Below are 57,671 nucleotides of genomic sequence, written 5' to 3' on the forward strand. Positions count from 1 at the left end.
CGGGCTCTGCCTCGACGCCATCGGCGCCGGCACCGGCAACGGCACCGGGCTCCAGCTCTACACCTGCTCGGGCGGCACCAACCAGAAGTGGACCTGGACGTGACGCCCCTCAACGGCGGGCGTGCTCGCCCGGCGCGTGGTCGGTGGTGAGGGGGTGAGCATGCGTACCTGGAGGCGATGGCGGGCCGCCGTGCTGACGGTGGCGGTGTTGCTGGCGGCCGGCACGGCGACGGGGACGGGGGTCGCCGGAGCCGAGTCCAACGGCGGGGTACGGGTCATGCCGCTCGGCGACTCGATCACCGAGGGCACGCAGGTGCCGGGCGGCTACCGGATCGGCCTGTGGCAGCGCCTGGCCGGCGGCCGCTACACGGTCGACCTCGTCGGTTCGCAGTTCAACGGGCCCAGCAGCCTGGGCGATCATGATCACGAGGGCCACCCAGGCTGGCGCATCGACCAGATCGACGCGAACATCACCGGCTGGCTGCGTACGTACACGCCGCGTACGCTGCTGCTCCACCTGGGCACCAACGACATCCTGCAGAACTACGACGTGGCCGGCGCTCCGCAACGGCTGTCCACGCTGATCGACCACATCACCGCGGCCGTGCCGGACGCGGACGTCCTCGTCGCGACCGTCATCCCGCTGTCGAACGCCGGACAGGAGTCCGCGGCGCGCACGTTCAACGCGGCTATCCCCGGCATCGTCCAGAGCAAGGTGAACAGTGGCAAGCGCGTCCACCTGGTCGACCTGCACAGCAGGCTGACCACCTCGGACCTGATCGACGGCGTTCACCCGACCGCCGGCGGTTACGACAAGATGGCCGCCGCCTGGTACGCGGCGCTGCAAGCGGTTCCCGGCAGCATCGGCCAGCCGCAGGGCAACCCCTCCGGCGGCTCGGAGATCAAGGGCGTGGGCTCGGGCCGTTGCCTGGATGTCACCGGCGTGTCACAGGCCAACGGTGCGCAGGCGCAGATCTGGGACTGCAACGGCCAGACCAACCAGCGCTGGACGTCGACCAGCGCCGGTGAGCTGCGCGTGTACGGCGGCAAGTGCCTGGACGTGGCCAACCGGAGCACCGCCGACGGCGCCGGCGTGATCATCTGGGACTGCAGCGGCCAGGCCAACCAGCAGTGGCGCTTCAACACCGACGGCTCCATCACCGCCGTCGGTGCGAACAAGTGCCTGGACGTGCCGAGCAACAGCACCGCCAACGGCGTCAAGCTCCAGATCTGGTCCTGCAGCGGCGCCGCCAACCAGCGCTGGACCCGCGCCGGCTCATGACGACCCCCAGGAGGTGGAGAAGCGAATGCGCACAATTCTCGGCCTGACGACGGCCGCGTTACTGGCGGCCGGCTCCCTTGTCGCGATCGGCGGCGCCACGTCCCCGGCCGTCGCGCTGGAGAACGGCCTCGCCCGGACCCCGCAGATGGGCTGGAACGACTGGAACAGCTTCGGCTGCAACGTCAACGACGGCCTCATCCGCCAGACGGCCGACGCCATGGTCTCCAGTGGCATGGCGGCGGCGGGCTACACCTATGTCAACATCGACGACTGCTGGTCCACCAAGAGCCGGAACGCGAGCGGCGACCTGGTGCCGGATCCGCAGAAGTTCCCCGACGGCATCAAGGCCCTGGCCGACTACGTGCACTCCAAAGGGCTCAAGCTCGGCATCTACTCCTCGGCCGGTACCACGACGTGCGCGGGCTACCCGGCCAGCCTGGGCTACGAGCGGCGGGACGCGGCCCTGTGGGCGTCGTGGGGGATCGACTATCTGAAATACGACAACTGCGGCGACCATCGCGGCATGAACGGGCAGCAGCGGTACACGGCCATGCGGGACGCGCTGGCCGCCGCCGGTCGCCCGATCGTGTACAGCCTGTGCAACTGGGGTCAGGAGAACGTGTGGACCTGGGGGACGCCGGTGGGCAACTCCTGGCGTGACACCGGCGACATCGCGGCCAACTGGAATTCCGTCATGGGCATCCTGGACCAGCAGGTCGGGCTGGAGTCGTACTCGGGCCCGGGAGGCTGGAACGACCCGGACATGCTGGAGGTCGGCGTCGGTTCGGTGACGGCTACCGAGGGACGCGCGCACTTCAGCCTGTGGTCGCTGCTGAACGCGCCCCTCATCGCCGGCAACGACCTCCGGACGATGAGCGCCGACACGCGCACCATCCTCACCAACACCGAGGTCATCGCGGTCAACCAGGACTGGGGCGGCAAGCAGGGCCACAAGATCAGCGACAACGGCAACCTGGAGGTCTGGCGCAAGCCGATGAAGAACGGCTCGGTCGCGGTCGTCCTGCTCAACCGGGGCACCTCGACCGCGACCGTCTCCACCACCGCCGCGGCCTTGGGGCTGGGCTCGGCGTCCTCCTACTCGGTGCGCGACCTGTGGGCGCACACGACGTCCTCCTCACCGGGGACGATCAGCGCGCCGGTCCCCGGGCACGGGGCGGCCATGTACGTCGTGACGGGAGGCGGCATCGTCCCGCCCACCGCGGTCGCGATCAAGGGAGTGGGCTCGGGCAGGTGCCTCGACGTCGCCGCCGCCTCGCAGGCGAACGGCGCGCAGGCGCAGATCTGGGACTGCAACGGCCAGGGCAACCAGCGCTGGACGCCCACCGCGAGCGGCGAACTGCGCGTCTACGGCGGCAAGTGCCTGGACGTGTACGACGGTGGAACCACCGACGGCACCAACGTCATCATCTGGGACTGCAACGGCCAGAGCAATCAGCAGTGGCGTTTCAACGCCGACGGCACCATCACCGCCGTCGGTGCGAACAAGTGCCTGGACGTGCCGAACAACGCCACCGCCAACGGCACCAAGCTGACCATCTGGTCGTGCAACGGCGGCGCCAACCAGCGCTGGACCCGTAACTGACCCGTCATCCCGGGAGCGATCGTGAGAATGGCATTACGGTTGCCGGCCACCACAAGAGCCGGACGCGGAATCGTTTGGGTGCTGGTCCTGCTCGGCCTCGTGGCGTTCCTGCCCGCCCACCCGGCCAGGGCGGACAACCCGATCATCCAGACCGTCTACACCGCCGACCCGGCGCCGCTGGTGCACAACGGCCGGGTGTACCTCTACACCGGCCATGACGAGGACGGCTCGACCTGGTTCACCATGAAGGATTGGCGGGTCTGGTCCTCCGCCGACATGGTGAACTGGACCGACCACGGATCCCCGCTGAGCCTGACCACCTTCAGCTGGGCGAAGTCCGACGCCTGGGCGGGACAGACCATCTACCGGAACGGCCGGTTCTACTGGTACGTGCCCACGACCAACCGGGCGACCGGCCGGATGGCCATCGGGGTGGCCGTCTCCGACAGCCCGACCGGGCCGTTCAGGGACGCACTCGGACGGCCGCTGATCGAGAACGGCGAGATCGACCCGACGGTCTTCATCGACGACGACGGGCAGGCCTACCTCTACTGGGGCAACCCGCACCTCTGGTACGTGAAGCTGAACCCCGACATGACCTCGTACTCGGGAAGCGCGACGCAGATCCCGCTCACCACGGCGGGATTCGGCACCAGGACGGGTGACGCCAACCGCCCGACGCTGTTCGAAGAGGGGCCCTGGGTCTACAAGCGGAACGGCCTGTACTACCTCGTGTTCGCGGCCAAGTGCTGCTCGGAGTTCCTCGCCTACTCCACGGCCCCCGGCCCCACCGGGCCCTGGACCTACCGGGGGACGATCATGCCCACGCAGGGCGGCAGCTTCACCAACCACGCGGGCATCGTCGACTACCAGGGCGGCTCGTACCTCTTCTACCACAACGGCGCACTGCCGGGCGGCGGGGGCTTCACCCGTTCGGTGGCCGTGGAGAAGTTCACCTACGGCTCCGGCGGCACGATCCCGACGATCAACATGACCGCGTCCGGGGCGCCGCAGGTGGGCACCCTCAACCCGTACGTCCGCCAGGAGGCCGAGACGATCGCCTGGGAGTCCGGGGTCGAGACCGAGCCCTCCGGCGAAGGGGGGATGAACGTCGGCTGGATCGAGAACGGCGACTACATCAAGGTCAAGGGCGTCGCGTTCGGCTCCGGCGCCAGGACCTTCGCCGTGCGGGTCGCCTCGGCGTCCAGCGGCGGCAGACTCGAACTCCGTCTGGACGGCGTCAACGGCCCGTCGGCCGGGACGTGCACCGTGCCGGGCACGGGCGGCTGGCAGACCTGGAGCACCGTGTCCTGTCCGGTCAGCGGCGCGACCGGCACCCGCGACCTGTACCTGAAGTTCGCCGGCGGAAGCGGCTACCTGTTCAACATGAACTGGTGGCAGTTCAGCTGACGTCGCATCTCCCGCGCGTCACCGGTGTCACCGCCGCCCGCCTCCTGCCCCGCCGGCGAGAGGGGCTGGGGTTCCCGGTTGGCGGCCGGGCCCCGACACAAGACCGGGAAACCTCCACCGAACTTCCGGCCCGCGCTGGAGGCGACCGCGCCCACGCGGCCGACCTGGCCGTACCCGGGACGCGCGAGGCGGTCGCGGCCACCCTGCCGTTCAGCTTGCCGTGGACGAAGCGGAAGGTGCGTCCGCGGGCCCGTGGCTGCTGGACGGCGACCGGCGTCAGTACTCGTGGTGGGGGTCGTAGCTGAACACGCTCGACCTCTCCTCCTCCTCGAACAGCACGGCCGGGCGGAAGGGTGAGTTCGGCGGCGCCTCGATCGCGGCGGCCCGCCGATCGTGTTCCGCGGTGAAGGCGGAGCTGAGGACCGCCCTTGCAAGAAGCGGCTGATGCAGGAGGAAGTCGCGGGGGCCGAGGTAGAGGTAGGCGTCGACGCCCGGGTAACCGTCGCCGGAGTCCAGCGGCGCGTCGCCGGGCAGCGAGTAGTAGGAGGAGTCCAGGTCGCCGAGCCAGGTGCCGTCGAACGTGGCGAGCGTCGGCACCGGCCAGGAGGCCATCTGCCGCTCCAGCCGGTCGTTGTCCTTGGCGAAGCCGAGGTGGGCCGTGACGATGAAGGCGCAGCCGGGATACTTCTCCTCGTAGATCTCCGCGGCGCCCTGTTCATGCCGTACGTGCCCGGTCCCGGAGAGCAGCAGGGCCCTCCGCTTCTTTGACAGCACCTCGCTCTGCAGGACGGCGGCCATGTGCCGGTCCCGCTGCCCGAGCAGTGACTGCAGATCCGCCTGGCTCGTCACCCTGCTCCAGTCGGCGGGCGGGCCGCAGGCCAGGACGCGCAACCGCTCGTGCACCGGCAGCCGCTGGTTGACGCGGCGGACCAGGGGATAGAGTTGCTCGTAGAAGGCCGAGTAGCCGGCCCCCGGCTGGAGGGTGTCGCGCCACGCCTGCCGTACCTCGGTCAGCGGCACGTCCTCGCCCGCCACGTACCGGTCGATGATCGGCTGGAACCTCGCGTTCCCGCCCTCGACGGCGATGTCGTCGACCCGGCCGGGCAACCGGGGGTCGCGCAGCAGCGAGATGAGGAAGTCGTCGACGTCCTTGACGCCGTGCGACGGGCTCAGCCCGCCGACGAGCTGGTGCGTGCCGAAGGCCCCCAGCAGTGCGTCCTTGGCGTCGAGCGGCCGGGCCTCGCCCGGCGCGGTCAGCGCTCGCGCCCCGCCGACCGCGGCGGCCGCCAGCGCGGATGCCGCGGCCGCGGCGAGGACCTTTCTGCGTCGCATCGGGCGACCTCCTCTTGCGTTCGTGGGATTCGTGTCGCCTGCCGTCCTACTCCGGCGCCGGTCCCGGGACGGTGCGCGCGGCTGTTACGCGGTTGAGACCGGCCGCCCGGCATGCTGGGTGCGGACCACCCGTCAAAAGAAGGAGCCTGGCCGGTCATGAGAGTGCTCGTGGTCGAGGATTTCGAGCCGATGGCTCGGGCGATCGTCACGGGTCTGCGGCGTGAGGGCATGGCCGTCGACGCCGTTCACGACGGCGGCGCCGCGCTCGAACGGCTGGCGTGCACGCGCTACGACGTGGTGGTGCTGGACCGGGACCTGCCCGTCGTGCACGGCGACGAGGTCTGCCGCCGGCTGGCCGCCGACCGGTCACCGGGCCGGATCCTCATGCTCACCGCCGCGGGCGGGCTCGGAGACCTGGTCGACGGCCTCGGCATGGGCGCCGACGACTACCTGGCCAAGCCGTTCGACTTCGTCGAGCTGATCGCCCGGGTACGCGCCCTGGGCCGCCGCTCGGCCCCGCCCACTCCGCCGGTGCTGCGCCACGGCGACATCAGGCTCGATCCGGCCGGCCGGGCGGCGTTCCGCGCCGGTCGGCGCCTGCCGCTCAGCGCCAAGGAGTTCGCCGTGCTGGAGCACCTGCTCACCCGAGCCGAGCAGGTGGTCTCCGCCGAGGAACTCCTGGAACGGCTCTGGGACGAGGCAGCCGACCCGTTCACCACCGCCGTGAAGCAGACGATGTACCGGCTGCGGGCGAAGCTCGGCGCACCTCCCGTCATCCACACCGTCCGCGAAGGCGGCTACCGGCTCGGCGCGCCGAGTGCCTGACGCACGGTCCCCGCGCCGGGGCCGCGGGCTCACCGTCCGGGCGCGGCTGACCCTGCTGTACGCGGCCCTCATCTGCTCCTCGGTCGTCGTCTCTCTCGGCGTGGTCTACCTCCTCCTGAGCGGCAGCAGCTGGCAACGGGCCCCTGGTCAGGTGCGGCAGGGCGGGATCATGGCGGCGGGCGGGCACTCACCGGCCCTCCTCGCGCCCTTCGCCGCCGCGGAGAGGACGGCTGGGCTGGCCGTCGCGCTGGGGGTGGTCGCCGTGGTGTCGGTCGCGCTCGGCTGGCTGGTCGCCGGCCGTTTCGTACGCCCGCTGCGTACCATCATCGCCACAGCCCAGGACATCTCGGCCACCAACCTGCACCGGCGCCTCGGACTGCGTGGCCGCCGCGACGAGTTCACGGAGCTGGGCGGCACCCTGGACGACCTGTTCGCCCGGCTGGAGGCGTCCTTCGAGGCGCAGCGGCACTTCATCGCCAACGCCTCGCACGAACTGCGTACCCCGCTCAGCGCGGGCCGCGCGCTGCTGCAGCTCGCGATCACCGACCCGGCGCCGACCGTGGAGAGCCTGCGCGCCACCTGCGAGGAGCTGGTGGAGCTCGGCGACCGGCAGGAGCGCCTCATCGCCGCGCTGCTCACCCTGGCGAGCAGCCAGCGCGGCCTGCACCGGTCGCAACCGCTGGACCTGGCCGAACTCGCCGCCCGAGCGCTCGCGGCCCGCGAAGCGGAGGCCGACCGGCGCGGCATCCGGCTCGACGTCACGCTCGGCCCCGCCCCGGCGACCGGCGATCCGAGCCTTGTCGAGAGCCTGATGGCGAACCTGCTCGACAACGCCGTCCGCCACAACGTCCCCGGCGGGCAGGTCGAGATCATCACGGGCCGCACCGCCGCCGGCGCGGCCCGCCTGGCCGTCGGCAACACCGGGCCGGTCATCGCGGCCGACGCGGTGGACTCCCTGTTCCAGCCGTTCCGCCGGCTCGGCGCCGAACGGATCCGCCCCGGCGAGCAGGACGGGTACGGGCTCGGCCTCGCCATCGTCCGGGCCATCGCCGGCGCGCACGGGGCCACCCTCCTCGCGCACGCCCGCTCCGAGGGCGGCCTGCACGTCGAGGTCACCTTCCCCGCCTGAGGGTCATGCCGCACACCGGCCTGCCCGCGGCTCCGTGCTCGGCCGTGGGGTGGATCGGACCGGATCTCAGCACCCTGACGTGACACTTCGTACGGTTCACGGTGACGACGAAGTGACCACCTCGGACCCGGTTCCGCCCATGACCGCGACCCGGACTGTCCATCACCGGACCGAACCTCAGCAAGTCCGAACTGCTGAAGTACGCCGGGTCCGTCCCCGATCCGGCGACCAGCGGGGCCGCCGCCGCCCTGAGCACCCCGGTGGACCGGAACCCGGACTGTGCGACAGGCCGGTGCCCCGCATCCGGCTAGCGTGAAGTGTGCCCGTCCGCCGAGCCGTCACGTAGTGCACCAATCGCAGTTCGGCTTCCTGCGCGTGCGCTCGGCCGGGCACCGCAGTTACGCCGTCGATCTGCCGGCCTGTGCCGGGTCGAGCATCACGGAGGGGTGGCGTTCACGAACACCATGCGCGCCCGGCAGGGGCGTTCAGGAATGGACGGCGCGGATCTCCGTCACGGTGAACGTGTCGACGATGTGCCGGTTCTGCACCAGGAACCCCACCACCCCGGCCACCGCCTCCACGCCCAGGGCGGCCCTCACCCGTGCACTCAGAAGGTAGACCAGAGGCGTCGACGGCTGGGTCAGCGTGAGCCCGCGGTCGTGGCGGTGCACGTCCTGCAACGCCCTGATGGGGATCGGCCGCTCGGTGGTGAACCATGCCGCCACCTCCCATTGCAGAAGTGCCGGATCGGCGTCGGCACAGGCGTGGTAGCAGTCGACGCAGCCATGGCCGGCATGCCGTCCATGCGGGCAGGTCCACTGGGCGACCTCGGCGGGGCTCTGGTCGTGGGCGCTCAGGACGGCTGCTTCGGTGACGCGGCGGCGCGCCGGCCGTGACCGGTCCTCCGGCGGAGAGGCAAAGTCGCTGCTGATGATCGGATCCCTTCCCGGCTGCATCCCAACACGTCGGAGCCTACCGGCGGCAGCCTGTGGACTTCCTGGCACAGGTGGTGCAGCAGCGGTTCGACGACGGCGCCGAACCGCCGCCGTCGGTGACGTTCGGGGGCTCTTGCTCGACGATCGCCTTGCCGCCGCTTGGGCGCGCCCTGAACCATGCGGAGTTCTCGTTCGAGAAGAAGGCCCCCTTCGGGGTGGAGGTGAGGCCCAGTAGGCGGATGCGGTGGGTCTCGATCTCCATGACGAACGGGACCCGGCTTGTTGAGCGCGGCCCTGGCACCAACCGCTTCACCAAGGCCGTCGAGCAACTCGGCGGAAACCAGGCTCCGGCGCGGCTGGGCGGGCTGTACGCGCTGGAGCAGCTCGGGCAGAACAACTCAGGCCGAAGGGGACGGGACGCCGAAGGCGCGGCCCACGGTATGGAACCAGTGCTCGTCGAGGGAGCGGCCCGTCATCCGTCCCACGACGGTGAGAAGGCGTGCGCCAGCTTCTTCTCGCCCGCGTTCAGGAGGGGGCGCCCGGCTCCCCCCGGTTCGGGTCGGTGCCCTTGACCGGCGGGTGCCCGCGCAGGGCGGCGACGGGCGGCTCCAGGGACGACTACCACTCGGCGAACGAGCCGTCCCGGTGCCGCCAGATCGGGTTGCGCCAGGCGTGCGACGACGCCTGGCGCACCGCCTTCTCGTCGACCTCGATGCCCAGGCCGGAGGCCGTCGGGCGATCGAGGTGGCCGTCGGTGAAGGTGAAGACCGAGCGGTCCACCAGGTAGTCGAGGAGTTCGCTGCCGTCGTGGTAGCCGATGCCCAGCGACTGCTCCTGGATGAGGAAGTTCGGGGTCGCGAAGTCGATCTGCAGGCAGGCGGCCAGAGCGATCGGGCCGAGGGGGCAGTGGGGAGCGAGGGTGACGTCCCAGGTCTCGGCCAGCGCGGCGATCCGGCGGACCTCGGAGATGCCGCCGGCGTGCGACAGGTCCGGCTGGATCACCGCCACGCCCGTGGGGAGCACGTCGCGGAAGTCCCAGCGGGAGAACAGGCGCTCGCCGGTCGCGATGGGGATCGTTGTGGACTCCACCACTCGTCGCAGGTCGCGGGAGAACTCGGGAAGCACCGGTTCTTCGGCGAACAAGGGGGACAGCGGCTCAAGCAGCGGCAGCACCTTGCGCGAGGCCGCCGACGTGAAGCGGCCGTGCAGGTCGACGGCCAGGTCGACGCCGTCGCCCACCGCATCGCGCACCGCCGCGAAGCGGGCCACGATCCGGCTGGTGAGGGCCGGTGACGGGATCGGCGGCAGCCGGCCCTCCCCGGCGGCGAACTTCAGCGTGTCGAAGCCCGCCTCCACCCTGGCCATGGCGTTCTCGGCCAGTTCCGCGTCCGTGTCGCCGTGCGCCCAGGTGTAGACCTTGGCCTGATCGCGTACCGGGCCGCCGAGCAGGTCGTAGACCGGCACGCCGAGAGCCTTGCCCTTGATGTCCCACAACGCCTGGTCGATCCCGGCGACCGCGCTGGACAGCACCGGGCCGCCCCGGTAGAAGCCGCCCTTCGACATCACCTGCCAGTGGTCCTCGATGCGGCCGGGGTCGGCCCCGACCAGCGCCTCCATCAGCGTGTTCACGCAGGCGGCGACCGTCTCGGCGCGGCCCTCGACGATGGGCTCGCCCCAGCCGCTGACGCCCTCGTCGGTGTCGACGCGCAGGAACATCCAGCGCGGGGTGACGATGAAGAGCTCGAAGCCGATGATCTTCACTGGAACACCTCGGGGTGGTCGCCGTGCAGGTTCCGGTGGAACGGGTCGCCCGGACCGATTTCGCCGGCACGCACCGGCCGCCCGGTGAGCGCCGACTTGTACATCGCCGTGATCAGCTCCAGCGCCCTGCGGCCGTCCTGGCCGCTGCCGCGTGGCCGCCGTCCGGCCCGCAGGTCGGCGATCAGGCCCCGGAGCTGGGCCAGGTGGGAGCTGGGCACGTCGTCGGGCGGCGGCCAGTCGAGACCGGTCACGCCGGGGGCGGGGGTGATCGTCCAGTTCTCGTTGGCGTAGCCGTACAGGTGGGTGAGTTCCAGGGTGGCGGCGGCGAGGTCGATGCGCAGGTGGCTGACCTGGCGCGGCGCGAGCGACGTGCTGACGACCGTGGCCAGCGCGCCGGAGTCGAAGCGCACCAGCGCGGTCGTCACGTCGTCGGTCTGCACGTCGCGGGCGAGCCTGGCGGCCATGCCGCGCACCTCGCTCCAGTCGCCGAGCAGTTCGAGCATGAGGTCGATCTGGTGGATGCCGAGGCCCATGGCGGGGCCGCCGCCCTCGGTGTCCCACCGGCCGCGCCACGGGACCGCGTAGTAGGCGGGGTCGCGGAACCAGGTGGTCTGGCAGTGCGCGACGTACGGCCGGCCGAGCGCGCCGCCGGAGATCAGCGCGCGGGCGTGCCGCGCGGCCGAGCCGAAGCGCTGCTGGTAGATGATCGCGGCGTACGGGCCGCCGTCCCGCTCGGCCGCGGTGATCTCGTCGTACTCCGCCAGCGACAGGCACGGCGGTTTCTCGCACCACGCCCACGCGCCCGCGCGCAGCGACGCGATCACCTGGTCGCGGTGGAGCGCGGGCGGGCTGGCGATGTCGACCAGGTCGGGGCGCACGTCCCGCAGCGTCGTGGCGAGGTCGTCCGAGGCGTACGGCACGGCCCACCGATCGGCGAACGACTCGGCCGCCTCGACGGTGGCGTCGACGACCGCCACAACCTCGATATCGGATGACATTTCGCGAAAAGTCGGCATGTGGGTGGAGTTGGCGATCTGGCCGCCGCCCACCAGGGCGACGCGAAGAGGGGAAGGCATGGGGGTACCTCGGGGGGTTCAGGCGGTTTGGGCGGAGACCACGCGCAGATAGGCACGAGCCGACTCGCGGGTGCGGATCTCGATCGGCAACACCACGTGCTCGACCTCCGACGCCGTCTCCGGGTGGTCGATGCGCTCGGCCAGCAGCCGCATCGCCCGCTCGCCCATCTCCCGCGACGGCAGGCGGGCGGCGGCGACGGTCAGCGGCAGCAGGTCGAACGGGCCCGCGTCGTCCATGCCGGCCAGCTCGACCTGGCCGGGCACCTCGACGCCCATCGCGGTGAGGTCGGAGGCCGCGTGCGCCAGCACGAACCCGTTGGCGCACAGCAGCACCGTCGGCGGCTCGCGCCGGTCGAGCAGCCCGGCCAGCATCTCCCGCCGCCGGTCCTCCGGCAGCCGCAGGTAGGTCTTGAGCGCGGTCAGCTCCGGCGAGACCGGCAGCCCGTGCTCGCGCAGCGACTGCACGTGCCCGGTGAGGCGCTCCTGCACGGAGGTGCACTCGGTGGCGTCCCACAGCGCGGTGATGCGCCGGTGCCCCTGCCCGATGAGATATTCGGTCAGCCGGTAGCCGATGGCGAAGTTGTCGAAGAGCACCGCGTCGGTGGGGGACTCGGGATGGTAGCGGTCGACCATGACCAGCGGGACGTGCCGCCGCCGCAGCTCGGCCAGGGCGGGGGAGTCGTGGTGGGCGTCGACCGAGTACAGCGCGACGCCGCTGGCCTGGGTGTCGAGCGCCTGACGCAGCGCCTTCTCCTGGGCGGCCGGTGAGCCCTTGGTGTTGGACAGGAACATCCGGTAGCCGAGTTCGGCGCAGACCGATTCGATGCCGTCGATCACGTCGGAGTTGTGCGGCCCGTGCCCGTGCATGATGTAGGCGATGGAGCGCTCCCGCGTCGACTCGGCCGGGACGGGCCGATCGGCCACGAACGTGCCGCGTCCGCGCCGCCGTACCAGGTAGCCCTCGGTGACCAGTTCGTTGAGCGCGCGCACCGCGGTGGTGGTGCTCACTCCGAACCGTTCGCAGACCTCGCGCTGGCTGATGAACGGCTCGTCCTGCACGTACTCACCGCGCGAGATCGCCGCGACCAGATCCCGCTTGACCTGCTGGTAGAGCGGCTCCTGGCTGTCGGACGATTCGTTCATCCTGCCCCCATCTATCCCATTCGCGATCGTTGACACGTTAACACGCTAAGACTAACGTCGGGCCGCATTCGGCGAAAGGACACCCAGCGGTGACACCCGAGGAGTTCCTGAAGGTTCAGGACGAGCGCTACGACCCCGAACACCGGCTGCCGTGGCAGCTGTCACGCAGCAACGGATACCACACGACGATCCCGGCCGGCACCCGCGTGCACGACACCCGAACCTCCACCGACTACGCGATCGCGTTGCTGCAGGCCGGCCGCCTCGACCGCGCCAAGGACGTGCTCAGCGCGATCGTCGACCTGCAGGAGCGCGACCCGCTCGACGATCACTACGGCATCTGGGGCTACTGCATGGAGGAGCCGCCCCAGGCCATGGCGCCCGCCGACTGGAACTGGGCCGACTTCATCGGCGTAAGGCTGGCCCAGGTGCTGGCCGCGCACGGGGACGTCCTCGACGGCCGGATCGCCGAGGCGCTGCGCCACGCGGCCCTGTCCATCTTCCGGCGCAACGTCGGCCCGCGCTACACGAACATCGCCCTGCTCGGCTCCGTCACCTGCGCGAGCGCCGGCGAGCTGCTCGACACCCCCGGGTTCCTCGACTACGGCAGGCGCAAGCTCACCGCGATGCTGGAACGCGACGCCTTCGCCGAGTACAACTCGCCCGCCTACAGCCCGTTCCTGCTGGAGATCTGCGAACGCGCTCACGCGCTGGTCCGCGACCGGGAGTTCCTGGAGCAGATCGAGGCCATGCGCGAACGCGTGTGGGCGGCGCTCGCCGAACGCTTCCACCCGGGCACCGGGCAGCTCGCCGGCCCACACGCCCGCGCGTACACCGACTGGCTCAGCGAGGAGTTGACGTGTTATCTCGCCGCCCAGACCGGAGCGCCGATCGAGGCGCGCCCCGGCGTCGGGACCCGCGACGACACCCCGCGCATGGTGCCCACCCTGCCCTGCCCACCGCACCTGGCCGAGCGCTTCGCCCGGCTCCCCGAGCCCGAGGTGCAGGTCAGGACCGTCTTCGACGGCCGGACCACCGGCACCACCTGGCTCACCGACGACGCCACACTGGGCACGGTCAACGAGGAGTTCGCCTGGGTGCAGCGCAGGCCGCTGCTCGGCTACTGGCGCACGCCCGAGGACCCGGCCGTGGTGCTGCGCGCCCGGATCATGCACAACGGCCACGACCTGACCGCCGCCTGGTGCCGCCAGGCGCAGGACGGCCCCAGGGTGCTGGCCGGATGGTGGCTCACCTACGACTCCGGCGACTTCCACCCGAACCTCGACAAGCCAGAAGGCAGCATCTTCGACGTGGGCGACCTGCGGCTGCGCGTCACGTTGCGCGGCCGGGGCGTGCGGGGCCGCGAGCTGGGCGACGGCGTCTTCGAGCTCGCCGCCGGGACGCGCCGGGCGGTCGTGCACACGGGCGAGGCCGGCTTCCTCGGCGAGCCCGCCACCTGGGCCCTGGCCACCGGTGAGGACGAGGTCGCCGTCGAGGCGGTGCTGTACGACGGGCCGCGCGAACCGGTCGACTTCCACCACGCGATCCTGCGTGCCGGGTTCGCCGTGGAACTGCTCAGGGCGGGCGCGGAACCCGCCGCACAGCCGGTGCTCAGCGCCGTGGGGGAGGAGGAGGTCCGCTGGTCGTGGGGCGGCCTGGAGGTCGCCGTGCCCGCCCGTCCCACCCGCTTCTGAAAGGCGCGTTCCCGCATGCAGGAAACCCAGGCCCCCTGGCCGTCCAGGGACGGGCTGACGATCACGCGCGTGCGTGCCGTCGTCACGGCGCCCGAGGGCATCCCGCTGGTCGTGGTCAGGATCGACACCTCCGACGACGGTCTGTGCGGCCTCGGCTGCGCCACCTTCACCCAGCGCTTCCACGCCGTCGCCGCGGCCGTGGACGAGCACGTGGGCCCGATGCTGATCGGCCGCCATCCGGCCGACATCGAGGACATCACCCGCATGGTCCACCTGTCGTCCTACTGGCGTGGCGGGCCGGTGCTGAACAACGCGCTGTCCGGCGTCGACATGGCGCTGTGGGACATCGCGGGCAAGCGCGCCGGCATGCCCGTGTACGAGCTGCTCGGCGGCCGGGTGCGCGCGGCGGCGCCCGTCTACCTGCACGCCGAGGGCGCCACCGTCGAGGGCACGCTGGAGCACGCCCAGCGGCTCATGGCCGCCGGATATCACCACGTCAGGCTGCAGACCGGGCAACCGGGGCTGGGCGGCTACGGCGCGCCCGGCAGGGCGAACGCCTACCCGGACTCGCCGCATCCCGACGGCTGGGACGTCAGGCACTATCTGCGCACCACCCCCGCCCTGTTCGAACGGGCCCGCGAGGTCCTGGGCGAGGACGTCGAGCTGCTGCACGACGTGCACAGCCGGCTCACGCCCAAGGAGGCGATCCTGCTGGCCAGGTCGCTGGAGCCGTACCGGCTGTTCTTCCTGGAGGACGTGGTCGCGCCCGAGCATTACGACCGGCTGCCCGAGGTGCGGGCGGCCTCGCCCGCGCCGATCGCGGTAGGCGAGCTGCTCGTCTCGGTGCCCGACGCGGCCAGGCTGGTCCTGGGCGGCGGCGTCGACCTGCTGCGCTGCCACGTCTCGGCCATCGGCGGGCTGACCCCGGCGCGCAAGCTGGCCGCGCTCTGCGAGCTGACCGGGGTGCGCACGGCCTGGCACTCCCCGGGCGACGTCTCGCCCATCGGCGTGGCGGCGAACCTGGCGCTGGACGTCACCACGCCCGCGTTCGGCATCCAGGAGGGCCATGTCTACCCCGACAGCGTGTGCGAGGTGTTCCCCGGCACGCTCAATCCCGTTCGCGGCCACCTCCGTCCCGCCGATCTGCCCGGCTGGGGGATCGAGCTGGACGAGCGGCTGGCCGCCGCGTACCCGCCGGTCACGCACCTGCACGAGCGGTGGGCGGCACGGGTCCGCCGCCCCGACGGCGGCATAGAAGCACCTTAGTTGACGCGTTAACTCGTTGCATTTCGCCCGCGTTATCATCCCGTGCTTTACACGTTAACGCGTCATATATAGCGTTCGACTCGACTCGCCCCCCGGCATGAACTGGAGTCCCGATGAACACGTACATGGCTAGAGGAGCCGCGGGTCTGCTGCTCCTGGCCGCGGTCGCGGCGTGCGGCGGCGGGCAGGACGGCACGTCCGGCGGCAAGACCGAGATCACCGTCTCCGGCATGCCGCCCAGCACCCAGCCGGAGAGCCAGAAGAACTTCCTGGCCCAGGTCGCCGAGTTCGAGAAGGCCAACCCGAGCATCAAGGTCAAGCCGACCGAGACGCAGTACGACGTCAAGACGTTCGCGGCGCGCCTGGCCGCGGGCCAGCTGGAGACGGTCTTCCGCGTCCCGCTGACCGACCCGCAGGCCATGATCAAGCGCGGCCAGGTCGCCGACCTCACCGCGGACCTGAAGCTGCTCGCCAAGTCCGACTTCGACAAGCGCATCCTGGCCCCGAGCAGCACCCCCGACGGCAAGATCTACGGCCTGCCCACCGAGGCGTACGCCGCCGGCCTCGTCTACAACCGTGAGCTGTTCACCAAGGCCGGGCTCGACCCCGACAAGCCCCCCGCCACGTGGGACGAAGTGCGGGCCGCCGCCAAGACGATCAGCGACAGGACCGGGGTGCCCGGCTTCGGCATGCACGCCACCGCCAACACCGGCGGCTGGATGCTCACGACCATGACCTACTCCTACGGCGGCCGGATGGAGAAGGAGGAGGGCGGCAAGGTCGTCCCCGCCTTCGACGACGCCCCCACCAGGCAGGCCCTCGGCCTGCTCAAGGCGATGCGCTGGGACGACCGCTCGATGGGCACCCAGCACCTGCGCAACCAGGACGACCTGCTGCGTGACTTCGCCGCCGGCAAGGTCGCGATGATGATGGGCGCGCCCAACCTCTACGGCAGTTACGTCGCCAAGTTCAACGGCAAGCCCGAGGTGTACGGCCAGACCACGCTGCCGTCCGGGTCGGGCAAGGGCACGCTGCTGGGCGGCACGGTCGCCGTCGTCAGCCCGAAGGCCACCCCCGAGCAGCGCCGGGCGGCGGTCAAGTGGATCGACGCCGTCTACCTGCGGCCCAAGTACGACCCGGCCCTGGCCACCGAGCGGGCCGAGAAGAAGAAGGCCGACGGTCTCGTGGCCGCCGTCCCGCAGCTGCCGTTCTTCGCCCCCGCGGTCTCCGACCCCGTGATGGCCGCGGAGAAGGCCGCCTCCAACGTCGACTGGGAGCACTTCGCCACCTACAACGAGGGCGTGAAGGCGCAGGAGTTCATCTCCGAGCCGGCCGTCGCCGGCCAGGAGCTCTACGCCGCGCTCGACACGGTCGTCCAGGCGGTGCTGACCCGCCAGGACGCCGACCCGGCGGCCGAGATCACCAAGGCCGTCGAGAAGGTGAAGCCGATCCTGGACAGGTCGCAGCAGTGACGGCGCTGGCCGAGAAGGCGGGCGCGGACACGACGGCCACCACGCCGCGTCCGCCCCGGCGGCGCGGGACCAGGCACCCCTACGCGGTGGCCTCGGTGTTGTTCCTCGCGCCGCTGGTGCTCGTGTTCGCCGTGTTCTCCTGGTGGCCGATCCTGCAGAGCGCCATGCTCGCCTTCCAGCGCACCAACCTGGTCGAGGCGGCGAGCTGGGTCGGCTGGCAGAACTTCACCAACCTGTTCGCCGATCCGCTGCTCGGCAAGGCCGCGCTGAACACGCTCTGGTTCACCGTCCTCGCCCTGGTCCTCGGCTTCCCCATGCCGGTCTTCCTCGCGGTGGTCATGTCGGAGCTGCGCAAGGGCGGCGGCCTGTTCCGCGTGCTGGTCTACCTGCCGGTGGCGGTGCCGCCGGTCGTGGCGATCATGATGTGGAAGTTCTTCTACAACAGCGACTACGGCCTGCTCAACGGCCTGCTCGGGCTGGTCGGCCTGGGCCCGTTCCCGTGGCTGCAGGACACGCAGTGGGCGATGCCCTCGCTGGTGCTGGAGGCCACCTGGGCGGGCGCGGGCGGCACCGTGCTGATCTACATCGCGGCGCTGACCAGCGTCCCCAGGGAGCTGTACGAGGCGGCCGAGAGCGACGGCGCGTCGATCCGGCGGCGCGTGTGGCACATCACGCTGCCCCAGTTGCGCGGCGTGCTGCTGCTCATGCTGCTGTTGCAGGTCATCGGCACCTTCCAGGTCTTCACCGAGCCGTTCGTCATGACCGACGGCGGCCCGGAGGACGCGACGGTCACGGTGCTGCTGCTCATCTACCGGTACGCCTTCGTCTACGGCGACTACGGCATGGCCGGCGCGCTGTCGGTGCTGCTGGCGGTCGTGCTCGGCCTGCTGTCGGCGGTGTACCTGCGCATGACGAAGGCTTGGAGCACGACATGAGCGGACTGATCTCCGATTCCGACCGGAAGAAGCGCGGCGTACGCGCGGTGCTCGGCTCGACCCAGTTCGCCGTCTTCCTCGGCGTGCTCGTCGCCGGGCTCGGCCCGATCCTGTGGACGGTCAAGGGGGCGATCTCCCCGACCCGGGAACTGCTCACCGACCCGCTGCGCCTCTACCCGGCCGCCCCCGACTGGTCGCTGCTCGCCGAGGCGTGGAGCAGGCTGCGCATCGGCCACTTCATGCTCAACACGGTCGTCCTGGCCGGAGGGTCGTGGCTGGCGCAGATCGTTGTGTCGGTCATGGGCGCGTACGCGCTGTCGGTGCTCCGGCCGCGCTACGGCAAGTACGTCTACGGCGCGATCCTGGCGACGCTGTTCCTGCCGGGCAGCGTGTCGCTCGTCGCGCTCTACCTGACGGTGCTCGACGTGGGCATCGCCAACACCACGTGGGCGGTGTGGCTGCCGCACGCCGCGCACGCCTTCACCGTCCTGCTGATGAAACGGTTCTTCGACGGGATCCCGCGCGAGCTGTTCGGCGCGGCCCAGGTCGACGGCGCCGGACCGTGGCGGATGTTCTGGTACATCGTGCTGCCCATGTCGAAGCCCGTCCTGGCCGTGACATCCCTGCTGACGATCATGGGCGCCTGGAAGGACTTCCTGTGGCCCATGGTGGCCATCTCCGACGGCGAGATGCACCCGATCTCGGTGGCGCTGCCCAGGCTGGCGGAGTTCGCCGAGGAGAACATGGTCATCGCCGGCATGTTCATGGCGTTGATGCCGCCCGTGCTCGTCTTCATCGTCTTCCAGAAGTACATCGTGCGCGGCGTGGGGTTCACGGGGGTCAAGGGTTGATGCTCAGCAGAGTGTTCGTCACCGGCGCGGCCGGGTTGATCGGCCGGGCCGTCCTCGCGCGCTGCGCGGCCGAGGACGTGCCGGTGACCGCGCTGGTCCTGGAGGATCCGGGCGACCTCAAGGCCGATCGCGTCGTCGTGGGCGACGCGGGCGACCCCGAGGTCGTACGGCAGGCGCTGGAAGGCGTCGAGGCCGTGATCCATCTCGCGGCCATCCCCAGCCCCAACCACAACCCCCCGCAGGAGGTCTATCTCAACAACACCGGCGCCACGTTCGCGGTGCTCGACGAGGCGGGCCGGGCCGGGGTGCGCCGGGCGGTCATCGCCAGCAGCCTCAGCGTGCTCGGCATGCCGTTCTCCCCGCACGGCCTGGAACCGGCCTACCTGCCCGTCGACGAGGCGCACCCGCTGCTGGCCGCCGACCCCTACGCGCTGTCGAAGGAGGCCGACGAGTCCACCGCGCGCATGATGCACCGGCTGCACGGCATGACGGTGGTGGCGCTGCGCTTCCCGTTCGTCGGCGGCCCCGAGGACCGGCTGCCCGAGCGGGCCGCCGAGTTCGCCGCCGAGCCGGCCAGGGGAGCCGTCGACCTGTGGGCCTACCTGGACTCGCGGGACGCGGCCACCGCCTGCTGGCTCGGCGTCACCCGGCCGATCGACGGCTCCCACGTGCTGTTCGTGGCCGCCCCCGACACCATCGTCCCGCTGCCCACCGAGGAACTCCTCCACCACTTCCTGCCTCGTTCCCCGCTGCGCGCGGCCCTGCCCGGCCGGGCCGTGCCGATCGACGTGACCAAGGCCCGCCGAGTCCTCGGCTTCGAGGCGGAGCACCTGTACCGGCTCTGACGAACGGAGAGGATCCACCCCCCATGAGATCCCGCATCCATCTCTGGTTACGAACCGTCATCACCTCACTGCTGATCGTTCCACTCCTGGCCGTGCCGTCCCACGCGGCCACGGACATCGACGAGGTCGTCGGCGACTTCGAGTACGGCACGCAGGGCTGGGCCCTGGGGCTCGGCCCGGAGTTCCCCGGTGCCAAGGGCACCCTCACCAGCGACGCGGCCGACGCGAAGACCGGAGCGCGCTCGGCCCTGCTGACCGCCGACCTCACCGCCGGCGGCAAGTACGTGGAGGCCGGGTACGCCATGGCCGCCGACCTGAAGGCGCTGTCGCTCTGGGCGCGCTCGCCCGCACTGCCCACGGTGACGCTGCGGCTGGTGGACAGCACCGGGCAGACCCACCAGCAGCGGCTGCCGCTGGCCGCGGGCGGCGGCTGGCAGCGGCTCACCGTCGCCGCCTTCGCCGCCGGGCAGTCCTACCAGCACTTCGGCGGGGCCGGTGACGGCGTGTGGCACGGGCCGGCCAAGCGGGTGGCGTTCCTCGTCGAGCGCACCGGGCAGCTCAGGCTCGACGGGGTCACGATCACCGCGCCCGCTCCCGACCTCGCCCTGGGGCAGCGGGCCGTGGGCAACGTGTTCGTGCAGCCCGCCCAGCCCTCGTTCGACGTGACGAGCCGGGGTGACGCGCTGACCTGGAGCGTACGTGACCTGTCCGGCGTGCAGGTGGCCGCGGGCAGCGGAACCGCCGGGACGCTGGCCGTACCGGTCGCCGAGCCGGGGCACTACCGGCTCAGCGTGACCGCGACCTCGGCCGGGCAGGCGATCGCCACCAAGGAGACCGCGTTCGCCGTGCTCACGCCCTTCACCGCGACGGGCGACTCCCCGTTCGGCGTGGCCGGGCACTTCACCCGGGCCGACTGGGGCGCTCCCGGCGGCGACCTGCTGGAACTGGCCGCCAAGGCCGGGGTGCGCACCGTGCGCGACGACGCGGTCTGGGAGTCGATCGAGAAGACCGAGGGCGTCTACGAGTACGGGCGCTACGACCCGCTGCACGCCACGCTCGACGCCGAGGACATGCGCTGGCTGGCGATCGCCGCCTACACCAACCCCCACCACGACGGGAACGCCACACCGTACACCGACGCGGGCCGCGCCGCCTACGCCGCCTACGCCTCGGCGTTGATCGGCACGTACGACCTGCCGTGGATCGAGGTCTACAACGAGTTCAACATCGGCTTCGGCGACCGGGGCAACGGGCCCGCAGACTCGCGCGCCGACTACTACTTCCCGCTGCTGAAGGCCACCTACGAGAAGGTCAAGGCAGACCACCCGCAGGTCACGGTCGTTGGCCCGGCCTCCGCCGGCGTGCCGCTCGCCTGGCTGGAGGAGCTGTTCAAGCTCGGCGCCCTCGACTACCTCGACGTGGTCTCCATCCACCCCTACGTCTACCCGGGCACCCCCGAGTCGGCCGCCAAGAGCATCGACGACCTCGACGCCCTGATCAGGAAGTACAACCACGGCAGGTCCAAGCCCATCTGGATCACCGAGCAGGGCTGGCCCACCCACACCGACGCACGCGGCGTCACCGAGGCCACCCAGGCCGCCTACGTGGTCCGCGCCCACGTGGCGGCGCTGGCCAAGGGCGTGCAGCGGTTCTTCTGGTACGACTTCATGAACGACGGCACCGACCCGGCGCTCAACGAGGACAACTTCGGCCTGGTGCGCAACACCGCCGACGCCTCCGGCCGGTGGACGCCCAAGCCCGGCTACGTCGCCTACGCCGCCATGACCAGGCAGCTCACCGGGGCCGCCTACGTCAGGCAGGAGGCCGAGGGCCGTCAGCTCTTCCGGAAGGACGGCCACGACCTGCGCGTCCTGTGGTCGGCCCAGCCCGCGACCGTCTCGCTGCGCACCGACGCCCCGCTCACCGTCACCGACCTGACCGGCGCGAGCGAGGTGCTGCGCCCGCTGGGCGGCCGCGTCACGCTCTCGCTGTCCGGCGACCCCGTCTACGTGCGCGGCGACGCCGTGCTGGAGGACGCCGCCCGCTATACGATCACCGGCGGCGGCGCCGTGGTCGGCGAGGGGATCGAGCTGAAGCTGGCCGTGGACACCACGCGCGGCCCCGCCGTACGCGGCAGCTTCGCCGTCGGCGACGTCGACGTGCCGGTGTCGGTGCGCGGCGGGCGCAAGGCCGAGATCCCGGTGTCGCTGCCCGCCGTGACCCGCACCGGCCCGCTCGACCTGGTCGGCCGCCTGAAGATCCACGGGAGGCCGGTCGCCAGGCTCGGCTCGCGGGTCGAGGTGACGCAACCGTTCGCGATCACCGCCAGGCACGTGCTCCCGGACGACCTGGCGATCACCGTGCGCAACCTGTCGGCCAAGGAGCTGGCCCCCGGCGACCTCGGCTGGGCCTTCGGCGCTCGCACCGGCACGCTTCCGATCGCCGGGACCGTGCCCGCGGGCGGCTCGCGCACCGAGCGCCTTCCCCTGGCGGACCTGCCTGCCGGGCCGTACGAGCTGCGGCTGGGCGCCGTCGCGGGCGTCGGCGTCACCGGCCGGGTGGCCCGCGTCGCCGACGGCGCGCTCAACCGGGCCGACCGCGCCACGATCACCGTCGACGGCGTGCCCGACGACCTGACCGGCCGCCCGGCCGTCGACCTCGCCGACGGCACCGTCAAGATCCCCTCGTACGGCGGGGCGGACGACCTCAGCGGCACCCTCCACGTCACCTGGGACGCCGACCGCTTCTACCTCAGCGCCAGGATCCACGACGACGTCCACACCCAGGCCGGCACCGGAGCGGACATCTGGCAGGGAGACTCCCTGCAGTTCGCCGTCGCCGCCGGACTGCCCGGCGAGACGCGCACCTGGTCCGAGCTCGGCCTCGCGCTGACCGCCCAGGGCCCGCAGTTCCACCGGTGGCTCGGCGACGGACCGGAACCCGACGCCAAGGTCGCCGTCACCCGGGACGAGACCGCCGAGGAGACCGTCTACGAGCTGTCACTGCCCTGGGCGGCACTCGCCCCGCTCACCCCGGAGGACGGCCTGTTCAGCCTGTCCGTCGTGGCCAACGACAACGACGGAACCGGTCGCGAGGGCTGGATCGAATGGGGTTCCGGCATCGCCGGGACCAAGAACCCCGCCCTCTTCCGCCCCGCACGCTTCGTCGGTCAGTAGCCGAGAACCCCCCTGCCCCGCACCTCACCCTGCCCGCCGGGCCCGATCACGAGCGTCACCCAGGAGTGGCATGCATCGGCTGAAACGCTGGAACACCCCCACCGTCCACAACGGCTGGGAACAGATCACCCAACACGACATCACCTTCCACCAGGAGGAATCGCGCGACTTCATGCCCCAGATGGTGCCCATGGCCGGCCGGGCGGTCACCGTCGGCTCGTTCCGGGGCGAGGTCGACAGCAGCGCGCACGGCGGAGAGCGCTACGGACGGCAAGGAGAATCCAGCTGATGAAGATCACCTTACGGAAGGTGGCCGCCGCCTGCGCGGTCACCCTGGCGGCCGGGCTGCTGACGGCCATGCCCGCCCGGAGCGCGAGCGCCGCGGCGGCCACGGCCGTGCTCGGCGCCGACCCCGTCTACACCGGCGTCGTCAAGGCGTGGCCGGGCGACGGCGACAAGGACCCGGCCCACGCCGTCAGCGAGCGCGGCGGCGAGTCGTGCTGGCAGATGTCCGGCACGCCGTACAACCGCTACGTCTACGTGGACGTGGCCGACGCCTCGATCCCGGCCGGGGCGACCCGCGCGTGGGTCGTGGTCCGCTACTTCGACGCGGGACCGGTCGGCCTCGACGTCCACTACGACGGCAAGGCGGGCGCCTTCACCGGCAGCGCCAACGTGGCGCTGACCGGCACCGGCACGTGGAAGAGCTCGGTCATCGGGCTCGGCGACATCAACTTCAAGAACCGGGCCAACGGCGCCGACTTCCGGCTCAACGTCAAGGGCGACGCCGCCTCGATCCCCGGCGTGTGCTTCAGCAAGGTCGAGGTGCACTTCACCGACCCGTCGCAACTCACGATCACCAACCCGTCGCTGGTCTTCACCCAGGGGAGCAACACGATCGATGTCGCCGCGGCGGCCGACAACGTCGAGTGGACCATCGGTGACCCGAACGGGGTTCCGCTGAAGTCGGGCACGCTGGCGGTGGCCAACGGCACGACGAAGATAGACATTTCCGATCTCGGCCCAGGCTATTACCGGCTGACCGTCTCGACCGGGTTCGCCACCCGTTCCACCTCGTTCGGGGTCATCACCCCGCTCGCCACGAAGGATCCGTACTTCGCGGTCGCCATCCACTACGGCTGGCAGAAGGACACCGAGGAGCAGCTGCTCAGGACGGCCGCCCGGATCGGGTGGACCGAGGTGCGCTCCGACGCCAACTGGTCCGGCATCGAGAAGCAGGCGGGCGTCTACGACTTCACCGGCGCCCTCGACGCCGGCCTGCGCAAGGCGTACGAGAACGGCATCACCACGATGCCGATCCTCGGCTATCGCAACCCGTTGTACGACGGCGGCAAGACGCCCAGCACTCCGGCCGGCCTGGCCGCGTTCGCCCGCTTCGGCGCGGCCACGGCGGCCGAGTACGCCCCGTTCACCAAGGACTTCTCGGTCTACAACGAGTACAACTCCACCGGCTTCAACGACGGCGCCTGCGGCATCACCCCACAGTGCTACCTCGATGTCGTCAAGGCCCTCTACCCGGCCATCCATCAGGCGGTGCCCACGGCCAACGTGGTCGGCCCGACCTCGGCCGGCACCCAGCTCGCCTGGCACGACCAGTTCTTCGCCCTCGGCGGCCTGGACTATCTCGACACGCTGAGCGTCAACTTCTACGGCTACGCCGACGCCGGGGCCGGCACGCCGCCCGAGCGGACCGTGATGACGACCGAGTTCCCGCAGCTCGTGGCGAAGGTCAAGGCCAAGAAGAACCTGCCGATCTGGATCAGCGAGAACGGCTGGCCCACCCACACCGCCGGCTCGACCGAGGCCCAGCAGGCCGACTACCTGATCAGGGCGCAGACGCTGGCCAGGAGCGCGGGCGCGGACAAGTACTTCTGGTACGACCTCATCGACGACGGCGACAACGCCGGCGAGCGCGAGCACCGCTTCGGCCTGTTCCGCCGCCCGGTCTCCGGCGTCGCCGCCCCCTCGCCCAAGCCGGCCGCGATCTCCCAGGCCGTGCTGATCCGCAAGCTCGCCGGCCGCACGCTCGGCGCCCGCCAGGACACCGGCGACGCCGACGTCTACTCCTACCCGATCAGCGGCGGCACCCGGCTGCTGTGGGCCACCCAGCCCCGCTCGGTCACGCTCGGCGCGCTCGGCGATGTCACGCTGTCCGACCAGTTCGGCGCGGTCAGCACGCTCAAGCCGCAGGCCGGCAAGGTGCGGCTCGACCTGGACGGCAGCCCGGTCTTCGTCTCCGGCCTCATCGCCTCGGTCAAGGCCGGCGCCTCGCCGCTGTCGGTCAGCGCCCCCGGGCAGTCGGTCACCGGCGAGAAGCTGGCCGTGACCGTCACCGCCGACCGTACCGGCGGCGCGAAGCTGCCGGGCAGGCTGGCCGTGGCCGCCGGCGGGGTCAAGGCCGATCTGGTCACCCGCAAGGGGCGGAAGACGTCGGTCACGCTGGAGTTGCCCGCCACCCCGGCCACCGGCCGCCGGGCGGTCACCGCCACGGTCGCCGACGACCACGGTCCCATCGCCCGGCTGCGCTCGGGCAGCCAGGTGGTCAAGCCGTACACGGTCGAGGGGCGGCCGATCATCGCAGGGAGGAAGCTCCGTATCACCGTGACCAACAACAGCCCCGCCACACCGGTCAAGCCGGGTTCCGTCGGCTGGCAGGTGGGTTCCTGGCGCGGGGTGGTCGCCGATCCGGCCGAGGTGCCCGCGCTGGGGTCGGTCTCCGTGGAGGCCCCGGTGCCGGACGCCCTGCCGTACGTGAACTACAGCTACGTGGTCACGGCCGGCACCGCGAGCGACACCGGGTCGCTCAGCTTCAGTCCGATCGAGAAGGCCGGGGCGACCACCCTGGACCCGATCGACCTGGACGGCCTGGGCCGCTGGGCCGGGCTCCGCGGCGGCACGCGGACCGGCCCCGACGACCTGTCCGGGACGGTCCGCTTCACGCACAGCCCGGACGCGCTGATCCTGGACGCGGTCATCAAGGACGACGTGCACAACGCCGCCCGCACCGACCCGTCGCTGAACTGGCAGGTCGACTCCGTGCAGTTCAGCCTGTACTCGGCCTTCCCCGGCGAGCTCACCGGTGAACGGGTCGAGGTCGGCGCGGCCCTGCTGCCCTCGGGGCCCGCCGCCTACACCTGGACCGGCCCGGCCGGTCCGACCCCGGGCGCCGATGTCGCCATCACCCGGGACGAGACTGCCAAGACCACCACGTACCGGCTGGCCGTGCCGTGGGCGTCGCTCGGCTACGACCAGCCGCCGACCGGCGTGATCGGCATCTCGTTCCTCGTCAACGACGCCGACGCCGGAACGGGCGGCGACGCCCGCGACGGCTACCTCGAATGGGGGAGCGGCGTCGGCAGCGCGCCGAAGAACCCGGCGCTGTTCCGCTCCGCCCAGCTCGTCTGAGCGGACCGGTCCAGGTCGTCGAAGCCCAGGACGTCGAGTCCCAGCTCGGCGGCCTGGGCCAGCACCGTCTCCAGCCGCGCCGGTGACACGTGATTGCACTCGTGCGAGTCCGCGACCGCGTGCGCGTAGAACGTCACCGCCTCCTCCCGCTCGGCGGCGCGCACCAGGGCCGAACGCACCGAGGCGTCGTCGACCCCGGCGGGCCTGAACAGCTTGCCCGTGTCGATCCCCGCCCCGATCAGCACGCGGCGCCCGGCGAGCTCGGCGGCCGGGGTGAAGATCTCGTCCACGGTGTCCAGGCCGCCCTCGGCCGGGTGCCGGGCGCCGCCGCGCAACCGGTGGAACACCCCGCCCAGCACCGCGTCCGACCGTTCGTCGCGGCGGCTCACCGGATAGGCGAAGCAGGCGGCCTCGAACCCGTGCGCGCGCAGCGCCGCCAGGCACGGGGTGACGTCCTCGGCCAGGTAGCCGTCGCCGCCGAGGGCCGCGATCCGGTCGGGCGCCCACAGGTGCCGGTAGCCGTGCGCGCCCACGGTGTGCCCGTCGTCCGCCAGCTCGCGCAGCCGTCTCCATCCGTCGTCGTCGATCCGGTACGGCTCGCTGACGAAGAACGTCACCCGCGCGCCGTACTCCCTGAACAGGCCGCGCATCGCGCTCCACTCGGGGACGAAGAAGTCGTCGAAGGTCATCAGCAGGATGCCGCTCATGGCGATGATCGTAACGTGTTAACGCGTCAACCTGAAGGCTACAGGTCACTCGTACGCGTCCGTTGACGGGAGGTGGTCCGGATCTCTAGTCTCCACTTAATCCGGGGGATGGATTTAGTCGCCGTTCGCGAAGGAGAACCCGTGACCGCAGCCGATCCGCCCGACGTTCCTCGTGCCCTCTCCCGCCGTGCCGTCCTCGCGGGCGCGGGTCTCGGCGCGGCCGCAGCCGTACTCGGGCTCCCCGGGCCGGCGGACGCCGCCGTGACCCCCGTGCCGCTGGGGGCGCTGCTCGGGACCAACCACGCCGGCACCGCCGGTCCCGGGATCGGCGCCCTGGCGGGCATGTCATGGGATCGCGCCGACGTCCTCTGGGCCGCCGTCGAACCCACCCAGGGGACGTACGACGACAGCGCCGTCCACGCCTTCGGCGCCCGGTTCGCCGCCGCCGCGGCCAACGGTGTGACCCTGCTCCCGGTGCTGGCCTACTCCGCCCCGTGGGCCGCCCGGACGACCGCGTACGGCTGGACGCACTGGGACGTGCGGTACGAGGTCGGCGCCGCCCAGGCCGCCGTCGGCTCGGGCTGGCAGCGCCGGGTGACCCGGACCCGGATCAGCACCGGTGAAGTCCTCCAGGACGAGGTCGTCGTCCTGCCCAAGGACAGGACGCCGCCGGCGGACCCGGCGAGGTGGAGCGCGTTCGTCGACCACGTCGTGGGGATCCTGCGCGGCACGTACGGGGTCGAGTACTTCCAGGTGTGGAACGAGGCGTACTGGTCGGCGGGGTTCTGGTACGGCAGCCCGTACGAGTACGTCGACCAGATCCACAAGCCCGCGTCCACGATGATCCGCGGCCACGGCGGCAAGGTCGTCTACGGCGGCTGGCCCTCGGTGGCGGCGATCGCCCGCTTCACCGCCCTGCTGACCGAGACAGGCGCCTGGTCCAGCATCGACGTGCTCGACGTGCACTACTACAAGCCGTCCGACCTGGAGTCGCTGCGGGTCGCGTGCGTCGCCGCGCTGGGGACGTCGCTGCCGATCTGGCAGACCGAGATCGGCTACTCGACCAGCCCGGCGGCGGCCGCCCTGGTGTACCCGGGACTGCTGCACTGGGCGATCACCCGCGGCCTCGCGCAGCGGCCGGACGGCTTCAAGCTGCTCTGGTACGCCTGGCAGGCGCCCGCCTCGGCGTCCGCGGCCGACGCCGGCCGCTACCTGCGAAAAGCCGACGGGACGCCGACCTCCCACGGCGTCTGCCTCGGCACCGTCGCCGACCTCTTCGACGGCGTGGTGCCCGAGACCTACGACACCCACACCAACGACGCCGGGCTGACGACGGCCCGGGACTGGGCCTCCGGTTCCGTCGAAGGGTTCCTGGTCGGCGGCAGCAAGATCGTCATCGCCGTCCACACCCCGGCAGGCTGGGCGGGCACGCACGTGACCTTCACCCTGGCGTCGCCGCCGCCCACGGCCGTCGCGGCCCGCGTGGACCTGACCGGTCAGCGCACGCCGCTGGCCCTCACCGGCGGCACGGTCACCGTCCCGCTGGCCGACGCGCCGGGGTCGGCCGCCGCCTCCCACAACGCCGCTTCCAGCATCCGCACCTGCTATCTAGAGGTCTCCTCGTGACAATCTCCCGCCGTACCTTCCTGCGCGGCGTCGGCGTCTCCGCCACCGCCGCCGTGCTCCCCGCCGTCACCGCCCAGTGGGCGGCCGCCGATCCGCGCTCCGCCCTGCTGACCCGCGAACAGCTGACGGCGCTGCTCGGACGGGGCGCGCACCTCCCGCTCGTGAGACTCGCCGCGGCGGGCGACCTCGGCGGCGCGTTCGGCGCCCACCTGCCGAGCCGCGACGGCCAGGTGTCCGTCACGGGCTGGGCCGGCGCGGACGACCTGTCGGCCGACCTCGCGCTCGGCTACGACGCCGAACGGCTGTACGTCGCCGCGACGGTGACCGACGACGTCCACCACCCGATCGGCGGCACCAACCAGTGGCAGGGCGACGGGCTCCAGATCGCCTTCGGCGACAGCGGCGGCGGATACGGCCCGGAGTACGGCCTCGCGCTGCTCGACGGCGGCCCCGAGGTCTACCGGTTCAGCGACGGCCCGGTCACCTCGCCGGTCGGCGACGTCACCCTGACCGCCCGGCGAGAGGGGACGAAGACGCACTACCTGGCGGCGTTCCCGTGGGCCTCGACCGGCGTCGACGCTCCGGCTCCCGGCGGCTCGGTGCTGTTCAACGCGATCGTCAACGACAACGACGGCGCGAACCGGCGGGGCTGGATCCAGTGGCGTCCCGGCATCGCCACCGGCAAGTCCGCGCAGGAGTTCGTCCGGCTGGCGGCCCTGCCCGAGTCGGGCGCGTGCCAGGCGTGGATCACCCTCGACGAGGACGAGGTCGAGGCGGGGTCCACGATCGAGGCGTCGATCTTCGTCCTGAACTGGGACGACGCCGACCGCCGCGTCGAGGTGACCGGCCCGGACGGCGCCGCGACGCCCGCGACGATCCCGGCTCGCACCACCCTGCGGCTCACGATCCCCATCACCGCGACGACCGCGGGCGAGCTCGCGATCACCGCCTCGGTGAAGGACCTGACCGGCGGCGCCACCACCGATCTGGCGGCGACCGGCCGGGTGACGATGTCGGCGGAGGCGATCGCGCGGGACCTCGCCGAGATCGCCGCCTCCGTCAGGACGGCCGGGGACCTGCTGGCGCAGTGCGCGGACCGGGGGATCCCCACCCACTACGAACGCGTCGACGCGACCACCTTGGAGAGGTTCACCGGCTACACCCGCGACGACGTCACGGCAGGTCAGAGGTGGCGCGCCACCTACAACACGGTCACCATGACGGCGATGGCCGACCACCTCCTCACCCGCCTGCGCGCCCTGGCCGCCGGGAAGGCGGAGGGGACGCGGGTGCCGCGCTACGTCACCGGGCCGATCGGCCGCGAGGACTGGATGTTCACCGGCACGGTCTCCGACGGCACGACGACCAGGAAGGGCCGCCCGGTCGTGTTCAGCGGCCCGATGGGATGGGCCGAGGTGGTCGCCGACATCCCCAGGCTGGCCGATCTGGGCTTCAACGCCTGCGCCCTGGAGATGGGGCCGCAGAGCGCGATCGTCCCGCCGGACGCGATCCCGGGCTGGGGCACGACGGGCGTCGGCGACGCGGCGGTGACCTTCGCCCGCGACGCGTCGGTCTCGCACGGCTCCGCCGCGTCCCTGCGCGTGTCGTTCGCCGGTCCGAGGAGGCCGAACAACTACCGCCAATTCTCCCAGCTGCTGACCGTGGAGCCGGGGGCCGCCTACCGGGTCCGCGCGTGGATCAAGGGGCAGGACGTCACCCTTCGCGCGGTGTCGATCCCCACCGCCACCTGGGCCACCCGCTACTACCCGCCGGAGGGCACCTACGACTGGCAGCCGGTCGAGTTCACCCTCACCCCCGGCAACGTGTCGTCCTACCGCTTCTCGATCATCTGCGAGGGCCAGGTCGGGGCGCTGTGGATCGACGACCTGACCATCACGCGCGCCGATGGGACGGGGCCGGAGAACATCGCGGGCAACGGCGGGTTCGACGAAGCCGTGACGGTCGCGGCGAGCGGCGAGTACGCGGTGTCGCCGTACGAGATCGACCGGGGCCCGGTGCGCTGGCTCGCGGCGGCGGCCGAGGCGGACGTCGCCCTGAGCCTGCTGCTGGCGCCGCAGTACTTCCCGGCCTTCCTGACGGCCAGGCACCCCGACCTCAAGCTGGCCGAGGGGTACGACGTCCACCACCCGCTGGCGCGGGAGGTGATCGAGGCGTTCCTGCGTGCGATCATCCCCAGGATCGCGAAGTCGCCCGCGCTGCACAGCCTGATCCTCAGCAACGAGCCCCGCTACGTCGACACGGCGAGCCCGTCGACCAGGCGCGGCTGGGCGCGCTTCCTCACCGCGGAGTACCGCGACATCGCCGCGCTCAACAAGGTGTACGGCACCGCGCACCGGAGCTTCGACGAGGTGCCCGTCCCCGGCGTGCGGGCGGTCGAGCCGACCGTGCCCTGCCACGACTGGATCACCTTCAACACCAGGGCGTTCGCCTCGTGGCACGCGTGGATGGCCGAGGTGGTCCACGACCTCGCCCCGGACGTCCCGGTGCACTCCAAGATGGTGGGCAGCACCCTGAAGGACCGCAACTACCTGCTGTGGGGCCCCGATCCCGAGCAGTGGGCCACCTTCTCCCAGCTGTCGGGCAACGACGCGTCGAACTACCCGGGACAGGGCGTCGACGGCTTCCTGGGCAAGTTCGCGTTCTACGACCTCCAGGCCGGCATCGCGCGGACCCCGGTGTTCGACTCCGAGGACCACGTGATCCCCGACCGCAGCACGTCGTACTCCAAGGTGGAGGCGGCCCACGTCGCGGCGGACCTGTGGCAGGGTGCCCTGCACGGCCGTTCCGCCACCGCCTTCTGGGTGTGGGCGCGGACCACCGAGGCGGCGTCCACGCTGGCGGGCAGCATGCTGCACCGGCCGGACGTGATCGCCGCGGCCGGCCGGACCAGCCTGGACCTGAACCGGTTCGCCGCCGAGGTGGCCCTGTTGCAGGGTGCCGGGGCCGGTGTCGGCATTCTGTACTCGCGCACCTCGTCGGTGTACTCCGCGCGGCACCTGGCCGCGGTGCGCGAGGTGTACAAGGCCCTGACGATGAACGGCGTCCCCGTGCACTTCGTCACCGAGTCCGGCCTGTCCGGGCGGCAGGCCACCGAGGGGGTGAAGATGGTGATCGCACCCGGGGTGACGCATCTGCCGTCCGCCTGCCTGCGGGGGCTGCGGGACCTGGCCGGCAAGGCCCGGCTCGTCGTCGCGGGCGCCGACGCCCTGACGCGCGACGAGCGGAACCAGGCCCTTCCGGCCGGTGAGCGCGCGCAGGTGCTCAGGAAGGCGACCGTCCTGCCGGCCGACGGCCCGGCCGGCCTCGGGGCCGCCGTGCTCGGCCTGGCGCGGCGGAGCCGGCTCGACGTGGTGACGCTGGAGCGTACGTCCGGCGGCGCGCCCGCGGACGTCGAGTGGCGGCCGGTGCACGACGGCAGGCGCTGGCTGGTCGGCGTGACGAACTACGGCAAGCGCACGGAAGCGGTGACGATCAGGCTCCACGGCCGCGGGCCTCTCGAACTCCAGGACCTGCTCACCGGCGAACGACTCGACCGGTCGAGGACGGAGCTGGCCCCGCTGACGCCGCGCCTCCTGACGCTCCGTTAAATGCCGTCTTTTTATTCCAACCAGCGGACTAAAGGAAACCCAACGTGTTGTGGACCGTGAAGTCGCCCGAGGGCGCGGTCGAGCTCGACGTCTCACTGGACGACCGGGGCCGGCTCTTCTACGACGTGCGGCGGCGCGGCGTCGTACTCCTCCGGCGCTCCAGGCTCGGCGTCGAGCGGCAGGACGCGTCGTTCCACGACGGGCTCACGCCGGTCGCCGAACCCGTGGCCGAGGTGCGGGACGACGGTCACACCGCGGCGCACGGCAAGCGCGCCGTGCTGCGCGAGCGGTTCACGGCGGCCACGCTGTCGCTGCGTGGACGCAACGGCGCGCGTCTCGATCTCGACCTCCGCGTCCTGGACGACGCCGTCGCGTTCCGCTACCGCTTCCCCGAGGGCTCCGGCACGGCCACGGTCACCAGGGAGCTGACGACCTTCGCGTTCGCGGCGGAAGGGCGGGCCTGGGCGCAGCCGACCTCGCCCTCCGACGGTGGCGGACCCGCCCACGAGAACCTCTACACCAACGGCGTGCCCATCGGCACCCCGACCGGCGCGCGCTCGTACGACCTGCCGGCCACGTTCGAGGTGAACGGGCAGTGGCTGCTCGTCTCCGAGGCCGGGCTCGACGAGACCTTCCACGGCACCCGGCTGGCCCCCGTCCCGGCCGGCCGGGAGTACGGCGTGCTGGGCCCCGACCCGGACGAGGGCCTCGGGCACGGCGACGTCCTGGCCACGTCGGCGCTGCCGTGGACGCTCCCGTGGCGGTTCGTCGCGATCGCGGACACTGCGGCCGAGCTGGTCGAGTCCACGACCGTGTGGCACCTGGCCGAGCCCTCCACGATCACCGACACCTCGTGGATCAGGCCGGGACGCGTCTCGTGGAGCTGGTGGTCGGAGAACGCCAGCCCGCGCGACCTGGCCGCGCTGCGGCGCTTCGTGGACCTCGCGGGCGAGATGGGCTGGGAGTACTCGCTCGTCGACGCGAACTGGACGGTCCACGCGGAGCAGGAGATCCGCGACCTGGTCCGCTACGCCGCAGAACGGGACGTGCACCTGTTCCTCTGGTACAACTCCGCCGGGCCGAACAACGACTCGACCGAGGGGCCGCGCGACCTCATGCACCTGGCCGAGGCGCGGCGGGCGGAACTGGCCAGGATCGCGGACTGGGGGATCGCCGGGATCAAAGTCGACTTCTTCCACTCCGACAAGCAGGCCGGGATCGCGCACTACCTCGGCATCCTGCGGGACGCGGCCGAGGCCAGGCTGATGGTCAACTTCCATGGCAGCACCGTCCCGCGCGGCTGGGAGCGGACGTGGCCGCACCTGATGACGATGGAGGCCGTACGCGGGGCCGAGTGGTACCTGTTCGGGCCGACGTTCGCGGAGGAGGCCGTGTGGCACAACACCGTGCTCCCGTTCACCCGCAACGTGATCGGCCCGATGGACTACACGCCGGTCACCTTCGGCGACGCGCTGAGGCCCCGCAGGACCACGGCGGCCCACGAGCTGGCGCTCGCAGTGGTCTACGAGTCGGGGCTGCTGCACTTCGCGGACTCGCCCGAGTCCTACCGGGCGCAGCCGGCGGAGGTGCGCGAGGTGCTGCGGGCCGTGCCGGCCGCCTGGGACGACACGGTCGGGCTGGCGGGGGAGCCGGGCGACCATGTCGTGCTGGCCCGCCGTACGGGAGGGACCTGGTGGCTGGCGGGCGTCAACGGCCCGGTCGCGCGCCCGGCGGCCACCCTCGGCCTCGGGCGCCTCGGGCCGCTGAGCGGCACCTGGCGCCTGGTCGGCGACGGCGCGGACCGCGACGCGGTGACGGTCTCCGACGTCGCGGCGGGCGAGGCGTTCCAGGTGCCCGCCATGCCCCCGGGCGGCGGCTTCGTCGCCCGCCTGCTCCCGCGGTAAGGGCCAGGGCGGAGGAGGAAGCGCCCGCCCGCCCCCGGGTGGGGCTAGGGGCGGGCCGAGAAGCGTTCGTCGAGGATCAGGCAGGCGGCGCCGATCGCGGCCACGTCGGCGCCCAGAGCGGTGCCCACGACGCCGAGGTCGTGGATCTCGCGCATCACGAACCGCTCGGCCACCGCCGACCGGAGCAGCGGCAGGTAGTGGTGTGCGGCCGGAGCCCAGGCGGGCCCGCCGCACACCACGAGCTCGGTGTCGAGCAGGTTGCCGATGGTGAGGATCGCGCGGGCGAGCCGCCGCCCGGACCGGCGCAGGATCTCCACCGCCCGCGCGTCGCCGTCGTCGGCCGCCCGGCACAGCGCGCCGAGCCGCCTGACCGCCTGGACGAGCTGCCCGTCCTCCGGCGTGGCGGGCAGGACGCCCGCCGCGACGGCCTCCTGGATGAGGAACAGCGGCGAGCAGGCGGTGCCCAGGCAGCCGCGCTGCCCGCACTCGCAGGGCGGCCCGTCGGCGTCGACGATCAGGTGTCCGATGTCGCCGGCGTTGCTGGACCGGCCGCGTACGACGATGTCGCCGCTGACCAGCCCCACCCCGACGCCGGTGCCCAGGTAGAGGAAGGCGAAGTCGCTGTTGCCCGTCGCGCCGCCGGCCCAGCGTTCGGCCACCGCGGCTGCGGTGACGTCCTTGTCGAGCACGATGGGCAGCCCGGTGGCCCGGTGCAGCCGGTCGACGAGCTCGACGCGGTGCCAGCCGGGCAGGTGGGGCGGGTCGACCATGGCTCCGCCCGCGATGTCCAGGGGGCCGGGCGCCGCGATGCCGAGGCCGAGCACCCGCTCGCGCTCGACGCCGGATCCGGCGAGCAGGACGTCGAGGGCCGAGGCCATGCCGGTCATGATGGCGTCGGCGTCCTGGGGGCTGGAGGTCTGCCTGCTGAAGTGGGCCACGAGGTTGCCGCCGAGGTCGAGCAGCACGTACGTGATCGTGGCCGGGTCGATGTGCACGCCGAGCGCGTAGCGGCTGGCGGGCACCAGCTCAAGGGTGCGGCGGGGCCGGCCGAACCCGGTCGTGGACGTGCCGGTCTCCGCGATGAGCCCCTGGTCGAGCAGCCGCTGGCAGACGTCCGACACGGTCTGCGCGGCGAGGCCCGTCTCGACGACCAGCTCCGCCCGCGAGCTCCCGGTCCGCGCGCGCCTGATCGCGTCGAGGACGACGGAGTCGTTGAAGTCCGCGACGTGTTCGAGGTTGGAGCCGCGCCGGAGCCCGGAGGAGCGGCCGGGCGGCCCGCCCTCGCGCCTGGCTGCCTTCCCGACCGTGGTCGACTCCCGCCTGGCTGCTGCCACTGATCCCCGTTCCCCTCGCTGTCGTCGCGCTCTGCGCCTACCTTAGCCAACCCGTCGTTGACTTATTCAAGACGTCGGAAATATTGTAGATCCGCTTTGCTTGATTCGACCCCAGAAAGTCGGCATCCATGATGCAGCTCGCACACGCCGCCGATGTCACCGTGGTCGGCGGCGGCCTGGCCGGAGTCACGGCCGCGGTGAGCGCCGCGCGCAACGGCGCGAAGGTGGCCCTGATCAACAACAGGGGAGTGCTGGGCGGCAACTCCAGCAGCGAGATCCGGGTGTGGGTGGTGGGCGCCACCGCGCACGGCGCGCAGAAGTTCGCCCGCGAGACCGGCCTGATGGGCGAGCTGTTCGCGGAGAACCAGTGGCGCAACCCGGAGGGCAACCCGATCCTTTGGGACCACGTCGTCCTCGACCTGGTACGCGCCGAGCCGAACATCACCCTCTTCCTCAACACCGAGGTCCGCGAGGTCGAGGCCGACGGCGAGGAGCATGACCGGGTGATCCGCTCGGTCACCGGCTGGCAGTCCGGCTCCGAGAAGCTGATCACGTTCGAGTCGCCGATCTTCCTCGACTGCACCGGCGACGGCCTGGTGGGCCTGCTCGCCGGCGCCAGGTTCGCCACCGGCAGGGAGGACCGCGGCGCGTATGGCGAGGAGTGGGCCCCCGAGGTGGCCGACGACGACATGCTCGGCAGCACGATCCTCTTCTACACCAAGGACACCGGCCACCCGGTCCGTTTCGTCCCGCCGGGCATCACCAAGGACATCGAGGCGTTCGACCTGCCGCTGCGCCGCCACATCGACCCCGGCATGAACGGCTGCGACTACTGGTGGATCGAGTGGGGCGGCGAGCTCGACGCGGTCGCCGACAACGAGCGCATCCGGGACGAGCTGTGGGGCATCGTCTTCGGCATCTGGGACCACATCAAGAACTCCGGCCGCTTCGAGGCCGACAACCTGACGCTGGAGTGGGTGGGCAGCCTGCCGGGCAAGCGCGAGTACCGCCGCTTCCTCGGCGACCACGTCCTGACCCAGCAGGACATCACCGGCCAGACCCGCTTCCCCGACGCGGTCGGCTTCGGCGGCTGGTCCATCGACCTGCACCCGCCCGGCGGCATCTACGCCGACGACAGCCCCTCCAAGCACCTGTTCGGCCCCGGCCTGTACGACATCCCGTTCCGCTGCCTGTACTCCGCCAACGTGCGCAACCTGCTGCTGGCCGGCCGCGACATCTCCGCCAGCCACGTCGCCTTCGGCAGCACCCGGGTGATGGCCACCTGCGCCGTCGTGGGAGAGGCCGCGGGCGCGGGGGCCGCGCTCGCCGTACGCAGGGGCGTGACGCCGCGCGAGATCACCGCCTCGCACATGGACGAGTTGCAGTCGATGCTCCTGCGGCAGGACGCCTCCCTGCTGGGCGTGCCCTGGCAGGACCCGTCCGACCTGGCGCTCAAGGCCGTGGTGACGGCGTCGTCCACGCTCACCCGCCTGGCGGGCGGCGCAGACGGCGAGCCGGAACCGTTCCCGATCGGCGAGGCCGACTTCGGGCTGCTGCTGCCCGCCGACCCGCGGATCGACGTCGTGCGGATCGGCGTCGACGCCGCCCGCGCCACCACCGCGACGGTCGAGCTGTGGGGCACGGGCGGCGGGCTGAACCACATCCCCGTGGAACCGCTCGCCCGGCGCGAGGTCCCGGTCGAGACCGGGCGCGGCCTGCTGGAGGCCCGCTTCGACGACGTGCCCCCCGGCGGGGGCGAGGTGGTCGTGGTCGTCCGGCGGAACGCCGACCTCGCCGTCCTGGCCGGCGCGGGCCGCCCGCCGTACGGCGTCCTCGGGCTGCTCAGCAGGGAACCGGCGCTCGACACCGGCAAGCCGCAGAGCAACGCGTGGTCGGCCTTCGAGCTGCGCAGGCGCACGCCGCGGTTCGAGGTCGAACCCGCGACCGCCGCCTACCGGCCCGAGCAGGTCGCGGGCGGGCCGGCCAGGCCGTACGACGGGCCCAACCTGTGGGTCTCCGAAGGCGGCGGCGAGCAGCACGTCGAGCTGCGCTGGAGCGAGGAGCGGACGATCGGCCGGGTGGAGCTGATCTTCAACGACGACGTCGACGAGGACCTGATCAACCTGCATCACCACCGTACGCCGTACCTCGTGCCGCCGGAGCTGGTGAAGGACTACCGGATCGAGGTGGAGCGCACGGGCGGCCGGGAGACGGCCGTGTCCGTCACCGGCAACCGGATGCGGCGCCGGGTCCACGTGCTTGACCCCGCCACGCGGGCGGGCGCCCTGCGGGTCGTCGTCACGGCGACCAACGGCGACGAACGAACCATGATCGTCGCCGTGCGGGTCTTCGAAACCTGACTTTGGAGAGTGCATCGTGCATGACAACCGTTTGATCGTCGAGGGACGGCTGGAGCGTTTCGTCCAGCAGTTCCTGCCCGGCGCCCTCTACCGGGAACGGCGGCCCCTCGCCGTCGAGGCGTGGAACGTGCCGGGCGAGCCGGTGCCCGCGCCGGTGGCGTTCGCGGCCGGCTACCAGCCGGTCACGCTGCCGCACCCCTGGGGCGACCCATGGGGCACGACCTGGTTCCACGTGACCGGCCGCGTGCCGGAGGAGATTCCCCCGGGCACCCGGCTGGAGCTCGTCGTCGACCTGGGCTTCTCCGGGCCGCGTCCCGGGTTCCAGGCCGAGGGGCTCGCGTACCTGCCCGACGGCACGCTCATCAAGGCCGTGGCGCCGCGCAGCTCCCACCTGCCGTGGGACCCGGCCCGGCCGTCCATCGACCTGTACGTGGAGGCGGCGGCGAACCCGGAGCTCGCCGGCGAGAACACCTACGAGCCGACGCCGCTGGGCGACCGGGCGACGGCGGGCAGCGGGCCGCTCTACACGGCCAGGGCGTTCGACGTGGCGCTGCTGGACGTCGGGGTGTGGGAGCTGGCGCAGGACATCTGGACGCTGGACGGGCTGATGCGCGAGCTGAGCCCGGACTCGGCGCGCCGCTGGGAGATCCTGCGGGCGCTGGAGCGGATGCTCGACGCCGTCGACCCCGCCGCCGTCTCGGCGACCGCGGCGGCCGGACGCGCGGCGCTGGCCGGGGTGCTGGCCAGCCCGGCCGCGGCCAGCAGCCACCGGATCGTCGCCGTCGGGCACGCCCACATCGACTCGGCCTGGCTGTGGCCGGTGCGCGAGACGATCCGCAAGTGCGCGCGCACGTTCGCCAGCGCGGTGACGCTCATGGACGAGCACCCCGAGTACCGCTTCGCCTGCTCCTCCGCCCAGCAGCTGGCCTGGGTGAAGCAGTATTACCCGGCGCTGTTCGAGCGCATCAGGAAGAAGGTGGCCGCCGGGCAGTTCATCCCGGTCGGCGGCATGTGGGTCGAACCCGACATCAACATGCCCGGCGGCGAGTCGCTGGCCCGCCAGTTCCTGTACGGCAAGCAGTTCTTCCTGAAGGAGTTCGGCGTGGACACGCTGGAGGCGTGGGTGCCGGACACCTTCGGCTACTCGGCCGCGCTGCCGCAGATCATCGCCGCCTCCGGCAGCCGCTGGTTCCTCACCCAGAAGATCTCCTGGAACCAGGTCAACCAGATCCCGCACAGCACCTTCCTGTGGGAGGGCATCGACGGCACCCGGATCTTCACCCACTTCCCGCCCGCCGACACCTACATCTCCGAGCTGTCCGGCGCCGAGCTCGCCCACGCCGCGCGCAGCTACAAGGAGAAGGGCGTGGCCGGGACCTCGCTCGTGCCGTTCGGCTGGGGCGACGGCGGCGGCGGCCCGACCCGCGAGATGCTCGCCGCCGCCGAGCGGCTCGGGTCACTGGAAGGCTCGCCGGTGGTGACGATCGACTCGCCCCAGGCCTTCTTCGAACGCGCCGAGGCCGAGTACGAGAGCCCGCCGGTGTGGTCGGGCGAACTCTACCTCGAACTGCACCGCGGGACCCTGACCAGCCAGCACCTGACCAAGCAGGGCAACCGCCGCAACGAGCACCTGCTGCGCGAGGCCGAGCTGTGGGCCGCGACCGCCGCCGTCCGCGAGGGGGCCGCCTACCCCTACGACGAGCTGACCGGCAGCTGGCACACCGTGCTGCTGCAGCAGTTCCACGACGTGCTGCCCGGCACCTCGATCGCCTGGGTGCACGACGAGGTCGAGCAGAACGACGCCCGCCTGCGGGAGAGCCTGGGCCGCGTCATCGACGAGAGCGTACGCACCCTCGTCGGCGAAGGCGACCTGGAGCTCGCCACGGACGGGCTCGGCATCCGGGAGCCCGCCGCGCACCCGGCGGACGTCTCCCTCACCGAGGAGGACGCCGGATTCGTGCTCGACAACGGGCTCGTCCGGGCCGTGATCGACCGCCGGGGCCACCTGGTGTCGCTGCGCGACGCCGCGACCGGCCGCGAGGCGATCGCGCCGGGAGCGGCGGGCCACCGGCTGGTGCTGCACCGCGACATCCCCAACGAGTGGGACGCCTGGGACATCGACGAGCACTACCGCCGCGTCTCCCGCGACGTCGACGAGGTCGAGAGCCTGGAGACCGGCGCCGGTGAGGTCGTCGTCACCCGCCGCTTCGGCGACTCGACGATCAGGCAGACGCTGCGGCTGCGCCCCGGATCGGCCGCGCTCGACCTGGCCTGCGGGGTCGACTGGCACGAGCGCCACGCCCTGCTCAAGCTCGTCTTCCCGCTGGACGTGCACGCCGACAGGTTCGCCGCCGAGACCCAGTTCGGCCACGTGTACCGGCCCACGCACACCAACACCTCCTGGGACGCCGCCCGCTTCGAGGTGTGCGCGCACCGCTGGATCCACGTCGGCGAGCCCGGGTACGGCGTGGCCATCGCCAACGAGTCGACGTACGGCCACGACGTGGTGCGGCACACCCGCCAGGACGGCGGCACGACCACGACGGTCGGCCTGTCCATGCTGCGCGGGCCGATGTTCCCCGATCCCGGATCCGACCTCGGCAGGCACACGCTCGCCTACTCGATCAGGCCGAACGCCGGCATCCGCGAGGCCGTCGCCGAGGGGTACCGCGCGAACGTGCCGGCGCGTGCCGTGCGCGGGGCGCGGGAGGTCGAGCCGCTGGTACGGGTCTCGCACTCGGCCGTGATGGTGGAGGCGGTCAAGCTCGCCGAGGACCGCAGCGGCGACGTGATCGTCCGCCTGTACGAGTCGGAGGGGACCAGGGCGCCCGTGCGCGTCGAGTGCGTCGGGGACGCGCGCTTCGTGGACCTGATCGAACGCGACGTCGAGCCGCCCGCGGGGGCCGAGTTCGAGCCGGGGGCCGTGTCGCTGACGCTGCGCCCGTTCCAGCTCGTCACCCTGCGCTTCACAGCAGCTGGTCGATGAACTCCAGGAGGGTGGCGAGGTCGGGGGCGGCCTGACCGCCCGCGGTCGTGCGGCCGACGACGAGCTTCGGCGCGAAGTCGGCCGCCGTGCCGGGCGCGATCAGGTGTCGCGCCGCCGCGTCGCCGAGCGCGGGCAGGTTGGGGTCGATGGTCGTCAGGAACCCCGACCTGCGCTGCGGCGGGTCCATGGAGAAGTGGTCGTGGCCGACCAGCGCGACGTCCTCGGGGATCCGCAGGCCGTGGGCGCGCAGGCCGACGTAGGCGCCGTAGGCGATGAAGTCGTTGGCGCAGAAGATGGCGTCGACGTCGGTGCCCGCCTCGATCAGCCGGTTGACGGCCTGGAGGCCCCACGCCTTGGACCAGTCGCCGAAGATCGGCTCGACCGGGTGCCCGGCGGCGGCGAGGGTCTCGACGAACCCGCGTGTGCGCAGCTCGGCGCCCCTCTCGCTGCCCTCCCCGATGTGCGCGATCCTCGTCCTGCCGAGTGACAGCAGGTGCTCGGCGGCCAGCCGCCCCGCGCCGTGGTCGTCGGGCAGGAACGAGACGTCGGCCGGGTCGTCGGACTCGCAGAAGGCGTAGGCGACGGGGCAGGACAGCCGGTCGGAGACGGACGGGTAGAGGCCCGACGGCCCGGACCCGATGACCAGCACGGCGTCGACGTGGCGGGCCTCCAGCGCCCGGACGAACTGGGAGCGCCGCTGGTCGCTCTCGGCGGCGTCGCACACGAGCGTGGCCAGCCCGGCCGCGGCCAGCCTGCGCTCGGCGCCGCGCAGCACCATGCTGCTGAAGATCTCCGAGGCGTCCTCGATGATGATCCCGACCAGCTCGCTCCGCCCCCTGGCGAAGGACTTGGCCAGGGCGTTGGGCCGGAAGTCGAGGCGTTCCACGGCGTCGTGGATGCGCCTGCGGGTCTCCTCGGAGGCGCGTCCGGTGTTGTTGAGCACCTTCGACACCAGCGACACCGAAACCCCGGCGGCAGCGGCGACGTCCGCGAGGGTTGTGGCCTTGCGCGCCATCAGTTCCTTCCCTCCCGGTGACAACAGGTTACTTCCACGTTTCTCCGGACTCTTGACAAAGTACCAGGATCAGCAAGACCATGGCGATGGTCAACCGGTTGACCATCGCCATGAAATCCGCCGGCACGCCACTGCTGCCCGCGTGAGCCCCCAGCGGTCACGACACCGCCCGAGCTCGATCGCCACCATGCCCGCAAAGAGGGATTCGTCATGCTGCATCACAAGAACTGGCGGCTCGCCGGTATCGCGATGACCGGAATCATAGCTCTCACCGCCTGTTCGTCCGGACGTCCCGAGGCCGGGGCGGACCCGGACGCCAAGGTGACGATCCACGTCGGCAACATGCCCACCAAGGACAACGCCGACAATCTCGCCCTGTTCGACAAGCAGGTCGCGGCCTTCCAGAAGCTCCACCCGAACATCACCGTGGTGGGCGAGGAGACCAAGTTCGACCCGCAGACGTTCGCCGCCCTCGTCGCCGGCGGCTCGATGCCCACCACGATGCAGGTGCCGTACACCAACATCCAGCAGCTCGCGCTCAACGGCCAGGTACGCGACATCACCGACCTCGTCAAGGGCGACGCGGTGCTCTCCAAGCTCAACCCGGCCGTCGCCAAGCAGACGCAGAACGCGGAAGGCCGCACCTTCGGCGTCGTCTCGGCCGCGTACACGATGGCCTTCATCTACAACAGGGCGCTGTACGAGAAGGCGGGCCTCGACCCCGACGCCCCGCCGAAGACCTGGGACGAGGTGCGCGCCAACGCCAGGGCGATCGGCAGGTCGAGCGACGCGGCCGGCTTCACGATCGCGACCACGACGAACTCCGGCGGCTGGATCCTCACCACGATGGCCTACGCCAACGGCAGCGCCATCCAGCGGCGCGAGGGCGACACCGTCACGTCCACGATCGACGCGGCCGGCGTGAAGGACGCGCTGACCCTCCTGCACGACGTCCGGTGGACCGACCAGGCGGCGGGCAAGAACTTCCTGCTGAGCCAGGACGACATGCGCAACTCCATCGCCGCCGGCCGGATCGGGCAGACCGTCCTCGGCGCCGACCTCTACCGCGACCTCGTCGGCAACCGCGACATGCCCGGCGACGACCTGGGCATCGCGCCGCTCCCGCAGTCGGCCACCGGCATCGGCACGCTGGGCGGCGGCGACATCGCCGTCGTCAGCCCCAAGGCCGCCCCGAGCGAGGCGGCCGCCGCGCTGGAGTGGGTGAAGTTCCGGTACCTGAACCGCTTCCTCGACCAGCGGGCCGCGGTCGAATGGGCCGAGACGTCCAAGGCGGGCGGCCTGCCCGTGGGCGCGCCCGAGGTGCCGCTGTTCTCGCCGGAGATCTACGACCGCTACCTGACCTGGGTCTCCGCCTACGTCAACGTCAAGCGGGACAACTACCGGGCCTACTTCGACAGCCTGGGCAAGCTGCCCATACTCGGCGAGCCGCCCGTGGCCGCGCAGGAGACGTACGCGCTTCTCGACGCCGTCACCCAGCAGGTCCTCACCAAGCAGGACGCCGACATCCCGGCGGCGCTCACCCAGGCCCGGACGGACGCGCAGGCGCTGATCGATGCCGCCGCTCAGTAGGTGGACCCAGCGCGGTGGCCTCGGCAAACTTCTGTTCACCGCGCCCATGCTCATCGTGTTCGGGCTGTTCTCGTGGTGGCCGATCCTGCGCAGCCTGGTCCTCAGCTTCCAGCGCACCAACCTGGTCACCGACCCGACCTGGGTCGGGCTGCGCAACTTCAGCAGGGTGCTCGCCGACCCGCTGCTGGCCACCGCGGCCTGGAACACCGTGTGGTTCACCGTGCTGGCCCTGGTCGTCGGCTTCCCCGTGCCGGTGCTGCTCGCCGTGTTCATCGGGGAGCTGCGCCGGACCAGGACGATCGCCAGCGTGCTCGTCTACGTGCCGATCATCATCCCGCCGGTCGTGGCGGTGCTGCTGTGGAAGCAGCTCTTCGATCCGAGCGAGCACGGCCTGCTCAACACCGTGGCGGGCTGGGCCGGGCTGGGGCCCTTCCCCTGGCTGCAGAGCGCCGAGACGGCGATGCCCAGCATCGTCGTGCAGGCGACGTGGGCGGGCTTCGGCACGACGACGATCATCTACGTCGCCGCGCTGATGTCGGTGCCGCCCGAGCTCTACGAGGCGGCCGAGCTCGACGGCGCCGGGTTGCTGCGCCGGGTGTGGCACATCACGCTGCCGCAGTTGCGCCCGGTCATCCTGCTCATGCTGATCCTCCAGGTGATCGGCACGTTCCAGGTGTTCACCGAGCCCTACGTCATGACCGGCGGTGGGCCGGACAACAGCACGGTCACGCTGCTCATGCTGATCTTCAAATACGCCTTCGTCGCCGGCGACTTCGGCAAGGCGACGGCCCTGAGCCTGATGCTCGCCGTCTTCCTCACCGCCCTGTCCGCGGTGTACCTGCGAGCCACGAGGGGGTGGAAGCGTTCATGAACGAGCGTGGCATCCTGTCCAGCGGCGAACGCCGCAGGCCGGCGACCCGCGTGGTGTTCACCGGACTGATCGTGGCCGTGCTCGCCTGCCTCGCGGTCGTCGCGGCCGGGCCGATCCTCTGGCTGGCCAAGTCGGCGGTGTCGACCTCGCAGGACATCCTGCGCGACCCGTTCGGCTGGTGGCCGAGCGGGATCCGGTGGGACAACCTCGTCAGGGCGTGGAACGGCATGGACATCGGCCGGGCCCTGGCCAACACGGTCTGGATCGCGGCCGGCAACTGGTTCTTCGGCCTGCTGGTCGCGCTGACCGGCGGCTACTCCCTCGCCATCCTGCGGCCGAGGTACGCCGGGGTCGTCTCGGCCGCGGTGATGGCCACCCTGTTCATCCCGGGCGTCGTCTCCCTCGTGTCGCTGTACCTGACCGTGATCGATGTGCCGGGCGTCGGGGCCAACCTGATCGACAGCTACTGGGCCGTCTGGCTGCCCGCCGCCGCGCACGCCTTCAACGTGCTGCTGGTGAAGAACTTCTTCGCCGAGCTGCCGAAGGAGGTCTTCGAGGCGGCCAAGGTCGACGGGGCCAACTCCTTCGAGGTGTTCCGGCGCATCGTGCTGCCGATGTCGCGGCCGATCATCGCCGTCGTCTCGCTGCTCACGCTGGTGTCGGCCTGGAAGGAGTTCCTGTGGCCGCTCCTGGTGCTGCCCTCGCCCGATCTGCAGCCGCTGTCCGTCGTCCTCTACAAGATCTCGGCCACCGCGGAGACCAGCACGCTCGTCGCCGCCATGTTCATCGCGGTGATCCTCCCGCTGGTCTTCTTCCTGCTGTTCCAGAAGCAGTTCCTCCGGAGCGCCGGCCGAGCCGGCGCGGTCAAGGGGTGACCCGATGAAAACACTGTCCGCGCTCCTCCTCCTCGCCACCGCGTTAGCCGCCCCGAAACTCCCGTACTCCAACACCTTCGACCCGTGGGCCATCAGCAGGAGCGGCTCGGCCGAGGTCGCCTTCACCGCCACCGCCCAGGGCCACACCGGGTCCGCGGTACGCATCGTCAACCAGACTCCGAGCAGCCCGAACACCTACGGGCAGCTCGCCCAGACCGTGCCGGTCAAGCCGGGCACGCTCTACCGGTTCACCGCCTGGGTCGCCTCGGAGGGGCTGTCGAAGGCGGCCGCGCTGCAGGCGGTGCTGAGCCCGGACAGCAGCCGGCGCTTCAACTTCCCGATGGGCGCCTACGACTGGCGCCAGGTCTCCTGGACCTACACCACCCTGGCCACCCAGACCAGCTTCTCCCTGCGCATCATCTCCCAGGACGTGACCCCCGGCGTGCGGCTGGACGACCTGACCATGACCGAGGACGGCACCGCGCAGAACCTGCTGGCCAACCCCGGCTTCGAGGAGCACTCCACCTACTTCGGGGTCATGAACGACTCCCTGCTCTTCGACCCCGGCCAGGCCGCGCTGGAACTGTTCACCGACGCCCGGGACCCGGCCCCCGCCCCCTGGGCCGTCCAGGACGCCCGGGGGACGCAGGTCGCGAGCGGCACGGCCGCCTTCACCGGCGGGAACAGCGTGGTGAACCTCGCCTCGCTGCCCAACGGCTTCTACACCTTCACCTCGGGCACGCTGAGCACGAGCTTCGGCATCGTCCCGTCGATGCCCGCCGCCGCGGCCGACTCGCCGTTCGGGGTCGGGCTGCACGGCTACGAGCAGGAGCTCGTCGACGGCATCGCGCGCATCGGCTACACCCACTCGCGCAACGACGTGGGCTGGTCCGCGGTCGAGAAGCAGGCGGGCGTCTACACCTTCGACCGCTACGACGCCGGGTTCGCCGCGCTGGACGCCGCCGGGATCGAGCCGCTGCCGATCTCGGCCTACCGCAACCCGCTCTACGACGGCAACCGTACGCCGAGCTCGCCCGAGGGCCTGGCCGCCTACGGACGCTTCACGGCCGCCGTCAACCAGCACTTCGCGAGCTACACCCGGGCGACCGAGGTCTACAACGAGTTCAACATCAACTTCAACGACGGCCTGTGCGGCCGGACGCCCGCCTGCTACGCCCAGCTCCTCCAGGCGGCCGCCGCGGTCAAGCCGCAAGGAGCGCGGCTGGTGGGCCCGGCGATCTCCGGCGCCTCGGCCGACTACGTGCGCCAGGTGCTCGAACAGGGCGGCGCGGACGCGCTGGACGCGGTGTCCGTCCACCCCTACCGCCACCCCACGCCGCCCGAAGGCATGGACACGCAGATGGCGTCGCTGAGCCAGACCGTCGACGCCGCCGCCGGCCGCTCGCTCCCGCTGTGGCTCACCGAGTACGGCTGGCCGACCCACACCGCGGGCGGCACGACCGACGCCATGCAGGCCGACTACCTGGTCCGCTCGGCGGTGCTCTCCCTGGCCGGCGGCGCCGACCGCCTCTACTGGTACGACGCCCGCGACGACGGCACCGATCCGAACAACCAGGAGCACAACTTCGGCGTCTTCGAGGTCCGGCGCGCGACCGCCCGCTACGCCGCCGAGCCCAAGCCGGCCGCGGTCGCGCAGGCGGTGATGGCGGCCGAACTCGCCGGGCGCACGATCACCCAGCGGGACACGCTGGACGCGACCACGTACTCCTTCCCCTTCAGGAGCGCCGCGGGCGACGACCTCGTCCGCGTCATGTGGGCGTCGGACGGCCCGAGGACCGTGACGATGCGGACCGCCCAGCCGCTCACCCTCACCGACCAGTACGGCGTGCCCGCCACCCTCACCCCGCACGCCGGAGCCGTCCAGGTGACCCTGACCGAGCACCCGGTCTACGTCAGGGGCCAGGTCGACTCCCTCGTCCTCGACCCCGCGCCCGCGATCACACTGAGGACGTCGCCGACCGTCGCCGACGGCGAGGGCATCGAGGTGCGTGCGGTCGTCGACCGCACCGGCCGCAACTGCCGCGCCGTCCCCGCCAAGGTGACGATCACCCTGGACGGGCGGCGCCACGACGTCAAGGTCAAGGGGTGCGGCACCGCCGAGACCGTCTTCGACCTCCCCGCCCCCGCGGGCGGCAAGGCGAGCTGGGTCACCGGCTGGGCCGCGACCGGGCACGAGAAGGTGGCACGGCTGGCGACACCGACGATCAGGGTCACCACCCCCGTGGTCGCCGCCGTGGGGGTCGACCTCGTCCGCGACGGCGGCTACCGGGCGCGGGCGTCCGTCTCGCTGGCCAACACCTCCCGCAGGACCCCGGTGACCCTCGACGGCCTCACCTGGACCCTCGGCGAGCAGTCGGGCACGATCGCCGACACCACCACGCTGCAGCCCGGCGAGCAGGTCGCGCACACCATCCCGCTCCCGTCGCTGCGGGTGTGGGAGCAGGGCTACCTGGAGGTGTCCATCGGGCTGCGCGGCCGTGACGCCCTCCGGTTGCGGCAGTCCGTCGGCGCGGGACCCATCGAGCCCGACACCGCCACCACGGCCGCGCCGATCGACCTGGCGGCCGACGCGACCTGGTTCCGCTACACCGCCGACTGGGGCGGGGCCGCCGACCTCGGTGGTCCTGTGCGGATCACCCAGACCCCGACGGGGCTGCGTGTGCAGGCGACGGTCCAGGACGACGTGTTCACCCAGAAGAACCCGGCGGGCAACCTGTACAACGGCGACTCCATCCAGCTCTCCCTGTCGCCCGCGCTCCCCGGCGCCTCCACCGAACGCACCGAGATCGGCCTGGCGCTGACGCCCGACGGGCCGGCCGCCTACACCTTCGCCGCCTTCGGCATCGCGATCATCGGCCCGACCCCGACGGACCGGCTCGCGGTGACCCGGACGGGCACCACCACGACCTACGACGTGGTGCTGCCCTGGCAGAGCCTGGGACTCAACGGCCCTCCGGCCGGGGTGTTCGCGCTGTCCCTGCTGGTCAACGACGACGACGGCCCCGGCAGGAAGGGCTATCTGGAGTGGTCGTCCGGCATCGGCCACACCAAGGACACCGGGCGGCACTTCCCCGTACGACTCACCAGCGGGCTCCAGGGGTCGTCCGGCTCCTGAGGCCCGCCCCTTCCTCCGGGAGGGCCCGGGACGACGACGAGGTGATCGATCACTTCGTCGTCGCCCGGCGAACGGGCGACCGGCTAGGCTGTGACGCGCAGCGCGAGGAGAGGGGGCCCTTGGACGAGGCCGAGACGCCGCGCCTCACGATCCACGAGGTGGCCCGGCGCGCGGGCGTGTCGCACCAGACGGTCTCCCGATACTTCAGGAAGAACGAGACCCTGAGACCGGCGACCCGCGCCAAGATCGACCTGGTCGTCCAGGAGCTCAACTACCGGCCGAACCTCGTCGCGCGTTCCATGCGCACGCGGCACACGAACCGGCTGGCGGTCACCCTGCCCGCCTCCGACTACCTGTGGCCGGCGCGCATGCTCCGCGCCGCCGCGGCCGCGGCGCACGCCGAGGGCTTCCAGCTGGAGGTTCTCAGTGTCGAGGGAGATCCGCGGGCCAGGGCGGAGCGGGTGCTGGAGCTGGCCGGTTCCGGGCAGGTCGAGGGCGTTCTGTCGCTGACGCCTCTGGAGACCGATCTCGCCGCCTCGCCGGTGCCCATCGTCGTCACGGGCGACTACGACGACCACCTGCGCGGGACGAACGAGCTGGCGGACGCCTCCCCGGTCGAGGAGATCATCGACTGTCTCGCCTCGCTCGGCCACCGGGTCTTCTTCCACATCGCGGGCGCGCAGAGCTGGGCCTCGGCCCGCAACCGCAAGCTCGTCTTCGAGCAGACGATCGAGCGCCGCGGGCTCATCTCGTACGGCGTCGCGCTCGGTGACTGGAGCTCCCGGTCCGGCCATGACGCCGTTCGCGGTCTGCCCGACGGCTGCGGCGTGACCGCCATCGTGGCCGTGAACGACCACGTGGCGATGGGGGCCGTACGCGCGGCGCTGTCACGGGGCTGGCGGGTCCCGGGCGACGTCAGCGTATTCGGCTGGGACGATGAGGAACTGGGACGTTTCGCCACCCCCTCACTGTCCACCGTGGCGGTCGACCGGGAAGTGCAGGGGCGGGAGGCGATGGCCCGGCTCATCGCGGCGGTGCGCGGCGAGCCCGCGCCGCCTCCGTCCGACCGGTCGATCAACCGGGTCATCGTCCGCGAGACGGCCGGTCCGGCGCCCGCCTGAGAGACCGGCCCGCACGGCGGCGCCGATCCGGCCACAGGACCCGCCGGCCGCCCGATCAGGGACGCGGCGCCCACGTGCGCAGCCGGCCGCACATGCCGAACGCGCGAGGGCCCGGCCCGGGCGCGGTCCGCACCACGGCGGCCTGCCCGAGATGGGCGGCATCACCACCCGCGAGCGCGTCGAGCTGTGACCCCGTGCGCTCGGTCTCGGCGGCGACGGTCCCGTCCCACAACTCCTTCCAGGACGCGACCCGGGGGCGCACGATCGCCGCCGCCAGCCGATGGAAGTCCGCCAGCGCCTGCCCGCCGCGCTCCTCGGCGTCCGCCACCAGTCGCCGGAACCCGGCGACCGCCAGGTCCCTGCGGACCCGTGCGGCCGCCGCCCGTTCGTCCTCCGTAACCCCCACCGGCAGCGTCGCCGCGGCGAGGTAGGCGTCGCGGTCGCGCAGGACGTCGGCGGGGAAGGTGAGCACGGCATCCCCGGCCTCGGGCAGGCCCGCGTTCTGCATGATCACCAGCAGCCGGAGCCCGTCCTCGTTGACCAGACGGTGAATCGTCCCGGGCGAGAACCACAGGACCGTGCCCGCTTCGAGCCGGTCGCGGGCGAAGCCGGCGGCACTGAGGGTGTGCACCTCCCCGCGGCCCGCGGTCACGACGTACGCCTCGGTCGAGACCGTGTGCAGGTGCGGCGTGCCGCCGTGCACACCGTCGGCGCACTCCCAGTCGTAGACCGCCAGATCGCTGATCGAGGTGCCGCCGGGGAACAACGGGGTCACAGCGCGAACTCCGTGCCGAGTTCGTCGAGCTCGGCCCGGTCGCACATGTGGTCGACGAAGACGTAACGGTGCGCGAGTTCGAGGGTGTCGCCGTCGGCCAGAGCGATCTCCTCGTCGAAGGAGGGGGAGGGGCTGATCACGGCGAACGCCTCGTTGCGGACGAACCACTTGATCGGCGCCGGCGCGCTGGAGTGCCCGGCGACGGCCAGCACGGTCCCGCCGCCGTCGATCCCGTCGTGCTGCCCGACCATGGCCAGCCACGGTGCCTCGACGCCCATCATCTCCTCACCGCCCAGACCGCCGGCGCCGATGATCGTGCCGCCGGTCCAGGACCTGGGACCGCGCCAGAAGTAGCCCGCGTACCCGGCCATTGGCCGGCCGTGCGTGGTGGGGCTGCCGAAGTCGAGCGTGGCGCCGCGGACGTTGTGCAGCGACGTGGTGAAGTCCAGGGCCCAGATGCCGCGCGCGCCGTCCACGCCGTGGAAGACCTGGCGGCGCTGCTCGGTGATCCAGTGCTCGCCCCGGGCCGAGAGCCAGTGCAGGCTCTCCTCGACCACGACCCGCGTGCCGTCGGAGGTGACGTCGGTGAAGGCGAGGTGGTTGATGTGGCCGTGGTTGTCCTCCCAGTGGTAGTCGCGCTCCACCGAGAAGGTCGGGCCGCCCCAGAAGTTCTGCCCCGACAGGTGCGCCCAGGTCATCTGCAGGCCCTTGTGCCAGCGGTGGTCGTGCGGCCGGTAGACCGACATGGGCGCGCCCGACAGGCTGCGGATGGGGTGCAGGTAGGGCTTGGGGGACTCGGCGTCGGGAGCGTCCGGCTGGTGGACGTACCGGGCGATCCGCACGTCGCCGGCGGTGATGGCGAGGGAGTCGTCCTCTTCGCGGACGGCGAGCGTGGTGTCGGGCGTGGTGTCGGGCGTGGTGTCGGGCACGGGGCGGGTCCTTCTGCTGGGAGCGGGCGGCGGCGGCCGGCGCGTGGCCGCCGCCCGGGGGAGTGCATGGCCGGACCGCCGCTCCCGGCCTTCCGTCGGCCGCGCCACGAAGCCTCGGGGGGAGGGACCAAGAGTGATCGATCACTTTTTGCTTGATCAAGCTATGCCGACCGCCCCTCGGGGTCAAATCTCTGCGTGCTCGTCCCGATCGCTCACGGGTGGCAGCGCACTGCGGCGGAAGCGTTCGTGACGGTCAGGCAGGCCAGGCGCAGAGCCGCCGGCGACCGTCGCGCCGGTCGCGACGGCGCCGAAGGCGGCGTGGCCGTCATCGGGTGCCCTCGGCGGGGGCCTGGGCGGTCAGGTCGTAGGGGCCCGTGGTGCAGCCGGTGATGCGCCAGCCGCCCGGCGCCTGCCGGGCGGCGACGTCCTTGAGCCCGGTGCCATGGACGGACGGCCGGGCGTTGCCGGGGAACCAGACGTCCAGGCCGCACCCGCTGCCTTCGCCTCGGGCCGTGAGGCTCGTCCGGTCCGACGTCAGGCCGGTCAGGCGGCCGGGGGCGGAGCGGGGGTAGGGACGCGAGAGCTCGGTGACGTATTCGGCGGGCGGGGGCAGGTCCTTCCCGGTGGCACAGTCCTCGATCATGAGGTTGCCGCCGGTCCTGGAGCCGGCGTCGGCGTGGGCGTCGCCGCAGGACTGCTTCCAGACCCAGAACGCGCCCCCGATGCGGTGCCGATCCTCCTGGTCGGTGTATCTCGCGATCGGGGCCGAGGCGGGGTCGCCGAACCAACCCCACTCTCCTGACCAGAGCCCGGCGCCGTAGTACCGCGCCGCCCGGCTCGCCAGCTCGAAGCCGCGCTCGATGCTCGTGACGGTGACGCCGGTGCCCTGGTCGATGGTGATGGACTCGTTGTAGAGGTGGGGAGCGAAGACGAGCAGCCGGTCGTCGGTGAAGTCCTTGGGCACCGAGACCTCGAAGCCGAGACCCGACCAGAGCACGGACGGCTCGAAGAAGATCAGGTGCGGAAATCCGCGCCGCTCGCCCGCCCTGATGGCCTTGATCGCCCGGTCGTAGTAGCGGCCGAGCAGGACGCCGGAGGTGATCGGCGGGGCCTCGCCGAAGCCCGGCTCGTTCAGCAGGTCGTATCCGGCGACCATCGGCTCGTTCGCGAACCGCTCCGCCAGCATGCCCCAGGCGGCGACCAGGCGGGTCTGGATGCCGTCCCTGTCCTGGTAGAAGTTGGTGAAGGCGCGGGCGACGGCCGGTGAGATGTCGCGTCCGGTGAACTCGCACCTGGGGGCGCCGTCGAAGCGGTCGGCCCAGGTGGGGGCGCCGTCCCAGCCGTGCATCGGGGAACCGTTCCGGCAGGTGGTTCCGGGGGCGGCGTCGACGCCTTTGCCCCACGCGTCCTGGTGCATGTCGATGACCGTGCGCATGCCATGCCGGGCCGCGGTCTCGACGGCCCAGGAGATCCTGGCGAGGTAGGCCGGGTCGTAGTGGCCGGGCCGGGGCTCCAGCGCCGACCAGGACAGAGCCAGGCGGATGACGTTGAAGCCCATCCGCTCCATGCCGGCGAAGTCGGCCTCGGTGAGCGGTCGCGTCACCGCCTTGTCCGGACGCCTCTGGAAGTAGTCTTCGAGCTGGTTGACGTTCACGCCCCGCAGCAGCACCTCGTTGCCGTCGGCGTCGACGATCCTGCGGTCGGCCGAGAGCCCCAGAGCCTTGGTGCGCGGTGGCGGTGCGGCGGTGGCGCCGGGCTGCAGGAGCGGTAAGGCGAGCGCCGCCGCGGCCACGACGACCGCCGTCCGGACCGGTACGGAAGAGGCGACGCCCTTGCGCGGCGGGAGAAGGCCGGTTCTTCGTACCGGCTGGAGGAGGGCGACGAGCGTCGCCGTCCCGAGGGCGAGGAGGGCGCCGAAGGAGAGCGCGGGGGCGAGGCGAAGCATGATCGCCGGGGCCCAGAACAGGTCGCCGCCCGCCAGGTCGCCGGAGATCCCGATGCCCACCTCGACCAGGCCCAGCGTCGCGGCCGCGCCCAGCGCGGAGAGTCCGGCGACGACGGCCCGGGGCGAGTTAGTGGCGCCGAGCCCGCGGTTCAGTGCCCAGGTCAGCACGCCCAGCAGAGCGACGGCGGCCAGGCAGCCCAGCGGTCCCGCCTCGGGCGCTGGGGCCAGCGGGGAGTCGCCGATGGCGTACCCGACGGGTGAGCCGCCCCACCACACCCGGCCGACCGACGCGGCCAGGACCACGGCCACCCCCGCCGCCGCCCATCCGGGCCCGGAAGCCCGCGGGAAGAACGTCCCCGCGGCCGCGGCGGGGTTGGCCTCCGGCCCCGGGGACGGTGAAGAGGCCGACGCGGGAGGAGGTGGGGCGAGGCGGCGGTGCAGGAGCTGGGCGAGCCAGGCGGCCACCAGCACCGGCAGACCGAAGATCGCCGCCTTGACGCCGGTGAAGCCGGTCGACCACGCCAGGTAGACCACATCGCCGAAGGCCATCACCAGCGACATCACCAGCTTCGCCGCCATCGCCGACCACACCACCGCGCCCCAGACCAGCAGTGCCGTACGTAGCGGGGCACGTCCGCGCGCGACCGTCCACGCGAGCACTCCGACCCCCGTCAGCAGCAGCGGCACGTAGACGGCCGGCGCGGCCACCTGCCAGAGCCCGGCGACGGGCAGCAGATCGGCGCCGGTCCAGGTGTACGGCGCGGCCAGCCCTGACGGGTCGAACGCCGCCCCCACCGCGATGACGGCGGCCAGCACCACGACGGCGATCGGTGACAACCAGCGGTTCCTCATAGTGTCGGCGACCATACATGAGCATTGCTCATAAAAGAAGGGCTGAGAACCCTGACGGCACCGGGTCGTGCTCGGCGGTGATGTCCGCGCCGGTCCTCGCAGAGGACGCGGACGCGTTCGTCGGCGGTGGTCACGTCCACGGTCGCGGGCTCTTCGCTCATCAGGCCGAGGAGCACGGCTTGCCGGTGCCGTGCCCGAGCCCGGTGACGGCCGGCGAGCCGAACAGGTCGATCCGCGCGGAGGCGACCCGGTCCAGCGCGCCGGAGCCGGTCAGGCCGGTGGCGAAGAGGCGGGCGGCGCGCATCGGTCCCACGGTGTGCGAGCTGGAGGGGCCGATGCCGATGCTGAAGAGGTGGAACGCGCTGATCACTGGGCCTCCGGGCCGATGGCGCCGCCACCGAGGGCGGCGGGGGACGCGGCGTCGGGGATGAGAATCCGCGGGGTGCCGGTGCCGTCGGCGGGGGCCGTCCAGACGTCGGCGTGCTCCCGTCCCCGGGGGAGGGCGTAGGCGACGGTTCGTTGGTCGATCCAGGCGGCCTGGTCGTCCACGCTGCGGGTCTCGGCGAGCGGGGTGATCCGGCGGGTGGCCAGGTCCAGCACCGACAGGCGCCAGCCACGGGCCGGATCGCCGCCGAGCGCGGACTTGAAGGCGATCCGGGTGCCGTCGGGGGAGAGCGAGGGGCACTCGACGTTGTCCGTCAGGGCCCGCAGGCGGTGGCCGTCGAGGTCGCCGAGCACCAGGTAGCGGTGCCCGGCGGTGGACATGGTCGCGTAGAAGCGGCGGTCGTCGGAGGTGAAGGTGACGCCCCAGAAGTTGAGGTCCCTGGCCCGGTACGGCCTCCCGTCCACGGTGACCGGCCAGTCCTCCAGGGTGGGGATCAGCTCCTGGGTACGGGTGTCGAGGATGCCGACGCGGGTGGAGAAGCGGCCGCCGTTGTAGGAGTCGCCGGTGACGAAGACCGTCCAGGTCACCAGCCGGCCGCTGGGCGAGACCCTGGCTCGGTTGGGCACGCCGACCAGGGGGATCTCCCTGACCGTCCGGAGCCGCGCGTCCAGGACCGCGAGCTGGTACGTCGTCAGCCCGGGGTCCACGCGCAGGCACAGCCCGGTGCTGCCGGCCGCGTACAGCCTGGCGCACGACAAGGTGGAGACCGCGCGCGCTCCGGCGGGGTCGCCGGCCGCGACGGACACCAACCGGCCGGAGCTGCCGACGGCGGTGCTGAGCGCCACCAGCCGCGGCCCGGGGACGAGCGAGACGCTGTCCGCGGCCATGGCCTGCGAGGACGTACCGGCCGCTCTGGCGATCACGATGGACCCGGCCGCCAGGACGGCGAGCCCGGCGATGCCGGCGATCAGGAGCCGTACGCGGCCGGTCACGGCGCGTCCTCCACGGTCGTGCGGCGGCCCGTCAGGAGGGCGGCCGTGGCGGTGGCGGCCACGGCGGCGGCGACCGCCGCGGCCCCGGTCGCCGCGGCGCTGCCCCAGCTCGTCCAGGCGAGCCCGAAGGCGAGGGAGGAGCCGAGGTAGGCCAGGGCCTGCACGGTCTGCACGCAGGCCAGCCCGGTGGTACGCAGGTCCGCGGGCAGGAGGGGACCGGCCAGCGCCATCAGCACGCCGTCGGTGGCGGCGTAGAAGGCGCCGTAGCAGCAGAGCGCGGCCACGGTCACGAGGGCGGCCGGCAGGGCGCTGCACAGCAGCAGGTAGACGGCCAGGAGCGCGGCGTACCCGGCCAGCAGGACCGTGCGGCGGCCGTACCGGTCGGCCAGCGCGCCGAAGGGGGCGGCCAGGAGCAGGTAGACGAGGTTGGTGCCCACCGGCAGGAGCGGGAACCAGCCGGTCGGCATGGACTGGCGGGCCATCAGGAGCAGGTAGACGAAGCCGTCGCCGATGGTGGCCAGTCCCAGCAGGCCGGCGGCGTAGAGCAGCCTGCGAACCCCGGCGGCCCGCAGCAGGCCGCCGGCGGCGCGGAGGGTGACGGCGGAGGCCGCAGGCCGCCTGTCCCGGCGGTCGCGGGCGAAGGCGGCCAGGACCAGCAACCCGGCGACGGCGACGCAGAAGCTGGTCAGGAACAGCGCGTCGAACGCGGCCGGGGTGGCCGCCCCGACGGCCGCCAGGACGCCGAGCGCGGCCAGCGGCCCCGCGAACGCGCCCATGCTGTCCATCGCCCGGTGGATGCCGAAGGCCCGGCCGAGCAGCGGCTCGGGGACCGACAGGGTGATGAGCGCGTCGCGCGGCGCGGTACGCAGCCCCTTTCCCGCCCGGTCGGCGACGATGACGGCGCCGAGCGCGGGCATCGAGGCGCCGGCGGCCAGCAGGCCCAGCTTGGCCAGGGCGGAGATGCCGTACCCGGCGGCGGCGACGGCCTTGCGCCTGCGCAGGCGGTCGGCGACGTAGCCGCCGGCCAGCCGCAACAGGGCGGTCGCGCCGGTGTAGAGGCCGTCCATCAGGCCGTAGGCGGCGGGGCTGAGGTGCAGGGTGAGCACGAAGTAGAGCGGGAGGACGGCGGTGACCATCTCGGCGGAGACGTCGGTGAGCAGGCTCACCGTTCCCAGGACGACGACGTTGACGCCGATGGCGCGCAGGCCCCGGCCCGCGCTGCCTCCGGGTGGCCGGTCGATGGTGGACAGGTACACGGGCTGGTTCGCCTCCTCGGTGGCGGTGGGGAAGGCCCCCGCCGGGCGGGCGGCGGGGGCCTGCTCGGGTCAGCCCTGAGTGATGGACAGGTCGTCGATCTGGGCTTCGAAGAGGCTGGCGGTGCCGGCGTCGGCGGCCTCGACCGACAGCCGTACCGTGGTGCCGGCGTAGGCGGACAGGTCGGCGGTAGCGCTCTGCCACGCCCCCGCCGCCTCGGCGGCGGCGCCGGTCCGTTCGATCAGGGTGGGACCGCCCGCGACGCTGATCCGCAGGTGGTCGTCGGCGCCGGAGTTGTCACCGTGGGCCAGGTTGTAGGACAGGCGCAGGGTCAGCGGGCCGGTGGCGGGCAGGGTGATCTGCGGGGAGGAGGCGCTGGTGGTGCCGCCGTCCAGGTCGTTGTCGCCGTAGGCGGCGCCGGCGGCCGCGCCCGTGGTCAGGGCGTGGGCGCCGGAGGCCGCGGTCAGCTGCTTGACCTGATCGCTGTGGGTGGACGTGGTCTGCTGCGGCACGCCGCGCTCGAACGTCCCCGCGGTCGCCGTGTCGGTCCCGGACGCGTTGACCTGCCAGCCCTTGTCGGACTCGAAGTCGTCGGAGAAGACCGTGGTCCCGGGGGCGGAGGTCGTCCAGGCGTCGGTGACGGGTGACTTGCCGGCCGCGTTGCCGAGCGCGGGCAGGCCGTACATGTCCTCGATGGTGCGCAGCACGTTGTAGTGGTTGATCTGGGTGGTGGACTGGTAACCGGCCTTGACGTGGGCTCCGGCGAAGACGGTGTAGATCTGGTTGACGGAGGTGAAGTCGTCCTCGTCGAAGGTGGCGATGAGCAGGCTGTTGTGCGTCTTGGCCCACTGGACGTACCCGTCGAGTTTGCTCCTGGTCCAGGAGTCGCCGGTGCCGACCGAGCAGTCGTGCATGTCGTTGCACATGTCGGGGATGACGAACGAGACCGTCGGCAGCGTGCTGTAGTCACCGGGGAAGGCCGAGTACGCCACGTGGTACGCCGAGCCGCTCACCGTCGGGAAGTCCGCCCAGGGGGCGTGCTTGCGCCGGTACTTGCCGCTGCCGCAGCCGGTGTAACCGGCGCTGGGCAGGCCCTCGGAGTAGGCCTTGAACGTGCGGCCGGCGGTCAGGAGCTGCTGGCCGAGATTGCCGCCGCTCAGCGACTTGGGGCAGTCGTCGTTGGTGACGCCCTGTTGGGAGCCGGAGAACAACGCGATGTAGTTCGGCTGGCTGGGGTGGGTGACG

Annotated in this window: 41 protein-coding genes (1 of these 41 running past the window's edge); 26 read left to right on the forward strand and 15 right to left on the reverse strand. The window is 72.1% G+C overall.

The window, feature by feature from the left end:
• The 4 genes from ACWCSU_RS34970 to ACWCSU_RS34985 all read left to right on the forward strand — a co-directional run.
• Nucleotides 1-103, forward strand: a 103-nt coding sequence (locus ACWCSU_RS34970; RefSeq protein WP_449941038.1) for an RICIN domain-containing protein, incomplete at its 5' end; no start/stop codon positions are given.
• Between the two features lie 57 nt (nt 104-160).
• A complete protein-coding gene (locus ACWCSU_RS34975; RefSeq protein ID WP_449940737.1) occupies nt 161-1,282 on the forward strand; it encodes a lectin in 1,122 nt (373 codons plus the stop codon).
• A gap of 25 nt (nt 1,283-1,307) precedes the next feature.
• Nucleotides 1,308-2,885 (forward strand): lectin, encoded by a 1,578-nt coding sequence (locus tag ACWCSU_RS34980; protein WP_357701355.1) that lies wholly within the window; start codon nt 1,308-1,310, stop codon nt 2,883-2,885.
• Nucleotides 2,886-2,963: 78 nt separating this feature from the next.
• A complete protein-coding gene (locus ACWCSU_RS34985; protein ID WP_449940740.1) occupies nt 2,964-4,295 on the forward strand; it encodes a glycoside hydrolase family 43 protein in 1,332 nt (443 codons plus the stop codon).
• 276 nt (nt 4,296-4,571) lie between these two features.
• On the opposite strand, the gene ACWCSU_RS34990 is transcribed toward ACWCSU_RS34985, so the two are convergent.
• Nucleotides 4,572-5,627: a hypothetical protein gene (locus tag ACWCSU_RS34990; protein WP_449940744.1), complete on the reverse strand. Its 1,056-nt coding sequence runs from the start codon at nt 5,625-5,627 to the stop codon at nt 4,572-4,574.
• A 156-nt stretch (nt 5,628-5,783) separates the two neighbouring features.
• Between ACWCSU_RS34990 and ACWCSU_RS34995 the strand changes: the two genes are divergently transcribed.
• On the forward strand, nt 5,784-6,452 hold the full coding sequence (locus tag ACWCSU_RS34995; protein ID WP_449940746.1) for a response regulator transcription factor: 669 nt from the start codon (nt 5,784-5,786) through the stop codon (nt 6,450-6,452).
• Nucleotides 6,445-7,581 (forward strand): sensor histidine kinase, encoded by a 1,137-nt coding sequence (locus tag ACWCSU_RS35000; RefSeq protein ID WP_449940748.1) that lies wholly within the window; start codon nt 6,445-6,447, stop codon nt 7,579-7,581. Before ACWCSU_RS34995 ends, ACWCSU_RS35000 begins: the two co-directional genes overlap by 8 nt.
• Nucleotides 7,582-8,066: 485 nt before the next feature.
• On the opposite strand, the gene ACWCSU_RS35005 is transcribed toward ACWCSU_RS35000, so the two are convergent.
• Nucleotides 8,067-8,537, reverse strand: coding sequence for a hypothetical protein (locus tag ACWCSU_RS35005; RefSeq protein ID WP_357701369.1), 471 nt, complete (start codon nt 8,535-8,537; stop codon nt 8,067-8,069).
• Between the two features lie 32 nt (nt 8,538-8,569).
• On the opposite strand from ACWCSU_RS35005, the gene ACWCSU_RS35010 reads away from it, so the two are divergent.
• Nucleotides 8,570-9,088, forward strand: a complete 519-nt coding sequence (locus ACWCSU_RS35010; RefSeq protein ID WP_449940751.1) for a hypothetical protein — start codon at nt 8,570-8,572, stop codon at nt 9,086-9,088.
• 46 nt (nt 9,089-9,134) lie between these two features.
• On the opposite strand, the gene dgoD is transcribed toward ACWCSU_RS35010, so the two are convergent.
• From dgoD to ACWCSU_RS35025, 3 genes are read right to left on the reverse strand one after another with little or no spacing between them, the layout of a single operon-like run.
• Complete coding sequence (dgoD, locus tag ACWCSU_RS35015) at nt 9,135-10,277, reverse strand: galactonate dehydratase (RefSeq protein WP_449940754.1); 1,143 nt, start codon at nt 10,275-10,277, stop codon at nt 9,135-9,137.
• Nucleotides 10,274-11,353: a Gfo/Idh/MocA family protein gene (locus ACWCSU_RS35020; protein ID WP_449940757.1), complete on the reverse strand. Its 1,080-nt coding sequence runs from the start codon at nt 11,351-11,353 to the stop codon at nt 10,274-10,276. The genes dgoD and ACWCSU_RS35020 overlap by 4 nt, the downstream gene beginning before the upstream one ends.
• Nucleotides 11,354-11,371: 18 nt before the next feature.
• A complete protein-coding gene (locus ACWCSU_RS35025) occupies nt 11,372-12,496 on the reverse strand; it encodes a LacI family DNA-binding transcriptional regulator (protein ID WP_357701377.1) in 1,125 nt (374 codons plus the stop codon).
• 89 nt (nt 12,497-12,585) lie between these two features.
• Between ACWCSU_RS35025 and ACWCSU_RS35030 the strand changes: the two genes are divergently transcribed.
• From ACWCSU_RS35030 to ACWCSU_RS35070, 9 genes are all read left to right on the forward strand, one after another.
• Nucleotides 12,586-14,190, forward strand: a complete 1,605-nt coding sequence (locus tag ACWCSU_RS35030; RefSeq protein WP_449940759.1) for a hypothetical protein — start codon at nt 12,586-12,588, stop codon at nt 14,188-14,190.
• A gap of 15 nt (nt 14,191-14,205) precedes the next feature.
• Nucleotides 14,206-15,456 (forward strand): enolase C-terminal domain-like protein, encoded by a 1,251-nt coding sequence (locus tag ACWCSU_RS35035; protein ID WP_449940761.1) that lies wholly within the window; start codon nt 14,206-14,208, stop codon nt 15,454-15,456.
• A 113-nt stretch (nt 15,457-15,569) separates the two neighbouring features.
• Nucleotides 15,570-16,928 carry an extracellular solute-binding protein gene (locus ACWCSU_RS35040; protein ID WP_449940763.1) on the forward strand — a complete coding sequence of 453 codons (1,359 nt, stop codon included), beginning with the start codon at nt 15,570-15,572 and terminating at the stop codon, nt 16,926-16,928.
• Nucleotides 16,925-17,863 carry a carbohydrate ABC transporter permease gene (locus ACWCSU_RS35045; RefSeq protein WP_357701385.1) on the forward strand — a complete coding sequence of 313 codons (939 nt, stop codon included), beginning with the start codon at nt 16,925-16,927 and terminating at the stop codon, nt 17,861-17,863. The genes ACWCSU_RS35040 and ACWCSU_RS35045 overlap by 4 nt, the downstream gene beginning before the upstream one ends.
• A complete protein-coding gene (locus ACWCSU_RS35050; RefSeq protein ID WP_357701386.1) occupies nt 17,860-18,714 on the forward strand; it encodes a carbohydrate ABC transporter permease in 855 nt (284 codons plus the stop codon). The genes ACWCSU_RS35045 and ACWCSU_RS35050 overlap by 4 nt, the downstream gene beginning before the upstream one ends.
• Nucleotides 18,714-19,559: an NAD-dependent epimerase/dehydratase family protein gene (locus ACWCSU_RS35055; RefSeq protein WP_449940766.1), complete on the forward strand. Its 846-nt coding sequence runs from the start codon at nt 18,714-18,716 to the stop codon at nt 19,557-19,559. Before ACWCSU_RS35050 ends, ACWCSU_RS35055 begins: the two co-directional genes overlap by 1 nt.
• 23 nt (nt 19,560-19,582) lie before the next feature.
• Complete coding sequence (locus ACWCSU_RS35060; RefSeq protein ID WP_449940768.1) at nt 19,583-22,735, forward strand: sugar-binding protein; 3,153 nt, start codon at nt 19,583-19,585, stop codon at nt 22,733-22,735.
• A 70-nt stretch (nt 22,736-22,805) separates the two neighbouring features.
• Nucleotides 22,806-23,024 carry a hypothetical protein gene (locus ACWCSU_RS35065; RefSeq protein ID WP_449940770.1) on the forward strand — a complete coding sequence of 73 codons (219 nt, stop codon included), beginning with the start codon at nt 22,806-22,808 and terminating at the stop codon, nt 23,022-23,024.
• A complete protein-coding gene (locus ACWCSU_RS35070) occupies nt 23,024-26,161 on the forward strand; it encodes a hypothetical protein (protein WP_449940772.1) in 3,138 nt (1,045 codons plus the stop codon). Before ACWCSU_RS35065 ends, ACWCSU_RS35070 begins: the two co-directional genes overlap by 1 nt.
• On the opposite strand, the gene ACWCSU_RS35075 is transcribed toward ACWCSU_RS35070, so the two are convergent.
• Complete coding sequence (locus ACWCSU_RS35075; protein ID WP_357701395.1) at nt 26,086-26,868, reverse strand: polysaccharide deacetylase family protein; 783 nt, start codon at nt 26,866-26,868, stop codon at nt 26,086-26,088. The two genes, ACWCSU_RS35070 and ACWCSU_RS35075, sit on opposite strands and share 76 nt — an antisense overlap.
• A 141-nt stretch (nt 26,869-27,009) precedes the next feature.
• Between ACWCSU_RS35075 and ACWCSU_RS35080 the strand changes: the two genes are divergently transcribed.
• From ACWCSU_RS35080 to ACWCSU_RS35090, 3 genes are read left to right on the forward strand one after another with little or no spacing between them, the layout of a single operon-like run.
• Nucleotides 27,010-28,494, forward strand: a complete 1,485-nt coding sequence (locus ACWCSU_RS35080) for a twin-arginine translocation signal domain-containing protein (RefSeq protein ID WP_449940776.1) — start codon at nt 27,010-27,012, stop codon at nt 28,492-28,494.
• Entirely contained in the window at nt 28,491-32,102 is a 3,612-nt protein-coding gene (locus ACWCSU_RS35085) for a beta-galactosidase (protein WP_449940779.1), read from the forward strand. Before ACWCSU_RS35080 ends, ACWCSU_RS35085 begins: the two co-directional genes overlap by 4 nt.
• A gap of 44 nt (nt 32,103-32,146) precedes the next feature.
• Nucleotides 32,147-34,006 (forward strand): glycoside hydrolase family 97 catalytic domain-containing protein, encoded by a 1,860-nt coding sequence (locus ACWCSU_RS35090; RefSeq protein WP_449940781.1) that lies wholly within the window; start codon nt 32,147-32,149, stop codon nt 34,004-34,006.
• Between the two features lie 44 nt (nt 34,007-34,050).
• Here the strand turns inward: ACWCSU_RS35090 and ACWCSU_RS35095 are convergent, their stop codons facing one another.
• On the reverse strand, nt 34,051-35,340 hold the full coding sequence (locus ACWCSU_RS35095) for an ROK family transcriptional regulator (RefSeq protein WP_364095052.1): 1,290 nt from the start codon (nt 35,338-35,340) through the stop codon (nt 34,051-34,053).
• Between the two features lie 128 nt (nt 35,341-35,468).
• Between ACWCSU_RS35095 and ACWCSU_RS35100 the strand changes: the two genes are divergently transcribed.
• Nucleotides 35,469-37,700, forward strand: a complete 2,232-nt coding sequence (locus ACWCSU_RS35100; protein ID WP_449940783.1) for an FAD-dependent oxidoreductase — start codon at nt 35,469-35,471, stop codon at nt 37,698-37,700.
• Between the two features lie 16 nt (nt 37,701-37,716).
• Nucleotides 37,717-40,686, forward strand: coding sequence for an alpha-mannosidase (locus tag ACWCSU_RS35105; protein WP_449940785.1), 2,970 nt, complete (start codon nt 37,717-37,719; stop codon nt 40,684-40,686).
• On the opposite strand, the gene ACWCSU_RS35110 is transcribed toward ACWCSU_RS35105, so the two are convergent.
• The gene (locus ACWCSU_RS35110; protein ID WP_357701408.1) at nt 40,667-41,701 is read right to left on the reverse strand and encodes a LacI family DNA-binding transcriptional regulator; all 1,035 of its coding nucleotides are present in this window, start codon (nt 41,699-41,701) and stop codon (nt 40,667-40,669) included. The two genes, ACWCSU_RS35105 and ACWCSU_RS35110, sit on opposite strands and share 20 nt — an antisense overlap.
• Nucleotides 41,702-41,911: 210 nt before the next feature.
• Between ACWCSU_RS35110 and ACWCSU_RS35115 the strand changes: the two genes are divergently transcribed.
• From ACWCSU_RS35115 to ACWCSU_RS35135, 5 genes are all read left to right on the forward strand, one after another.
• Nucleotides 41,912-43,291, forward strand: a complete 1,380-nt coding sequence (locus ACWCSU_RS35115) for an ABC transporter substrate-binding protein (protein WP_449940787.1) — start codon at nt 41,912-41,914, stop codon at nt 43,289-43,291.
• On the forward strand, nt 43,275-44,162 hold the full coding sequence (locus ACWCSU_RS35120) for a carbohydrate ABC transporter permease (RefSeq protein ID WP_449940790.1): 888 nt from the start codon (nt 43,275-43,277) through the stop codon (nt 44,160-44,162). The genes ACWCSU_RS35115 and ACWCSU_RS35120 overlap by 17 nt, the downstream gene beginning before the upstream one ends.
• A complete protein-coding gene (locus ACWCSU_RS35125) occupies nt 44,159-45,037 on the forward strand; it encodes a carbohydrate ABC transporter permease (protein WP_357701414.1) in 879 nt (292 codons plus the stop codon). Before ACWCSU_RS35120 ends, ACWCSU_RS35125 begins: the two co-directional genes overlap by 4 nt.
• A 4-nt stretch (nt 45,038-45,041) precedes the next feature.
• Complete coding sequence (locus ACWCSU_RS35130) at nt 45,042-48,173, forward strand: glycosyl hydrolase (protein ID WP_449940793.1); 3,132 nt, start codon at nt 45,042-45,044, stop codon at nt 48,171-48,173.
• Nucleotides 48,174-48,292: 119 nt separating this feature from the next.
• Complete coding sequence (locus ACWCSU_RS35135) at nt 48,293-49,294, forward strand: LacI family DNA-binding transcriptional regulator (protein WP_449940795.1); 1,002 nt, start codon at nt 48,293-48,295, stop codon at nt 49,292-49,294.
• Nucleotides 49,295-49,349: 55 nt separating this feature from the next.
• Here the strand turns inward: ACWCSU_RS35135 and ACWCSU_RS35140 are convergent, their stop codons facing one another.
• From ACWCSU_RS35140 to ACWCSU_RS35170, 7 genes are all read right to left on the reverse strand, one after another.
• The gene (locus tag ACWCSU_RS35140; protein WP_449940798.1) at nt 49,350-50,069 is read right to left on the reverse strand and encodes a cupin domain-containing protein; all 720 of its coding nucleotides are present in this window, start codon (nt 50,067-50,069) and stop codon (nt 49,350-49,352) included.
• Nucleotides 50,066-50,998: a DUF6807 domain-containing protein gene (locus ACWCSU_RS35145; protein WP_449940800.1), complete on the reverse strand. Its 933-nt coding sequence runs from the start codon at nt 50,996-50,998 to the stop codon at nt 50,066-50,068. The genes ACWCSU_RS35140 and ACWCSU_RS35145 overlap by 4 nt, the downstream gene beginning before the upstream one ends.
• Nucleotides 50,999-51,323: 325 nt before the next feature.
• The gene (locus ACWCSU_RS35150; RefSeq protein WP_449940803.1) at nt 51,324-53,780 is read right to left on the reverse strand and encodes a glycoside hydrolase family 5 protein; all 2,457 of its coding nucleotides are present in this window, start codon (nt 53,778-53,780) and stop codon (nt 51,324-51,326) included.
• A 175-nt stretch (nt 53,781-53,955) separates the two neighbouring features.
• Entirely contained in the window at nt 53,956-54,165 is a 210-nt protein-coding gene (locus ACWCSU_RS35155; protein ID WP_449940805.1) for a serine dehydratase beta chain, read from the reverse strand.
• Nucleotides 54,162-55,172 carry a TolB family protein gene (locus ACWCSU_RS35160; protein ID WP_449940808.1) on the reverse strand — a complete coding sequence of 337 codons (1,011 nt, stop codon included), beginning with the start codon at nt 55,170-55,172 and terminating at the stop codon, nt 54,162-54,164. Before ACWCSU_RS35160 ends, ACWCSU_RS35155 begins: the two co-directional genes overlap by 4 nt.
• Nucleotides 55,169-56,428, reverse strand: a complete 1,260-nt coding sequence (locus ACWCSU_RS35165; RefSeq protein WP_449940811.1) for an MFS transporter — start codon at nt 56,426-56,428, stop codon at nt 55,169-55,171. Before ACWCSU_RS35165 ends, ACWCSU_RS35160 begins: the two co-directional genes overlap by 4 nt.
• A gap of 69 nt (nt 56,429-56,497) precedes the next feature.
• Nucleotides 56,498-57,671, reverse strand: partial view of an alkaline phosphatase family protein gene (locus ACWCSU_RS35170; protein WP_449940813.1) — the 3' portion only. It continues 290 nt past the right edge of the window; the window shows 1,174 of its 1,464 coding nt (coding positions 291-1,464); its start codon lies beyond the right edge, outside the window; it ends in the stop codon at nt 56,498-56,500.

The organism is Nonomuraea sp. NPDC001699, assembly GCF_053596455.1.

Coding starts and splice junctions, on each gene's coding strand:
- ACWCSU_RS35130 (WP_449940793.1), top strand. CDS start 45,042: ATGAAAACACTGTCCGCGCTCCTCCTCCTCGCCACCGCGTTAGCCGCC.
- ACWCSU_RS35065 (WP_449940770.1), top strand. CDS start 22,806: ATGCATCGGCTGAAACGCTGGAACACCCCCACCGTCCACAACGGCTGG.
- ACWCSU_RS35055 (WP_449940766.1), top strand. CDS start 18,714: ATGCTCAGCAGAGTGTTCGTCACCGGCGCGGCCGGGTTGATCGGCCGG.
- ACWCSU_RS35100 (WP_449940783.1), top strand. CDS start 35,469: ATGATGCAGCTCGCACACGCCGCCGATGTCACCGTGGTCGGCGGCGGC.
- ACWCSU_RS35110 (WP_357701408.1), bottom strand. CDS start 41,701: ATGGCGCGCAAGGCCACAACCCTCGCGGACGTCGCCGCTGCCGCCGGG.
- ACWCSU_RS35075 (WP_357701395.1), bottom strand. CDS start 26,868: ATGAGCGGCATCCTGCTGATGACCTTCGACGACTTCTTCGTCCCCGAG.
- ACWCSU_RS34980 (WP_357701355.1), top strand. CDS start 1,308: ATGCGCACAATTCTCGGCCTGACGACGGCCGCGTTACTGGCGGCCGGC.
- ACWCSU_RS35025 (WP_357701377.1), bottom strand. CDS start 12,496: ATGAACGAATCGTCCGACAGCCAGGAGCCGCTCTACCAGCAGGTCAAG.
- ACWCSU_RS35050 (WP_357701386.1), top strand. CDS start 17,860: ATGAGCGGACTGATCTCCGATTCCGACCGGAAGAAGCGCGGCGTACGC.
- ACWCSU_RS35070 (WP_449940772.1), top strand. CDS start 23,024: ATGAAGATCACCTTACGGAAGGTGGCCGCCGCCTGCGCGGTCACCCTG.
- ACWCSU_RS35060 (WP_449940768.1), top strand. CDS start 19,583: ATGAGATCCCGCATCCATCTCTGGTTACGAACCGTCATCACCTCACTG.
- ACWCSU_RS34990 (WP_449940744.1), bottom strand. CDS start 5,627: ATGCGACGCAGAAAGGTCCTCGCCGCGGCCGCGGCATCCGCGCTGGCG.
- ACWCSU_RS35115 (WP_449940787.1), top strand. CDS start 41,912: ATGCTGCATCACAAGAACTGGCGGCTCGCCGGTATCGCGATGACCGGA.
- ACWCSU_RS35120 (WP_449940790.1), top strand. CDS start 43,275: ATGCCGCCGCTCAGTAGGTGGACCCAGCGCGGTGGCCTCGGCAAACTT.
- ACWCSU_RS35020 (WP_449940757.1), bottom strand. CDS start 11,353: ATGCCTTCCCCTCTTCGCGTCGCCCTGGTGGGCGGCGGCCAGATCGCC.
- ACWCSU_RS35040 (WP_449940763.1), top strand. CDS start 15,570: ATGAACACGTACATGGCTAGAGGAGCCGCGGGTCTGCTGCTCCTGGCC.
- ACWCSU_RS35035 (WP_449940761.1), top strand. CDS start 14,206: ATGCAGGAAACCCAGGCCCCCTGGCCGTCCAGGGACGGGCTGACGATC.
- ACWCSU_RS34975 (WP_449940737.1), top strand. CDS start 161: ATGCGTACCTGGAGGCGATGGCGGGCCGCCGTGCTGACGGTGGCGGTG.
- ACWCSU_RS34995 (WP_449940746.1), top strand. CDS start 5,784: ATGAGAGTGCTCGTGGTCGAGGATTTCGAGCCGATGGCTCGGGCGATC.
- ACWCSU_RS35125 (WP_357701414.1), top strand. CDS start 44,159: ATGAACGAGCGTGGCATCCTGTCCAGCGGCGAACGCCGCAGGCCGGCG.
- ACWCSU_RS35005 (WP_357701369.1), bottom strand. CDS start 8,537: ATGCAGCCGGGAAGGGATCCGATCATCAGCAGCGACTTTGCCTCTCCG.